The organism is Billgrantia zhangzhouensis, from assembly GCF_021404465.1.
Classification (GTDB): domain Bacteria; phylum Pseudomonadota; class Gammaproteobacteria; order Pseudomonadales; family Halomonadaceae; genus Halomonas; species Halomonas zhangzhouensis.
Genome location: NZ_JABFTT010000006.1, coordinates 54,299 through 111,006, shown reverse-complemented (window position 1 = coordinate 111,006; position 56,708 = coordinate 54,299). Strand labels below are relative to the sequence as shown.

Sequence of the window (56,708 nt, the reverse complement as noted above, 5' to 3'; positions counted from 1 at the left end):
TTCTGGGCCGAACAGGCCAAGCGCATCGAATGGTTCAAGGTGCCGACGAAGATCAAGCATACCTCCTACGATCCGCACAACGTCGACATTCGCTGGTTCGAGGATGGCACCCTGAACGCCAGCGTGAGCTGCCTCGACAGGCACCTGGCGGCACGTGGCGACCAGACAGCGATCATCTGGGAAGGCGACGATCCCAAGGACTCCAAGCACGTCAGCTACCGCGAGCTGCATGCCAAGACCTGCCAGTTGGCCAACGCGCTCAAGGAACTTGGCATTCGCAAGGGCGACGTGGTCACTCTCTACATGCCGATGATTCCCGAAGCGGCCGTGGCCATGCTGGCCTGCGCCCGCATCGGTGCCGTGCACTCGGTGGTCTTCGGCGGCTTCTCTCCCGATGCCCTGGCCCAGCGCATCATCGGCGCCGACTCGAAGCTGGTGATCACCGCCGACGAGTCGGTACGCGGCGGCAAGCAAGTGCCGCTCAAGGACAACGTCGACGCCGCCCTGACCCGCAAGGGTACCGAGGTTTGCGAGAACGTGCTGGTGGTCAAGCGCACCGGTGGCGAGATCGAATGGAAGGAAGGCCGCGACCTCTGGTACCACGATCTGGTCGATAAGCAGGCGACCGACTGCCCGGCCGAGGAGATGAACGCCGAGGATCCGCTGTTCATCCTCTACACCTCCGGCTCCACCGGTGCTCCCAAGGGGCTCAAGCATACCACCGGCGGCTACCTGGTCTATGCCAGCCTGACCCACCAGTACATCTTCGACTACCAGGATGGGGAGGTCTATTGGTGTACCGCCGATGTGGGCTGGGTCACCGGCCATAGCTACATCGTCTACGGTCCGCTGGCCAACGGCGCCATTACCCTGATGTTCGAGGGCGTGCCGAGTTATCCAACCCACGGCCGCATGGGCGAGATCGTCGACAAGCACAAGGTCAACATCCTCTACACCGCACCGACCGCCATTCGTGCGCTGATGGCGCATGGCGACGGCGTGATGGACTCGAGCAAGCGCGACACGCTGCGCGTGATGGGCTCGGTCGGGGAGCCGATCAACCCCGAGGCGTGGGAGTGGTACTACCGGGTAATCGGCAACTCCAAGTGTCCGATCGTCGATACCTGGTGGCAGACCGAAACCGGCGGCATCATGATCGCGCCGCTGCCGGGTGCCGTCGACCTCAAGCCAGGCTCGGCCACGCTGCCGTTCTTTGGTGTACGGCCGGCGCTGCTCGACAGCGAGGGCAACGAGCTCGAGGGTGCCGTGGACGGCAATCTGGTGATCGCCGACTCCTGGCCCGGTCAGGCGCGTTCGATCTGGGGCGATCACGACCGCTTCGTGCAGACCTACTTCTCCACCTACAAGGGCTACTACTTCACCGGCGACGGCTGTCGCCGCGACGAGGACGGCTACTACTGGATCACCGGCCGCGTCGACGACGTGCTCAACGTCTCCGGCCATCGCATGGGCACCGCCGAGATCGAGTCCTCGCTGGTGGCCCACGAGGCCGTCGCCGAGGCCGCCGTGGTGGGCTTCCCGCATGACATCAAGGGCCAGGGCATCTACATCTACGTGACCCTGACCGATGGCGTCGAGCCCAGCGACGAACTAAAGAAGGAACTGACCCAATGGGTGCGCAAGGACATCGGTCCGATCGCTTCGCCGGATGTCATCCAGTGGGCGCCGGGCCTGCCCAAGACCCGCTCGGGCAAGATCATGCGTCGCATCCTGCGCAAGATCGCCGCCAACGAGACCGATGGCTTGGGTGATACCAGCACCCTGGCCGATCCGAGCGTGGTGGATGATCTCATCGAGAATCGCGCCAACCGCTGATTTGTCCAGCACCCTACTTGGCAGGAACAGCCAACTGAAAGATCGAACCTGCCGGCCTTCGGGCCGGCTTTTTCGTATCAGTGTGCGCTGATGGCCCTGGCCAGCTCGGCCTTGCTCATACGGCTTCGTCCGGGTAGGTCGAGCTGCTGGGCGCGTTCGTAGAGTTCCTCGCGGGAGAGATTTTCCAGTTCGGCCAGCTTGACGCTGCGCTTGCCACGTGGTGCGGCCTTGCCATCGCCCTGACCGGCTGCCTTCTTGCCCGTGCCGTGCTTGCCTGCTGGGCGCTTCCTCGCTTTGCTGCGTTTGGCCGCCGGCTTGCCGCGCTTATCCGGTTGGCTCTCGCCGGCGTCGTCGCGTGCTTCCTGGCCGGGCGGGCGACCTTCGGCCAGGCTCTGCTTGAGTATCTGCATCAGGTCGATCACTTCGCCGTCCTGTTCCGGCTCGACCTCGGGCTCGTCTTCCTCGCCCAGAGCGATCACATCCTCGCCGTGGGCCAGTTTCTCCTGGGCGCGGGCGATGATGCGCTGACTCTGCTGGTCCTGCAGCGCCTCGCGTTCGAGGTCCTTCTCGACCAGTGCATCGATGGCCTGCTGCATCGCCTTCACCCTGTTCTTGTCGGCCTTGGGAGACTCGGGTAGGGCGATGTCATCGGGAGTACGCAGCTCTTCGGCGAAGCGCAGTGTCTCGGCACGCAGGATGCCTTTCTCGGCGATGATTGCCACCAGATACTCCTTGCCGCGCATGACGAAGGTAGCGATACCGGCTCGTCCGGTGGCCTCCATGCTCTCGGCCAGCAGGCGGTAGGCCTTGGTCACGCCCTTGTCGGGAGTCATGAAGTAGGCGCGCTCGAAATACATCGGGTCGATCTCGTCGAGGCCGACGAAGCGCTTGAGGTCGATCTCCTGGGACTTCTCCGGTGCCAGCGACTCGAGTTCATGGTCCTCCACCACTACGAACTCGTTCTTCTCGACCTCGTAGCCGCGGATCAGCTCGTCGTGGTCGAGCACGCGTTCTTCCTTCTCGCAGAAGTAGCGCCGCGCCAGCGGCGTGCCGTCGTTGTCGACCATGCGCAGCGATACCGGCTTGGGGCGGTTGGCCGGGTAGAGGTTGACCGGCAGGCTGACCAGGCCGAAGGTGATGGTGCCCGACCACAGCGGGCGCGGGCCGCTGGCGTGGAAGCGCTTCTTCTCCTCGCCCTGGGTCGATTCATCCTTCTCCTTCGTCTTGCGCCTGTCCTTCGGCTTCGGTTTGGGCTTGGCTTTCGATCTTTGGCTAGGCACGCTTGCGCTCCTTCTTCAGGCTGGCCTCGAGCGCCTTGGAGAGGTCATCGGAAGCCTCGCGGCGACGAATAGGCGTGACCTTGACGCGCTTGCCGCGCCGCTTGGCTTCGATCAGCTCCAGCACCCGCTGGCGATATTCGTCGTGATATTCTGCGGGGTCGAAATCCGCCTCGAGCATGCCGATCAACTGGCGCGCCATGTCGAGCTCCTTGGCGTCAAGTGCCTTGCCCTTGGGCGGCTCCAGGGCATCTACCGGTACCACCTGCTCCTCGTGGCGCAACGACATCAGCATGGGCACGCCACGATGCAGGCGCAGTGCGCCGACGTAGCTCTTCTTGCGCATGACCCAGCGTGCCAGGCCCTCCTTACCACTATTTCCCAGGGCTTCGGCCAGGGCGAAGTAGAGCGACTCGCTGCCATCCGGGCCCAGGTAGTAGGGCCGGTCGTACCAGCGATGATCGATCACCTGTGGCGGCATGAAGCGGATCACTTCGATGTCGCGACCCGAGTCTGGCTCCAGGGCTTCGAGTTCCTGCTTGTCGAACATCACCAGGCTGCCTTCGTCGGTGCGATAGGCGCGACGGGTCTCGGCGTGAGGCACGATCTCGTCAGTGTCGGGGTTGACCATGGCCTGCTTGACCGGCGAGCGATCCTTTTCGTGCAGCAGGCGGAAGTGCACGCTGCGATCCTGCACCGCGGAGTAGAGCTTTACCGGTACCTCTACCTCGCCGAAGCGGATCACGCCTTTCCACATCGCTCGTGCTGGCATCAGCGTTCCTCCCCGTGGCTGGCGTCTTCTTCATGACATTCGGGGCATAGCGTCTCGCGGTTCTCGAAGCGCGTTTCGACGCAGATCGGACAGGTCGGCCGGTCGCAGTAGATGCAGTGGTAGCCCGCCTCGTAGTGAAAGGTGCGCAGGCAGAACTGACAGGTCTCGGGACCGGACTCCACCCACCAGGGCGCTTCGCTCATGCCATTCCCTCCGGGATCATGATCCAGGCCTCCGTCATTTCACGCCCATGACCTTGAGCAGCTGGGCATCCAGCGGGCGTGCCGCCTCGTCGAAACCCACCCAGGGATCCTCGCGCAGGGAGGAGAGCCGGCGACGCAGGTTCTGCACGTTGTAGCGGTCGGCGCGCAGTGCGGCGTTGAGCTCGTCCCAGCGAATCGGTACCGCCACCGGGGCATTCGCGCGCGCGCGTACCGTGTAGGAGGCCACGGCCGTGGCGCCACGTCCGTTACGCAGGTAGTCGAGAAAGATTCGCCCTTCGCGCTTGGCCTTGGACATGTTGGTGGTCAGGCGCTTCGGGTCGTCCTGGGCATGTGCTTCGGCCACTCCTTTGGCGAAGGCCTTGGCCTGCTCCCACTCGGCGCTGGGCTCGAGCGGTACGACCAGGTGCAACCCCTTGCCGCCGGTGGTGCGCAGGAAGGGGGTGAGCCCCAGCGACTCGAGGCGTTCGCGCAGGGTGCCGGCGACGCGCAGGATCTCCTTCCAGGCGATGCCTTGGTCCGGGTCGAGGTCGAACACCAGGCTGTCAGGCTGCTCGAGGTGGTCGATGCGGCTGCCCCAGGGGTGGATTTCCAGCGCACCTGCCTGCACCAGGCCGATCAGATCGGCGGCCGTTTCGACATATACATATTCGGCGCTGCCTTTTTTCTCCGGCACGTCGATACGCGGCACGCTGTCGGGAATGGCGGCGCGCGGGTGCTTCTGGAAGAAGCATTCGTCATTGCGACCCTGGGGGCAGCGCACCAGTGACAGTGGCCGGCGGGCCAGTCGGGGCAGCACCCACTCATGGATCTGCTCGTAGAAGCGCGCCAGGTCGAGCTTGGTCAGGCCCTGCTCGGGAAACAGCACGCGCTCGGGGTGGGTAAGGCGCACGCCGAGCAGCAAGGTCTCGTCCTTGCGTTTGTGCGCGGCCGGTTTGGCGCTCTTTGTCGCAACGTCTTCGGCGGCCATCTCTTTGGTCGGGGTCATGCGAATCTCCTCCGGATTACGGTCCTCGCGCAGGCCGCGAAAGGCCGGGTGGCGCAGGCGGTCGTCGCGGGTGCGTTCGGTGAACTCCACTTCGATCACCAGTTCGGGACGCACCCAGTGCACCGAGCGGCTGTCCGGCACACTGCCATGGAAAGGGGAACGGGGAATCTCGAGTTCCTGCAGGGTGGCGCTCAGCCGCTTCAGCAGACAGTTGCTGAAGCCGGTGCCCACTCGCCCGGCATATACCAGCCCCTGCTTGCCGTAGGCGCCCATCAGCAGCGAACCGAAACCGCTGCGTGAGCCGCTGGGGTCGGTATAGCCGCCGATCACGAACTCCTCGTGGCTGACGCACTTGACCTTGAGCCAGTTGCGGCTTCGCTTCTGCTGGTAGCGGCTGTCGGCACGCTTGCTGATGATGCCCTCCAGCCCCATCTGGCAGGCGCGTTGATGGAAGGAATCGCCGTGAGTCTCGATATGGTCGGAGTAGCGAATCGTGCCGGTTCGCATGCCGGCGGCGTCGAGCAGTGCCTCAAGGGTGCGCTTGCGCTCGAGTAGCGACACGCCGGCCAGGTCATACCCGGCCAGGTAGGGCAGGTCGAAGATCTGGTAGACGAGGGCGGCTGTGCGTCCATTGGAGAGTGCCTCCTGCAGCTGTCCGAAGCGAGTGATGCCGTCGCTGCCCATGGCCACCACCTCGCCGTCGAGCAGCGCCGAGTCCACCGGCAGCGGCTCGAGCGCCCGGACGATCTCGGGAAAGCGGTGGGTCCAGTCCTTGCCGTTGCGGGTGATCAGGCGCACGTTGCCCTTTTCGATGCGGGCGAGCAGGCGATAGCCATCGAGCTTGATCTCGTGGACCCATTTGCCCTGGGCCGGTACCTCGCGGGCCAGGGTGGCAAGCTGCGGCGTCGCTTCGCGCGGCAGCTTCGCACGTCGGGCGCCTTTTAGAGCGCTGGGGTCGGGTGGGGGGGAGGGGGGCTCGTCACAGGCACCGGAGCTCCAGATGGCATCGCTATCCTCGGCGATCTCCAGCATGCTGCGGCCGCTGGCAATGCTTGCGTCGAGCTCGACCGTGAGCGAATCCTCCATGCGCGACTTGTCGTCGTGGCGCTTGATCAGCAGCCAGTTGCGCCCGTGCTTGTCCTGGCGCTTGCCGCTCATGCGGGTCAGGGTCCAGTTGCCCTTGAGCCGTTCGCCGTCGAGTTCGATATCGATTCGATCCGGCTTGGGTTTACCCTTGAGTTTCCAGGTGCCGCGATCCCATAGCATGACGGTGCCGCCGCCATAGGCTTCCTCGGGAATCACGCCCTCGAACTCGCCATACTCCAGCGGATGGTCTTCCACCTCGACGGCCAGACGCTTCTCGCCGGGTTCTAGGCTCGGTCCCTTGGGTAGCGCCCAGCTCCTGAGCACGCCATCCTGCTCCAGGCGCAGGTCGAAATGGTCATGGCTCGCCGCATGCTTGTGCATCACGTAGAGATAACCCGGTGTGCTCTTACCCTGCTTGTCCCCGGCGGGCTCGCGCGTTCGCGTGAAGTCGCGCTTGCGGCGGTACTCCTCGAGTCGTTCCATCGGCTCCATCCTTGGCCGCTGGCTCCCAGGCAAATGGCCTTCGCTTCTCAGCCTAGCCCTGCTTGGCGCAAGGGCCAAATCCATGGCGCACCACAATGGGTCGGAACGGTTTCGTCAGCCTATATCGGTGTAAGTCATTGGCCTTTGCGTTCCGTACTGTTTCCCGCAGTGTGAAAGGGTAAAGAATCGTCTTCCCCATGGAACCTTGAGCGAAGCCTACTTATCTTGATGAGTGTATGGATGGCAGGAACGCCACCCAAGCTTGGTTTTCCACGAACTTGATTTTCCACGAAACTGTCATGGAGATAGACGGATGAAGCGGAACATTTTTGTCGTGGCGCTCGAGGATCAGCAGCGTCAGGAACTGGAAACTCTACGCCACTCCGATAAGTTCATCGTGCACAGCCTGCTGTCCGTCAAGACAGCCGTCGAGTCACCCAACTTTTCCTTCGATGCCCTGCTCAACGAGGCACGCCGAAAACTCGAAGCATTTGACGGTTCCATTGATGCCATCGTGGCGCAGTGGGACTTTCCGACCAGTGTGATGGTCCCCATTCTGTGCCGGGAATACGACATTCCCTCGCCTTCGGTGGAGAGCGTGCTCAAGTGCGAGCACAAGTACTGGAGCCGGCTCGAGCAGCAGAAAGCCGTGCCTGAGGTGGTGCCGGAATTCTGTGGCGTCGATCCTTTCGCGGAGGACCCGCTCTCGCAGGTGACGCTGAAATACCCATTCTGGATCAAACCGGTCAAGGCGTTTTCCTCGCACCTGGGCTTCAAGATCGAGAACGACGAGCAGTTTCACACTGCGATCGAGGAGATCCGCCAGGGTATTCGCCAGCTTGGCGATCCGTTCAATGAGGCGCTGAACTATGTGGAGCTGCCGCCGGAAATCCAGCACATGGATGGCAACTCTTGCATTGCCGAGCAGATCGTCAGCGGCGTTCAAGGAGCGCCCGAGGGCACGGTCTATCGCGGTGAGTTCAACGTTCATGGCATCATCGCCCAGCCCAACTCGGTCAACAAGGAGATTCCCTACGACCGTTTGGAGTATCCCAGTAACCTGCCCGAGCGTATCCATCGGGAAATGATCGATGTTTCACGCCGCTTCCTCGAACATATCGGTTACGACAACGGCTGTTTCAACGCCGAGTTCATGTGGGACGAGGAGAGCGACAAGCTGTGGCTGATCGAGGTCAACACCCGTATTTCCCAATCTCATAGTGAGATCTTCATCATGGTCGATGGCATGTCGAACCATGAGGTGGCCGTCGATATCGCCTTCGGTGAGCGACCATCGCTGGCCAACCGCCAGGGTGAGGCGGCCGTGGCGGCCAAGTGCTACATCCCTTACGAGCATCGCGACGGTATTGTCAGGCGTGTACCGAGTGAAGAGGAGATCGCGGCGCTTGCCGAGCGCTTCCCCGGCACCAAGGTGCGCCTCGATGTCCAGCCAGGTGATCGACTGGGCGACCTGATGCACCAGGACAGTTTTAGCTATCGCCTGGGAACCCTCTATATTGCGGGTGAGGATCACGATCAGATCGAGGAGCGCTACAAGGCTTGCCTGGAAGCACTTCAGTTCGAGATCGAACCCACCGAATGAACCCGAAAGGAGGAATCGTGAGTGTCGCAGATTCGTTTCCGTACAAGGTTCGTGAGATAGAGAACGTCTTCATCCCGATGCGCGACGGAGCCCAGTTGGCAGCCAGGGTCTGGCTGCCGGAGGAGGCCGAGCGTACGCCGCTACCGGCGATCATGGAATACATCCCTTATCGCAAGCGCGACATCACCCGTGGACGGGACGCCACCAACCATGCCTACCTGGCCGGACACGGCTATGTCTGCGTTCGGGTCGACATGCGCGGCAGTGGCGATTCGGATGGCGTACTCACCGACGAGTACACCCAGCAGGAGCAGGAAGATGGCGTGGATGCCATCGCCTGGCTTGCCGAACAGCCCTGGTGCGACGGCAATGTCGGCATGATGGGCATCTCCTGGGGCGGCTTCAACAGCCTGCAGGTGGCGGCCAAGCGGCCACCGGCGCTGAAGGCTATCATCAGCATCTGCTCGAGCGACGACCTCTATGCCGACAACATGCACTACATGGGTGGCTGTCTGCTCGGTGACAATCTTTCCGAAGCCACCGTCATGTTCGCCTTCAATACCCTGCCGCCGGACCCGCAGATCGTTGGCAACCGCTGGCGCGATATGTGGTTCGACCGCATGGAGAACAGCGGCCTATGGCTTGAACAGTGGGTCGAGCATCAGCGTCGCAGCGCCTATTGGTCGACCAGCTCGATCAACGAAAATTATTCGGCGATCCAGTGCCCGGTATATGCCATTGGTGGCTGGGCCGACGGTTTCACCAACACCGTGCTGCGCTTGATGGAGCACCTGGAGGTGCCGCGCAAGGGGCTGATCGGTCCTTGGGGACACAAGTACCCGCACCAGGGGATGCCGGGGCCGGCCATCGGCTTCCTCCAGGAAGCGCTACGCTGGTGGGACCACTGGCTCAAGGGCAAGGACACCGGCATCATGAACGAGCCCATGCTGCGTGCCTGGGAGCAGGACAGCGTGCCGCCCGACACGTCCTACAGCGAGCGTCCGGGGCGCTGGATCGGTGAGTCCGGCTGGCCATCGAAGAACGTCAAGGAGCGGCGCTACGAGCTGGGTCCCTATACCATCCACATGGGCGAAGGACACGGCGGGGCGCACCAGCGCGAAGGGCAGGAGAGCGCCTTGGCACTGCAGTCCCCGCTCAGCGTTGGGCTGGAGGCCGGCAAGTGGTGCTCCTATGCCGCCACGCCGGACCTGCCGGGCGACCAGCGCGAGGAGGATGGCGGCTCGCTGATCTTCAGCAGCCGTCAGCTGGCCGCGCCGCTCGATATCTTCGGCATGCCCGTGGTGGAGTTCGAACTCTCCTGCAACAAGCCCCAGGCCATGCTCGCGGTGCGACTCTCGGACGTGGCCCCCGACGGCAAGTCGACCCGTGTCACCTATGGCCTGCTCAACCTGTCGCATCGTGACAGCGACGCCGACCCCGAACCGCTGGTGCCGCACCGGCGCTACCGGGTGCGTATCCCGATGAATGGGATCGCCCAGCGCTTCCCGGTGGGCCATCAGTTGCGCCTGTCCGTCTCGACCTCCTACTGGCCGCTGGCCTGGCTGCCGCCGGAGCCGGCCCAGGTCGACATCTATCCCGAGAGCAGCACGCTGGTGCTGCCGGAGCGAACGCCGAGAGAGGAGGATGCGCGCCAGCCCGAGTTCGACGAGCCTGAGGAGGCCCCGCCGCTGGAACTGCATACCTTCGAGGCCAGCGAGCACAACTGGCTGCTGCATCGCGATCTGGCGACCAAGGAGTCGACTCTGGAAGTCATCAACGACCAGGGTCACTTCCGTATCGAGGATATCGGTACCGAGGTGCGCCGCAGTACACGGGAGTGGTACAGCACCGTCAATGACGATTTCATCTCGGCGCGCGGCGAAACCTATACCGAGCGCTCCTTCAAGCGCGACGACTGGAACGTGGAGGTCTACACACGCAGTATCCTGAGCTGCGACGAGAGCAATTTCTTCATTCACGCTCAGCTCGACGCCTATGAGAACGACTACCGGGTTTTTTCCAAGAACTGGGAGAAGGTCATACCGCGCGACCACATGTAGCCAGGTACATGTAGCCAGGTAGTTGCTCTCTAGCTGCCATCCGCGACTGCTATCCGCAACGTGGCGCCACCCTGCATTGGGTGGCGCTTTCCATGGCGAGCAGGGAGTAAGGTGGTCTGGCGAAAAAAACCCGGCGGGGGGCCGGGGGAAACGAGGGGCCTATGCAAGGCGTTCGCAACGTGCCATTTTACAACGTACCTTTAGCAACGCCCTATGAAAGGAAATCTTCAGGTCTTGGCGCGCAGGTCGCTGTTCTCCGAGCGCTCCAGGAACTGACGCGTAGTGTCGTCCAGGTGTTCGCTGAGCCACTCGGCCATGGCTTCCTCTTCGCGCAGGATCTCTTCGCAGATGCGAGCAATCTCGGGCTTGCCGACTTTCTCCGCAGCCTGGATCAAGGCCTTGTAGCTGGCGATCTCGAAGTGTTCGAAGGCGTAGCTGGCGAGGCCGCCCTTGACCACCTCGTCGCCTGACATCATGCCGCCCATGGCTTGACCGAAGGCTGCCAGTTTGCCGCCCATGTCCTTCATCGCCGAGAGGTCGGTACCGAGCAGCGAGATGCACTGTTCGATCTTTTCCGTCTGGCCGCGGGTCTCGGTCAGGTGCTCTTCGATGCGTGCCTTGAGCTGCGGATAATGCTCCAGGCGGCTGGCCTGGGCTTCCAGCATCTTCTCCGCTTGTTTCTCCATGGCGTGGGCATCGCGTAGCCAGTCTTCCAGATGCTTGGGGGTTTGCGGTTCAGTGCCCATGTGCTGTCTCCTTGCGGTTGCGATCGATGGGAATCCGCTCACTTCGGCGGATTGATCTGCTCTTCCTGAGCGCCGGAATGGGGCTTGGCCGGTCCCAGCTTGGGTTCCTGGCCTTCGGGAGCCGGCTGGTTCCTGACCGAGTATTCGCTGCGGCCGTCGAGAGAGGGGCCTTCGGCCCAGCGTCCCTTGGGCGCCTCTTTGTCCAGCAGGGTGTTGAGATAGTAGTAGGAGTGTTGCATGGCTTCGTGGGCTTCCGGTGTGGCGTTGGGCACCGGCAACTGGGCTTCGATACCGCCCATCTCCTCGATCACGGCCAACCACTGCTGCTGGTGGTAGGTGTCGCGAGCAATCAGGAAGGACAGGAAGTCCTTCATGCCATGATCGTCGGTCCAGTTGTAGAGACGCGACGCCAATACACGGCCACCTGCCTCGGCGGTGACGTTGGCCAGCATATCGGCCGCCACGTTGCCGGTCGCGTAAACGTGGCTCATGTCGAACGGCACGCCGTTGGCGTTGACCGGCATGGCGGAGAGGCCGGACGAGAGCAGGTGCCGGGGATTGGCACCGCCGAGAATGGCGCGGACTACCGGGTCCTTGGCCGATTGCTCCTGATAGGAGACTGGAGCACCCTCCAGGTTGAGCGCCACGGCATGGCCCAGCATCTCGATGTGCGAGAGTTCTTCGGTTGCCGTCGACATCAGCATGTCGCGGATGCGATCGTCGCCACGGGCGCCCATGGCCTGGAAGAAGTACTGCATGGCGACGCGAATCTCGCCTTCTACGCCGCCAATGGCTTGTTGCAGTAGCATGGCGAACTCGGGGTCCGGTTTGTCTACCTTGACTGGATATTGAAGCTTGGACGAATGATGAAACATGACGTCTCCTTCGTCTCTGAGGCCCGCATCGGCTTCAGACAGCGAGCATCCGACTGCACAGGATTCGAAGCGGATGATCTGTCAGTAGCCGCCCGGCGTATGGGAAGAAGCTACCGGAGGAAGGGGCTCCGGCAGCTTGGGTTGGTCAAAGCTGATGAGGCGAGCGCGGCGCTCAGCTGTTCTTGCCGCCCTTGCGACCCGCCTCGGAAGCCTTCTGGCGGTCGTTGGCAAAGTTGCCGCCGCTATGCTGACCGCCTTTCTGGCCGGCCTGGGAGGCCTTCTGCGGGTCGTTGGCGAAGTTGCCGCTGCTGCGCTGACCGCCTTTCTGACCGGCCTCGGAAGCCTTCTGCGGGTCGTTGGCGAAGTTGCCGCTGCTGCGCTGACCGCCTTTCTGGCCGGCTTCTGAAGCCTTCTTGGGGTCGTTGGCAAAATTGCCGGGGTTCTGGTTGCGCTGTGCCATGATAGTCTCCTTGGCTTTCCTTTCAGCACGCCTTCTAGCGTGCACCGTGTACTTCCATTTACCGGGGATCCGGCACTGCTGGCGTTTGCCATCGTCTTTGAAGATAGAAGCCGCTTTTCCCTCTCATCAAGACGGTTGCTGTTTCCATGTGAAAAGAAAGGTTGTAGCAAGTTCTGGGGCGGTTTCCCTTCAAACGATCCAATGGCAACGATATTGTCGACAATAGGCCCCATGTGCTTGGGAAGCGCTCAAGCATGGGGTAACATGCGATGAACAATCAAAGAGCCCGAAGTGGCGGCCTTAGGCCGTGCTCGAGGAACCGGAGGAGAATCCATGGCCTTTGCCCAGAAATTCATCGTTGCCGATGACCATCCGCTGTTCCGTGCAGCGCTGACGCAGGCGCTGCGCCAGCTGGCGCCCCAGGCCGAGATCGTCGAATCCGACACCATGGAGGCCACCTGTGAGGTGGTGACTCGCCACCCCGATGCCGACCTGATTCTGCTCGACCTGCACATGCCGGGAGCCCATGGCTTTTCCGGCCTGATTCAGCTTCGCGGCCAGACCCCGGACATTCCAGTGGCAGTGGTATCCGGCAGCGATGAGCCGCATGTGGTACGGCGCGCTATCGACTACGGTGCTTCGGGCTTCATTCCCAAATCCTCATCCTTGCAGCTGATTGCCGAGGCGGTCAGCGAGATCCTCGATGGCGAGGTGTGGCTGCCTCAGGAGCTGGCCGATGCCCTAGGCGACGCCAACGAGGAGGAGACCCGCTTCGCCGAGGCCATCGCCTCGCTGACGCCGCAGCAGTTCCGAGTGCTCAACATGCTTACAGAAGGCCTGCTCAACAAGCAGATCGCTTACGAGTTGAACGTCTCCGAGGCCACCATCAAGGCTCATGTGACCGCCATCCTGCGCAAGCTGGGCGTGCACTCTCGCACCCAGGCGGTCATCGCCGCGCAGAAGCTAGAAGTGGAGCCGCCCAAGGTCGAATCCTAGCTTCGAGCTTCGAGCTTCGAGCTTCGAGCTTCGAGCTTCGAGCTTCGAGCGAGGGGCCCACGACCATGTCGTGGGCTCCTCGTGTTGGGCTCGTTGCTCGCTGCGTTAGGCGCTAGGCGCCCGGCTGGCCTGCAGCGTGCGGGTCAACAGGGCGCGCAGGGCGGCGGGGCGCACCGGCTTCTGCAGCAGATGATAGCCGCTGCGGCGGATCTCCTCTGCTACTTCCTCGGTGCGATCAGCGGTAATCACTATGCCTGGTACCGCGCCCTGTAGCCGCTCGCTCAGGGCTTCCAGGGCCATCAGTCCGGTCACTTCGTTGTCAAGGTGGTAGTCGGCGAGTATGGCATCCGGCTCGCCGTCCAGGTTGCGCAGGATTGACTTGGCGCCACCGATACTGGTGGCGGTATAGACCTCGCAGCCCCAGCCCGAGAGCATCGCTTTCATGCCTTCGAGAATGAGCGTCTCGTTGTCGATGCACAGCATGCGGGTGCCGACCAGCTTATTGCCTATCCGTCGCGGGGAGGCCGCTTCCTCGGCACGTTCGGCGGCACTGCGCGGCGCGACTACCGGTACGCTCACCGAGAACATGGTGCCGATGCTTTCTCGAGAGAAGACCTTGATCGGATGGTTCAGCACCCGGCTCATGCGGTCGGCAATGGAAAGACCCAGCCCCAATCCCTTTTCGCTCTCCTTGTGCCGCGAGACCTGGTCCAAACGGCGGAACTCCTGGAAGATCTCCGCCTGCTTGGATTCGGGAATGCCCGGCCCCGAGTCCCACACTTCGATGGTCAGTCGTGCGCCGCGGCGGCGACAGCCCAGCAACACCCGGCCCTCCTGGGTGTAGCGCAGTGCGTTGGAGAGGAAGTTCTGGATGATCCGGCGCAGCATCTGCGGGTCGCTGTCGACCCAGGCCCGGGTCGGTACCACTACCAGGTCCAGTCCGCGCTCCTCGGCCATGACCTCGAACTCGGCTCGTAGCGGGCGGAAGATGTCGGCCAGGGCGAAGTGGCTGCGGCGCGGGGTGAGGGCGCCAGCATCCAGCTTGGAGATATCGAGCAGGGTGCCGAGCAGCTCCTCGGCGGCCTGCAGCGAGTTGTCGATATGGCCGATGGTACGCTTCATGTCGTCGGCGTCCATTTCCTGGGACAGCGCCGAAGTGAACAGACGCGCGGCGTTCAACGGTTGTAGCAGGTCGTGGCTGGCGGCGGCGAGGAAGCGGGTCTTGGAGGCGTTGGCATCCTCGGCGACCTGTTTGGCCTGGCGCAGGGCCTGTTCGGCCTCGGCACGCACCCGGTTTTCCTGGCGCAGCGCAGTATTGGCCTCGGACAACGCCAGGGTACGTTCACGAACCCGCTCCTCCAGATTCTCGTTAGTCTCCTTGAGGGCGATCTCGGCCAGGCGCCGCTCGGTGATGTCCTGGTAGAGCGAGAAGAAGCCCAGGATCGCGCCGCTGTCACCGAAATGGGGGGTATAGGTCACCAGCATATAGCGCAGGGCGTCGCCGATCCACATCGACACCTCGAAGCTGACCCGCTCGCCGGTCAGCGCACGGTGAATCCACGGCTTGCGTTCGCGTGCCATCTCCTCGCTGATGGCGCTGTCGAGGTGCCTGCCGATGACCTCGTTGCGATCGATGCCGAAGGCCTGCTCGTAGGCGCGGTTGGTGAAGAGGTAGCGGCACTCCTTGTCGAAATAGGCGATCAGCGCCGGCACGTTGTCGGTATAGATGCGGATGTTGTTCTCCGAGCGTATCAGCGCCTCCTCGATGCGCTTCTGCTGGGTAATGTCCTGGTAGGTGTAGACGAAACCGCCGCCCGGCATGGGGTTGCCCTGCACTTCGAGTACGCTGCCGTCCTGGCGGTAGCGCACGTAGCGATGAGGCTGGCCGTCGCGGATGTTGTCGATCAACAGCTGCACGTGCTCTTCCGGGTCGCCGGGGCCGTACTCGCCGTTGTGGGCGTTGTAGCGGAAGATCTTGTCGATCGGCGCGCCGACCCGGATCAAATGATCGGGGAAGCGGAACAGTTCCAGGTAGCGCTGGTTCCACACCACCAGGCGCATGTTCTGGTCGACCACGCTGATGCCCTGGTTGATGTTCTCGATGGTGGCCTGCAGCAGGGCACGGTTGAACTCGAGCACCTGGGAGGCCTCATCGACGATGGAGATGACGTCGGAGATGCCGATGCCGCGCCCCTGTAGCGCCGAGTTGACCACGATGCGCGCCGAGGAAGCCCCGAGCACCGAAGCGAGGAAGCGTTCGGTGAACTGGATCACGTCGATGGAGGCGCGGTTGCCGTCTTCCAGCGGCTTGCCGGTGCGCCGCGCGTAGTCGTCGAAGGCGCGTGCCACTTGGCCTGCGCCGAGGAAGCGTTCGCACAGGACCTTCAGGTCGCCCACCGTGGTGGCGCCGGTCCAGGGGCGGTTGACGGAAGTCTGGCGGGTCTCGACGCTGTCGACGAACAGTGAGGCCTGGATGCGTTCCACCACCCGCTGCGAGGTGACCTGGGAAACGAAGATGTAGCAGAACAGGTTGACGCCGAGCGAGAGCATTACGCCATGGGTGAAGGAGTCGCCGAAATTGAGCCCGAACAGTGCGGTGGGCGTCAGCCAGGGGTGGCCGAAAGGGCCACCGGCGAGCCATTCGGCCGGCAGCACGCCCGCCTGGATCATTCCCGGCATCAGCAGGCTGTAGGCCCAGATGGCAAAGCCGGCATTCATGCCGACAACCACCCCGAGGCGATTACCGCGTTTCCAGTAGAGCCCACCGAGCAGGGCGGGGGCGAACTGGGCTGCTGCGGCGAAGGAGAGCATGCCGATCGAGGCCAGCGAGGTGAGCTCGCCGATCAACTGGTAGAAGCCGTAGGCCAGCGCCAGGATCACCCCGATGGTGATGCGCCGGGCCTGCAGCACCAGCCGACCGTAATCGCGCGGCCGAGTGTCCAGCCAGCGCAGCCGGAACAGCAGGGGAATCACGATCTCGTTGGAGATCATGATCGAGACTGCCACCGTGGCGACGATGACCATGCCGGTCGCCGCCGAGAAGCCGCCGATATAGGTGAGCAGGGTCAGCCACTGCTGGCCGGCGGCCATGGGCAGCGCCAGCACGAAAGTGTCGGGTTCCACCGTGCCGTCGGGGAACAGGGTCAAGCCGGCGGCGGCGATCGGCAGGATGAAGAAGGCGAAGGCCACCAGGTAGAGCGGAAACAGCCAGCGTGCCTTCGAGGCATCATTGGGATGGGTATTTTCCACCACGGCGACATGGAACTGACGCGGCAGGCAGAAGATTGCCAACATCGCCAGCAGTGTCTGAGCCCAGAAGCCGCGGCCGAAGTCCTGGTCGGCGAGCTGGCGCTGCAGTTCCAGTTGGGTGTCGGCGAGCGCCATTAGCTCGCCGAGACCATCGAACATGCCCCAGGTCACGTAGGCTCCGAGCAGCAGGAAGGCCAGCAGCTTGACCATCGATTCGAAGGCGACGGCGTGAATCAGCCCCTCGTGGTGTTCGGTGGCATCGGTGTGGCGCGTACCGAACAGGATGGCAAAGGCGGCCATGACCACCGCGACGAAGAAGGCGGTATCGGCGAAAAGCGGGGTATGGGTGATATCGGCGGCATCCGTCAGCACCGCGAACGAGGTCGACACGGCCTTCAGTTGCAGGGCGATGTAGGGCAGCGTGCCGATCAGCGCGACCAGGCTGGCGAAGGCCGCCAGGGACTGCGCCTTGCCGTAGCGCGAAGCGATGAAGTCGGCGATCGAAGTGATGTTCTGCCGCTTGGCCACGCGGATCATCTTGGCGAGTATCGGCCAGAACAACAGGAAAGTGAGAATCGGGCCGACATAAATGCTGGCGAAGGACCAGCCGGCGGTGGCGGCCTGACCGACCGCACCGTAGAAACTCCAGGAGGTACAGTAGATGGCCAGCGCCAGGATATAGATGACGGGGCGTTTGCGACTGGCGCCACGGCGGCGCGCATTACGATCGCCCAGCCAGGCGATACCGAAGAGTATGGCGATGTAGAGTAGTGATACGGCGATCAGTAGCCAACCGGCAAACATGCTTTCTCCCCCCGGCAAGTACCGATCATTCTAAAGGGATATCGGCCCGAGGACACTCGGACCGGGAGAGGCATCGATTACGACCGGGACTTACCAGGGGGAGCAGACTGCCTGGAAGAGACGCGAATCCTCTTCCACCGGGCGCAGGCCGTCGAGGCGTGGCTGGTGGTTGTCACTGGTGAGCGGCACCATTTCGGCGGAGTCGCAGTTCATCAGGTAGGGTTGGTGATGAAGCTGATCCACGTACTCTTTCTCGAAGCGGTAGAGGATGAACTCGACCAACTGAGCGTCGTCTCCCTGAGCTGGCACCATACTGCTCTTATCGACGACGCTGAAGGACACCGTCATCGGAAAGAAGTAAGTCCAGGGGCGCCACACCATGCTGTCCTGGCGCGTGTCCACCACCTGGGCGGTGGCAGGTAGTTGGCTACGCTTGTGGTCGAACCACGAATATTCGTAGTGGATCTGGTAGCCCAGCATGCCCAGGCCGGCAAATACCGGGATGATCCATTTCGGCAAGCGCTTGCCGCTGGCCAGGCGCAGCATCAGGCCGATGCCGGCTGCCCCCAGGCCGGCGAAAATCGCCGCAATCAAGTGCCAAATCATAATACCACCTTCTCAAAGCAATCGGGCTTCCCGGAGGGAAGCCCGATCTGGTTCGATACCCGGCCCGCAGTGGGCCGGGCAACCATTATGGCTTAGTGGTCGATCGCAGCGCCAGCGCCTTTCGGATAACGCACGCTCTGCACCAGGTCCTGGATCTCCTGCGGGGGCTCTTCAGTGGCGGTGGAGACCGCGTAGGCCACGGCGAAGTTGATCATCGCACCCACGGCACCGAAGGAAAGCGGTGAGATACCCAGGATCCAGTTCGCTTCCGTATTCGGCAGCATGTTGGTTCCGGGGATGAAGAACCAGCCCAGGTAGGTGAAGATGTACAACAGGGTGCTAATCAGGCCGGCGAGCATGCCGCAGATGGCGCCCTTGCTGTTCATCCGGGTGGAGAAGATGCCCATCATCAGGGCCGGGAACAGCGAGGCAGCGGCGATACCGAAGGCCAGTGCCACGGTCTGGGCGGCGAATCCGGGCGGATTGAGCCCCAGATAGGTCGCCAGCAGGATAGCGCCGGCCATGGAGATACGCGCCGCCAACATTTCACCTTTCTCGGTGATGTTGGGGTTGATGGTGTTTTTGATCAGGTCATGACTGATGGCGGAGGAGATGGCCAGCAGCAGGCCTGCCGCGGTGGAGAGTGCCGCCGCGATACCACCGGCTGCGATCAGACCGATGACCCAGCCCGGCAGGTTGGCGATTTCCGGGTTGGCCAATACCAGGATGTCGTTGTTGACGGTCAGCTCGTTGCCTTCCCAGCCGCGCTGCTCGGCAATCGGCTGGAAGGCCGGGTTGGCGTCGTTGTACATCTGGATGCGGCCGTCGTTGTTGTGATCGGTGAAGGTGATCAGCCCGGTTTCCTCCCAGGTGCGCACCCACTGCGGCCGATCTTCGTAGGCCAACGCTTCTTCTGCTGCCGCTTCGTAATCCTCCACCTGGCCGGCCATTTCCGGGAAGATGGTGGTGGCGAGGTTGAGGCGGGCCATGGAGCCTACGGCCGGAGCGGTCAGGTAGAGCAGGGCGATGAACACCAGCGCCCAGCCGGCGGACCAGCGAGCATCGGCCACTTTCGGCACAGTGAAGAAGCGAATGATGACGTGGGGCAGGCCAGCGGTACCGATCATCAGCGACAAGGTGAACAGCACCATGTTGAGCTTGTTGTCGACGTCGGCGGTGTAGTCGCGGAAGCCCAGCGCATTGACCACTTCATCGAGCTTGGCCAGCAGCGGTACGCCGGATTCGGTGTGAGTGCTGAACATGCCGAACATCGGGATCGGGTTGCCGGTCAGATGCATGGCGATGAACACGGCGGGGATCGTATAGGCGATGATCAGCACGATGTACTGCGCTACCTGGGTGTAGGTGATGCCCTTCATGCCGCCGAATACCGCATACAGGAAGACGATGGCCGCAGCGATCCAGATACCCACACTGCTTGGCACCTCGAGGAAGCGCGAGAAGGCCACACCGGCGCCGGTCATCTGACCGATGACGTAGGTCACCGAGGCCACGATGAGACACACGACAGCAACGATGCGGGCCGTCTTGCTGTAGAAGCGGTCACCGATGAAGTCGGGCACGGTGAACTTGCCGAACTTACGCAGGTAGGGGGCCAGCAGCATGGCCAGGATCACGTAGCCGCCGGTCCAGCCCATTAGGTAGGTCGAGTTGGCATAGCCGCCGGAAGCCAGCAGGCCTGCCATGGAAATGAAAGATGCTGCGGACATCCAGTCGGCCGCCGTGGCCATGCCGTTGGTGACCGGATGGACGCCGCCGCCGGCGACATAGAAGTCCTTGGTCGAGCCGGCACGCGCCCAGATGGCGATGCCGATGTAGAGGGCAAACGAGCCGCCCACGAAGAGAAGGTTGATGGCAAACTGGCTCATGCTGGCTTACTCCCCGAGGCCGAACTTCTGGTCGAGCTTGTTCATCTTCCAGGCATAGAAGAAGATCAAGCCGATGAAGGTCAGGATGGAACCCTGCTGAGCAAACCAGAATCCGAGATCGGTTCCGCCGATCGGGATGCCGGAAAGGAGGGGGCGAAACAGGATGGCGCAGCCGTAGGAGACGAATGCCCAGACGATCAGGCATCCGGTGATCAGGCGTACGTTCGCCTTCCAGTACGCAGCAGCATTGGTTTTGTCATCTGCCATGTGATGCTCTCCACTTATTGTTGAGGTTGGGAAGTTGCACAGTAGAGTTGCCAGGTTTCGTCAGGAGGTTCGCACAATGCGAGTCGAGTCGGTGGTGTGGCCAAAGGCGTAGGCAAACGCCTGTGTTCCCCATTGCTCCCCGCGGACGAGCCGCACTATCCACCATGTCGATTAACCAATCGTCGAGCCGCATTATCAAGATACGATTGCCCTGCATGATTCATGTGTAATAGTGGTCAATAAAAGCGAAAAATAAAATCCCAGACTTTGGTATCATGAGTAAACTGCGATATTTCTTTGTCTCATTTTTTGTTTATGTATCAATGGATTATGATTTTCGCACGAGTGATGTCGTGATATTGCCGCCGTTGCGATAGGACGATTGTCTAGCATTGGACCTTTGTCTATATCGCTTTCTTGTAAGACCATTGTCTAGTGAAGTGCTCGCATTTTATGCAGCCGCCTCCTTGGACGTTGGTCTAGGTTATGTCTTAAAAGTCGACTGTTATCCTGCCAGGAGAAGTCTTGCTCGATGCGAGTGGCATCGGAAGTTAAGGAACTTTTCTCTTCGGACTCGTCCGGGATGACGGCGATGAGGGCCGCGCAACGAGGGCAACAGCATGGTCAATGTCGATCTCTCCCAGCCGCCGTTCTCCTTTCTGAATGACGAAGGGCGCGAGCGCATCCGCAACGGCATCGACCTAGCCTACTTCGATCGTAACGAGATCATTCTCGAAACCGGCCAGCCGGGTGAGTACGTCTTTCTCATTCACAAGGGAGAGGTGGCCGAGCTGGACACCAGGCAGCCGGGGGCTCGTGAGCGGATCGGCCACTATACGGCTGGCGATCTGTTCGGTGCCATCAGCATTCTCAACGGCAAGAGCCGTTACCGCTTCCGGGCGGAACAGGAGAGCCTTTGCTACCTGTTGCCCAAGGCACTGTTCCTGCAGTTATGTGATGACTATCCCCCCTTTGCCGAGTTCTTTCGCCAGACCCTGGCCCACAAGACACGCCTGCTGACCGAGCAGCGCGCCGAGGGCGGCGTGACCATGGCCGGCTTCATGCTGGCGCGAGTCAGCGAATGCATGCGGCCGCCGCTGTGCATGGGGCCGGAGACAACCATTGCCGAGGCGGTGGCGAGGCTGCACGAGAGTCACGCCGATAGTCTGCTGGTAGAGGGGGAGAGTGGAGCGGGCATGGTCACCAAGACCGACCTGCTCGAAGCGCTGGTGTTGCAGGACTGCGAGAAGCTGAGCCCATTACGGGAGATCGCGCATTTCGAACTGGTCACGGTACGCCCCGATCAGTACCTGTTCGAAGTACTGGTGATGATGACCCGCCACAAGGTGGAGCGTGTCGTGGTCATGGAGCAGGCGAATCCCATCGGTGTGGTGGAACTCACCGACGTGCTCAGCTATTTCTCCAGCCGCAGCTATGTCGTCAGCCTGCAGGTGGAGCAGGCGGAAAGCCTCGATGCTCTGTTTCTCGCCAGTCGTCGCACGCCTGAGCTGGTCAAGACGCTCATGGCACAGGGGGTCAAGCTGCGCTTCGCCATGGGTCTGCTGGCGGCGCTCAACGGGCGAATCATGTCCAAGGCGTGGGGGTTTCTGATCGACGAGCGCTATCACCGCGACAGTTGCCTGATGGTGATGGGCAGCGAAGGACGTGGCGAGCAGATCCTCAAGACCGATCAGGATAACGGTTTGATCCTTGCCGATGGGCTGGAATGGCCCGGTGTGGGCGAGCAGATGCAGCGCCTGACCGAGACGTTGATCGAACTTGGTTATCCTCCTTGTCCCGGCAACATCATGGTCAGCAATGCCGAGTGGATGGGCTCCGTCAGCCAATGGCGCGAGCGCATTGCGCGTTGGGCGCAGAAACGGGATGGCGACAGCCTGATGAAGCTTGCCATCATGCTCGACTCCCATGCGGTGGCGGGTAATCCCGTGCTGCTCGAGCGGGTTCGCGAAGCGTTATTCGAACAATGCTCCCGCGACGAAATCCTGCTCTCCTATTTCGCTCGCACGGCGCTGCGCTTTTCCACGCCGCTGACCCTGTTCGGGTCGCTGAAGAAACCCCAGCACGGCATCGACATAAAGAAAGGCGGCATTTTTCCCATCGTTCATGGGGTGCGTACCATGGCGCTGGAGCGCCGCATCAAGCCCACTTCCACGCTGGAGCGGCTCGAGGCCCTGGCGGCGGATGGTCGGCTGGAGGAACGAATCGCCGAGGATCTCGCCGAGGCGCTATCACTATTCACCGAGTTGAGACTGAAACAGCAACTGGAACGCCTGGATGGAGATAACGCCAGCAAGCATCCGGATCGCGTCGTGGTCCAGCAGCTGTCGTCGCTGGAGCGCGACCTGCTGCGTGAGGCATTGCATATCGTCAAGGATTTCAAGCAGAGCCTGTCGCAGCGCTACCACCTCGAATATTCATGAGGCCGTGCCTGGGCGGGTCAATGCGGAATTGTTGTAGGAGGAAACCACGGCATGTTTCGTGCGCTACGCCGGGCCAAGGATCGCCGCCGCCACGCTGACGGTGAGTATGGCTGGCTCTTTCACCCCTACACCGGGGATGAACTCGTTGCCATCGACTGTGAAACCACCGGTATCGATACGCGTACCGCCGAGCCCGTATCGATCGGTGCGGTCAAGGTGCGTGGTGACAGGGTACTGACCAGTGAATCGCTCGACTTGCGCCTCAAGCGTCCCGCCTCGCTGACGGGCGACTCCATCCGTGTGCACGGCTTGCGTGGCGTTGACCTGGATGACGGGGTGAGCCTCGACGAGGCATTGACGACACTACTCGACTTCATCGGCAATCGTCCGTTGCTGGGCTGGCGGCTCGATTTCGACCTGGCCATTCTCAACCGTCAGCTGCAGCCGCGCTTTGGCTTCGACCTGCCCAATAGCGGGATCGACGTGGCCCAGCTCTATCATCGCCAACTGCGCCGCAGCATGATGGAGCCGGAGCTTCGTCCGCAGCGCTTCGAGACGGTGGCCGAGACGCTCGGCGTACCGGTCATGGGGCGCAATACCGCGCTCGGTGATGCCGTGACCACGGCACTCATGTATCTGCGCCTGGAGCGCGCCGGAGTGCCGGACCGGCGCGAGGCGTAACTCCATCGGCATTCTGCCGGGCGCTGGGATAGGTCGTCGCGGCGTCGCCACTGGAGCGAGGCGATGGTAGGATGGCCCCCGTCATCCACCATGCTCTGGCAGCCAGTGACCATGCAAGACGCCCTGATCTTCGACCCGCTCGCCGCCGCCCCTGCCACCGAGGCACACGCCGGGGCGCAAGCGGGCGCCTCGCCGCTGGAGGCGCTTGACGCCAAGGGCCGGCGCGAATTCAACAAGTTGCAGAAACGCCTGCGCCGCCAGGTGGGTAATGCCATCGTCGACTATGGCATGATCCACGAGGGCGACCGGATCATGGTCTGCCTGTCGGGTGGCAAGGACAGCTATACCCTGCTCGAGATCCTGCGTAATCTGCAGCGCAATGCGCCGGTGAGCTTTTCGCTGGTGGCGGTCAACCTGGACCAGAAGCAGCCGGGCTTTCCCGAGCACGTATTGCCCGAGTATCTCGAATCGATCGGCGTCGAGTACTACATTCTCGAGCGTGACACTTATTCCGTGGTCAAGGAGAAGACCCCGGAAGGCAAGACCACCTGTGCACTCTGTTCACGCTTGCGTCGCGGCTCGCTGTACGGTTTTGCCGAAGAGATCGGTGCCACCAAGGTAGCACTGGGTCACCATCGCGAGGACATCCTCGAGACGCTGTTCCTCAACATGTTCTATGGCGGCAGCCTGAAGGCCATGCCGCCCAAGCTGCTCTCCGACGATGGCAAGAACATCGTCATCCGGCCGCTGGCCTATTGTCGTGAGGCCGACATCGCTGAGTTCGCACGGCTGATGGATTTTCCCATCATTCCCTGCAACCTGTGCGGCTCCCAGCCCAACCTGCAGCGCCAGGTGGTCAAGGAGATGCTGGCCGAGTGGGAGCGCAAGCATCCCGGTCGCATTGAGTCGATGTTCAAGGCGGTATCCAACGTGGCGCCATCGCAACTGGCTGACCGCGAGCTTTTCGACTTCGAAGGGCTCGAGGCCAAGCAGGCACGAAGGCGTGAGCGGCGCATCGATGCATTGGATGTTTCACACGACAGCTGAGCCGATAGTCCACCCGAACGGAAACCGCCCGGCACTTGGCCGGGCGGTTTCTTTCTGCTTGGGTGATGTCGCCAGGGCTCAGTGATCGTCCTGGGCCTGTGCCACCAGAGCCTCGAGATTGAGGATGTTGACCTCGCGACCGGATACCTCGACCAGCCCCTGCTGCTGGAAGCGCCCGAGAATGCGGCTGACCGTTTCCACGGCCAGGCCCAGGTAATTGCCGATATCGGCCCGCGACATGGAGAGGCGGAAGCTGTAGGGCGAATAGCCGCGGCGACGGAAACGGTCGGAGAGGCTGGAGAAGAAGCTGGCCAGGCGCTGGTCGGCGGTCTTGCGCGAGAGCAGGCGCATCATCTTGCGGTCGTCGCGCAGTTCCTTGCTCATGCTGCGATAGAGCTGGCCGCGTAGTTCCGGCAACTGCTCCGAGAGCGAATCGAGCCGATCGAAGGGAATCTCGCAAACGGTAGTGGTTTCCAGCGCGATCACGCTGCCGGGATAGACCTGCTCGTCGATACCGTCGAGGCCGACCAACTCGCTGGGCAGGTAGAAGTTGGTGACCTGATCGTCCCCCGAGCCCTCGGTGGTGACTTGCTTGAGACTACCGGAGCGCACTGCGAAGACGCTGCTGAAGGCACTGCCTTGGCGGAACAGCGATTCACCCTTTTTCAGCGGCGAACGACGCCGGATGATCGCATCGAACTGCTCCATGTCTTCGAGTTCCAGCGCAAGAGGCAGACACAGTGAACTCAGGCTGCAGTTCTGGCAGCGGGTTTCATGCAGTAACGAACGCCGCTTGCCAAGCGCATTGGCCGCGTTGACCGGCATGCTCCACCTCCTCAATCTCAGTCATGAGGGCATTATGGGGCATTATTGGAGTAGGTGAAATGCCCCTTGCGACCTTTGGCCGCAACAAAGTTGGCACTGCAGGGACTCCCGTGCTCAGACGATGCGCGAGAAGCGGTCGTCGGGCGTGAGCGATAGGCGAGCATCGAAGGCCATGGCCAGGTGGCGGATCAGTAGCCGGCCGAGCGGTGTGGCCACTATCCGATGGCCATCAATCAGAACCAGCCCGTCCCGCCGGAGTGTTTCCAGTCGTTCCAGGGCGCCTGCCAGGTAGCGGGGGGCATCGATGCCGAACGTCTCGCTAATTTCATTCAGGTCGAGTTCCATGTCGCACATCAGTTGTTCGATGGCATGCCGCCTGATGCGATCGTCGAAGGTTAGCCGGATACCCCGTGCGGTGGGCAGATGGCTGGCATCGAGGGCTGCTTCGTAGTCGGCGAGGCGGGTGTGGTTCTGGGCATAGACATCGTCGATGCAGGAGATGGCCGAGACGCCCAGGCCCACCAGGTCGCACTGGGCGTGACTGGAATAACCCTGGAAGTTACGCTGCAGAGTGCCTTTGCGCTGGGCGATGGCCAGGCTGTCGTTGCTGCGGGCAAAGTGATCCATGCCGATGTGGACGTAGCCCGCCCCGGTGAGCATGGCGACGGTGGTGCGCAGGATCGCCAGCTTCTCCTCGGGGCCGGGCAGGTCCTCGGCGCGAATGTGACGCTGAGCCGTGAAGCGCTCGGGCATGTGGGCATAATTGAACACCGAGATGCGTGCCGGTGCCATGGCGATCACCTGTTCCAGGGTGGCGGCGAAGCTGTCCCGGGTCTGCAACGGGAGTCCGTAGATCAGGTCCAGATTGAGCGAGCGAAAGCCAAGCCGGTCGGCTTCGTCGAGCAGTGCCTCGGTGAGGATGCGTGGCTGGATCCGGTTGATGGCTCGCTGCACGTGTGGGTCGAGATCCTGGACGCCGAGGCTCAAGCGATTGAAACCCAGTGCCTGGAGGTGGCGCAGGGTGAAGACATCGGCCTCGCGCGGATCGATCTCGATGGCATAGTCGCGGTGGCGGGAGTTGGAAAGGCCGAAGCGGGCGTCGAGCCGGTCGATTAGGTCGCTCATCTGGTCGAGGCTGAGAAAGCTCGGCGTTCCCCCGCCCCAGTGTAGTTGGGCCACTTCGCGGCGTGTATCCAGATGTGGCCTGAGCAGCACCATTTCGCGGTCCAGCCGCGAGATATAGGGCTCCGCCACCTTGGCGTTCCTGGTGACGATTTTATTGCAGGCGCAATAATGGCAGGTCCTGCGACAGAAGGGGATGTGCACGTAGAGCGATAGCGGCCTGCCATCCGCATTGCTGCGGGCCAGGGCCGCCAGGTAAGCCTGCTCGCCGAAATCGTCACTGAATGAATAGATGGTGGGATATGAGCTGTAGCGCGGGCCATGGGTGTCGTAGCGCCGCAGGAGCGCTGCGTCCCAGGTGAAAGGGTCGGCCATCGCTTGATGCACGCAGCGTGCGGGGACGGACATGATGGCACTCCGAAAGGCTAACAGTTGACTCATGCTAGCGGCACGCTGTCCAAGGCGGATTGAGCTGCGTCAAACGAAGTGTTGATGTTGTGGCAGCAGGGCAACGAGCTGCCACAGGGCAAAAGCGATGATCACGAGGGCGGCCAAGGTACGGGTCGCCGGGTGGCGAATCAGGTTGCCCAACTGGCGGGCGGCGAAACCGGTGACCAGTAGCGCGGGCAGGGTGCCGAGCCCGAATGCGCCCATCAGCGCAGCGCCACGCAGTGGATCCGCCGTGGCCAGGCTCCAGGCCAGCATCGAGTAGACCAGCCCACAGGGCAGCCAGCCCCACACCGCGCCGAGGCCGATGGCCTGGGGAATCTTCACCACCGGCATCAGGCGTTTGCCGATGGGCTCAAGGTAGCGCCACAGGTGCCGGCCGAGAGCCTCTACCTTGAGCAGCCCCTTCCACCAGTTGGCAATATAGAGTGCCATCAGGATCAGCATTACGGCGGCGAACACCTGCAGACCGACTCGCGCTGCCGGTGATAGCGCGACTACGGTGCCGAGCGAGGCCACCACCGCGCCGGCCAGCGTGTAGCTGGCGATACGCCCCAGGTTGTAGCCGAGCAGTAGTCCCGACAGGCGTGCCGGGCTGCGCATGCTGGGTGGCACGGCGAAGGTCAGTGCGCTCATGATGCCGCCGCACATGCCGATGCAGTGAGCGCCGCCGAGCAAGCCGAAGACGAAGGCGGCCAGCAGCGGCGGCAGGCCGAGTCCGGTGGGATCCATCAGCGCTCCGCCGGGTCGTCGTTATCCTTGGCGGCCGATTCGCGTCGGCGGGCCCGGTGCCGCCGCTCGCGCTCTTCCGGTGTCAGGTCGTTCTCGTCCTCGTCGAAGAGGATGCGGTGGGCCGGGCCTTCGAGATCCTCGAACTGATCGTTCTTCACGGCCCAGAAGAAGGCCCATACGGCCAGGCCGAGCAGGATCAGCGAGAGCGGGATAAGCAGATAAAGAATGGTCATGCATTCACCATTTGGGCGTCGCGGCCTGGTGGCTTTCTGGGGCGTAGCCGGAAACGGTTGAGCCGCAGCGCATTGCCCACCACCACCAGCGAGCTGCCCGACATGCCCAGCGCCGCGACCCAGGGCGGCACGATGCCGATGGCGGCCAGCGGCAGCGCCGAGAAGTTGTAGCATACCGACCAGATCATGTTCTGGCGCATGATGCGCCGGGTGGCGCGGGCGACCTCGATCGCCTCGACGATACGCATCAGGCGCGGGCTGAGCAATACGGCGTCGGCGCTGGTACGGGCCAGATCGGTAGCGCCGTTCATGGCGATCGACACGTCGGCGCCGGCGAGCACCGGCACGTCGTTGATGCCGTCGCCGATCATGGCCACTTTCTCACCGGTCGCCTGGCATTGGCGGATACGTTCGAGCTTGCCCTCGGGGCTGACACCGGCGTGCCAGGTGTCGAGTCCCAACTGTTCGGCCATGCCACGTACGGCGTCGCTGGTATCGCCGGACAGCAGTTCGACACGAATGCCTCGCGCCATCAGCTCGGCAATGGTCTGTGCGGCGTCATCGCGCAGTCTGTCGCGCAGGGCGAACCAGGCGCGCGGTTCGCCATTCTCGCTGAGCAGCAGCCATTGCCCGTCATCTGGTGCGGCGAGGTCGTGGTCGGCAGTGGCGAAATCGGCGCGCCCGAGGCGCCAGCGCTGGCCGTCGATCGTGCCTTCCACGCCCTGGCCGGTACGGCTGCTCCTGTCGCTCGCGTCCACCGTTGCCTCGCGCCAGGGGCGGAAGGCGCGGGCGATGGGGTGCTCGGAATGAGCCTCCAGTGCCGCTCCGATCACTCTGGCACGCTCCGCCGAAAGTTCACCGAGGGGGCGGGTGTCGATCAGTTGCATCTCGCCGCAGGTCAGGGTGCCGGTCTTATCGAAGATCACCCGGTCGACTTGGGAGAGTGACTCGATGGCATCGGCTCGGGTGATCAGTATCCCGCGCCGGCGCAATTGGCCGTGGCCCGCGGTGAGCGCAGTGGGGGTGGCCAGCGCCAGGGCGCAGGGGCAGGTCACCACCAGTACCGAGAGCATTACCCACAGCATGCGGCTGGGATCGATGAACCACCAGGCGGTAGTCACGCAGGCGGTCACCACCAGCAGGCGCAGTACGAACAGGTGCGACATGCGTGCGGCCATCTGGGCCAGGCGCGGACGACTGGCGAAAGCCCGGTCGGTAAGATCGACGATGCTGGCCACCCGAGCCTCCTTGCCGGCGTGGGTGACGCGTACCACCAGCGGACTCTCGATGTTCTGACTGCCGCCGGTGACGCTGTCGCCGATGCGTCGGGCCACAGGCAGGTACTCACCGGTGAGCATCGACTCATCGAGGCTCGACTCGCCCTCTTCGATCACGCCGTCGGCGGGCACGCCGTGGCCGGGACGGATCAGCACCCGGTCGCCGGCGGCAAGTTCGCTGGCCGGCAGGATGCGCTCCTCGCCATTCGCCTCGAGGCGAACGGCAGAGAGGGGCAGGGCACCGGCCAGGGCGTTGCCGGTATGTCCGCTGCGCCGCCGCGCGCGAGCTTCCACGTAGCGGCCGAAGAGCAGGAAGAAGGTGAACATGGCCACCGAGTCGAAGTAGACCTCGCCGGTGCCCGAGAGTACGGCATAACCGCTGGCCAGATAGGCCCCGCCGATGGCAATGGAAACCGGCACGTCCATGCCCAGCACCCGCGCACGCAGGTCGCGCACGGCATTGCGGAAGAAAGGCATCGCAGAAAAGAACACCACCGGTGTGGCAAGGGCGAACGACAGCCAGTGGAACAGGGCGTAGAAGTCCTCGCTGATCTCGCCGGGGCCAGCTACGTAGATGGGGATCGAGAACATCATCACTTGGGCCATGCCCACGGCGGCGACGATCAGCCGGCGGATGTTCATGCGTTCCTCGAACTGTAGCCGCTGCTGGGCCGCGTCCGGCTCGTAGGGCTGGGCGCTGTAGCCGATACCGGCCATTTCGGCGAGGATGCGCGACAGCTTGAGTCTTGCCGGATCCCATGCCACTCGCACGCGATGATGGCTCAGGTTGACGGCACTCGAGGTCACGCCTTCGAGGTCGTTGAGGCGATGCTCGATCAGCCAGGCGCAAGCGGCGCAGGTGATGCCATCCACGGCCAGGGTGGCGTGCACCGTTGTGCCATCGGCGTCATCGTGAACGAACTGGCGTTGCAGGCCCGGATCGTCGAATACCGCCCAGGTCTCGGCCTTGACTGCCTGGCGTTCGTCGGGGCGCTCGGGCAGCTCGGTGCGAAAACGGTAATAGCTGGCCAGGCCACCGTCGACGATGGCATGAGCCACCGCCTCGCAGCCGGGGCAGCACAGCGGGTGCATGCGCTCGTCCAGCGAGATCGACCAGGGTGCTCCGGCGGGAACCGTGTTGCCGCAGTGAAAGCAGGTCGCGGCGGGATCGATCTCGCTGGCGGTCAGGGACATGTCATGGTGTGTCAAGGGTCGTGACGGCACTCGTTAGCTGCGTTGCTGGACGTCCGGGGTCAGGTAGAAGCTCTCCTCGCTGGGCAGGCTGGCCTCGCCCACCAGCCGCCACTCGGGCTGTTCTTCGCTGGGGTGGAGCTGCAGGTACCAGCGGTAGCGCAGGTTGTCGGGGGCCTGGCCGAGATAGCGGCCATCGCGCACGTGTTCCAGTACCAGGTCCTGATCGCGGTCGTCCTGGGTCGGGAAGATCAGCCTCAGGTAGAGTCGCTCAGGGCGGTCGTCGCCGTCGAGCTGGACGATGATGTCGCTGGTCAGCGGGTCGATGCGCAGGTCGGCGGCCAGGTTCAGTTCGTGGGCGCGCTGCTGCTTGGCCAGCACCATGTTGATGGCGCGGCCATGCTCATAGTAATCCTCCTGCACCATGCCGTCGGCGGAGCGAATGGCCAGCACGGCAAAGGTCGAGCTGACGACGATCGACATGCACAGCAGGCCGAGCAGGAACCAAGGCCAGAATTGTTTGTACCAAGGGGTGGGGGCGGTCATTGTCATCTCCGGGTCTCACCGATGAAACGGGTTTCGCGCTCGAGCCGGATATCCTCGTCCTGGCGCGATTGCAGATACAGCTGGATCGGGTGACTGGGCAGTTCCAGTACGTCGGGTGCGGCGGTGACCTGCACGACGAAACGTCGTGAACTGGCGGCTGGTACGCTCAGCGAGTCGGTATCCAGCACGAGACCGGGCAGGCCGCTCACCTCGAGCCGGTAGTCATGAGCGCGATCGTCGAGGTTGCGCACGGTCAGGGTGTAGACGTTGCTGATGCGTCCTTCGCGAGTCATCTGGTAGAGCTGGCCGCGCTCGCGCTCCACTTCGAAACCGAGCGGCATGCGCTCACCCAGAGCCCAAATGAACAGGCTGACCATCACCGTCAGCGCCGCGAAGTAGCCGATCAGGCGCGGACGCAGCACATGAGACCGCTTCCCTTCCAGGGCGTTCTCGGTAGTGTAGCGAATCAGACCACGCGGGTAGTTCATGCGGTCCATCACGCTGTCGCAGGCATCGATACAGGCCGCGCAGGTGATGCATTCGTACTGCAGCCCCTTGCGGATGTCGATACCGGTGGGGCAGACCTGCACGCACAGCTCGCAGTCGATGCAATCGCCCAGCCCTGCGGTACGCACCTGTGCATGTTCGAGCGCTTTCTTGCGTGCGCCGCGCGGCTCGCCGCGGGCCGTGTCGTAGGAGACGATCAGCGTATCGGCATCGAACATCACCGACTGGAAACGGGCATAGGGACACATGTAGATGCATACCTGCTCACGCAGCCAACCGGCATTGAGGTAGGTGAAGACGAGGAAAAAACCGACCCAGAAGTAGGACCAGCCGTGGGCCTCGAGGGCGGGCAGGTCGACGACCAACTCGCGGATCGGCGTGAAATAGCCGACGAAGGTCACGCCGGTGGCCAGGGCGATAGCGAGCCAGACGGCATGTTTGGCGGTCTTGCGCCAAGCCTTGTCGAGGCTCATCGGCTCGCGGTCGAGCCTGATGCGACGATTGCGTGAGCCTTCCAGGCGGTGTTCCACCCAGATGTAGAGGAAAGTCCATACACTCTGCGGGCAGGTGTAGCCGCACCATACGCGGCCGGCGAATACGGTAATGAAGAACAGGCCGAAGGCACAGATGATCAGCAGCCAGGAGAGCAGTATGAATTCCTGGGGATAGAAAGTCGCGGCGAAGATATGGAATTCGCGCCCGGGCAGGTCGAACCAGATTAGCGGCCGGTCGCCCCAGTTGAGCCAGGGCAGGCCGAAGAAGGCGAGCATCAGTAGCCAGTTGGCACCCCTTCGTAGACGCTGGAACAGCCCCTTGATCTCGCGCACATAGATGTGGCGGCGCTTGGCGTACATCTCCTGCTGAACCGTGGCAGATGGCATGTGGTGTCCCACCGCCTGCGGTGTCACGTCTCGAGTGGGAATCTTATCGCTCATGTCGGACTCGCGGCGGGAAATGACGACCCGCGAAAGGGAGGCAAGGATATGGCGTCATTGTACCGAGTGCCCGCTGTCGGGCGACGGAGTGCGACGGTGCGTCGCACTCCGTGCGAGTGGGACTAGTTCTGCAGGCGCAGGCTGTAGATGTAGGCCGCGACCAGGTGGACGCGCTCGGCGCCGATATAGGCCTCCTGGGCCGGCATGTGGCCGTTGCGGCCGTTGCGCAGGGTCTGGCGCACCGAGTCGGCCACGCTCTGGCCGGGGGCCTGATAGAGCCAGATGTCGTTGGTCAGGTCCGGCGCGCCCAAGGCCTGGTTGCCGGTGCCTTCGCCGCCGTGGCAGGCGGCGCACACCGAGGCGTAGACGGCGGCGCCCTGCTCGGCGCGTTCGGCGTCGTGCTCGTTGCCGGAGAGCGCCAGCACGTGCTGGGTGACGTTCTCGATGTTGTTGGTGCCGAGCTGCTGCCACGAGGGCATCAGGCCGTTGCGTCCACGTACCAGGGTGGTCACGATCTGCTCGGGTTCGCCACCGTAGAGCCAGTCGTCATTGGTCAGGTCGGGGAAGCCGTACCCGCCGCGGGCGTTGGCGCCATGGCACACCGCGCAGTTGTTCAGATAGATCCGCTCGCCGACCTGCATGGCTTCGGCGTCCTGGGCCAGTTCGGGAATGGGAACCTCCTGATACTGGGCGAAGATCGGCGTGAAGCGCTCTTCGGCGCGAGCCACCTCCTGCTCCCACTGCCCCTCCTGGGTCCAGCCGAGCAGGCCGGTGAAGTTGCCAAGCCCGGGATAGAGCAGCAGATAGCCGAGCGAGAACACCACGGTGCCGACGTAGAGTTGGAACCACCAGCGCGGCAGTGGGTTGTCGTACTCTTCGATCTCGTCGGCGGCATGACCGGTGGTTTCCACGTTGCCGTCGGCATCCGGTACCTTGTCGGTCTTGCGGTTGGCGTAGAGGATCCAGAAGGCGAAGGCGATGGAGCCCAGCGTCAATACGATGATCCAGGCACTCCAGAACCCGGAAAGGGAGTCATCCCATAGGTTGCTCATGCGTTTTTGTCTCCCCTGTCTTGGCGGGAATCGGCTTCGCTTTCTTGCTCGCTGGACGAGCGCTGCTGCGAGGCGCTGCTGTCACGATTGGGTTGCTCATCGTCCTCGGCGAAGGGCAGGTTGGCCGCTTCGTCGAAGTCTGGCTTGCGACGCCGGGAGTAGGCCCACCAGGTGATCCCCACGAAGGCCACGATCAGCAAAAAGGTAATGATGCCGCGAAAGGTCCCGGTATCCATGATCAACGCGTGCCCTCGAGCACGGTGCCCAGTTGTTGCAGATAGGCCACTAGGGCCGTGATTTCCTGCTGGCCGCGCACTTCGCGAGTGGCATTGGCGATGTCCTCGTCGGTGTAGGGCACACCGAGGTTGCGCAGCACCTCCATCTTGCGCGGCGTATCGCGGCCATCCAGGGTGCGCTCGAACAGCCAGGGGTAGGCCGGCATGATCGATTCCGGCACCACATCGCGCGGGTTGTACATGTGCGCGCGGTGCCACTCGTCGCTATAGCGGCCACCGACCCGGGCCAGGTCCGGTCCGGTGCGCTTGGAGCCCCACAGGAAGTTGTGCTCGTAGATGAACTCGCCGGCCACGCTGTAGTGGCCGTAACGCTCGGTCTCGGCACGGAAGGGGCGGATCATCTGCGAGTGGCAGCCCACGCAGCCCTCACGGCGATAGATGTCGCGTCCTTCCAACTCCAGGGCGGAGAGTGGGCGCAGGCCGTCCACCGGCTCCGTGGTCTGCTTCTGGAAGAACAGCGGCACGATCTCGGCCAGGCCGCCGAAGCTGATCACCACCAGGATCAGCACAGCGAGCAGGCCAACGTTCTTTTCGACGATCTCATGTTTCATTGGTGTCGGTTTCCCCGGTTGCTCAGGCGGTCTGCGGCATCGGCTGCTGGCTGACGGCTTCGCTGCGCTTGATGGTCATGAAGACGTTGTAGGCCATGATCAGCATGCCAACGATCCAGAACAGGCCGCCGATCAGGCGCACGATGTATCCGGGACCGCTCGCTTCGACCGATTCGATGAAGGTGTACATCAGGGTGCCGTCGGGGTTGATGGCGCGCCACATCAGGCCCTGCAGGATGCCGTTGACCCACATGGCGGCGATGTAGAGCACGGTGCCGATGGTGGCCAGCCAGAAGTGCACGGCGATCAGGCCAACCGAATACATCTCGGTGCGGCCGAACAGGCGCGGAATCAGGTGATACATGGAGCCGATGGTGATCATCGCCACCCAGCCCAGGGCGCCGGCGTGGACGTGGCCGATGGTCCAATCGGTATAGTGTGACAGTGCGTTGACTGTCTTCACCGCCATCATCGGGCCTTCGAACGTCGACATGCCGTAGAACGACAGGGCCACGACCAGGAAGCGCAGGGTCGGATCGGTGCGCAGCTTATGCCAGGCGCCGGAGAGGGTCATCATGCCGTTGATCATGCCGCCCCAGGAGGGAGCCAGCAGGATGATCGACATCACCATGCCCAGCGACTGAGCCCAGTTGGGCAGGGCGGTATAGTGCAGGTGGTGCGGGCCGGCCCACATGTAGATCATGATCAGGGCCCAGAAGTGCACGATCGACAGGCGGTAGGAGTAGATCGGACGCTCGGCCTGCTTGGGTACGAAGTAGTACATCATGCCGAGGAAGCCGGCGGTCAGGAAGAAGCCCACGGCATTGTGCCCGTACCACCACTGCACCATGGCATCGATGGTGCCGGCGTAGATCGAGGTGGAATACATCAGGCTGACCGGGATTGCCGCGTTATTGACGATATGCAGCACCGCCACGGTGAGGATGAAGGCGGCGAAGAACCAGTTGGCCACATAGATGTGCGAGGTCTTGCGCTGCTTGATGGTCATCAGGAAGACGATGGCATAGCTGACCCACACCACGGCGATCAGGATGTTGATCGGCCACTCGAGCTCGGCATACTCCTTGGTGGTGGTGTAGCCCAAAGGGAGCGTCACGACCGCCGACAGGATCACCGCTTGCCAGCCCCAGAAGGTGAAGGCCGCCAGCTTGTCGCAGAACAGCCGCGTCTGGCAGGTACGCTGTACCACGTAATACGAGGTCGCCATCAGCGCGGAGCCGCCGAAGGCGAAGATGACGGCGTTGGTATGCAACGGGCGCAGGCGACCGAAGCTGGTCCAAGGCAGATCGAGGTTGAGTTGCGGCCATACCAGTTGTGCGGCAAGGATGACACCGAGGAGCATGCCCACGATGCCCCACACCACTGTCATGATCGCGAACTGCCGAACTACCTTGTAGTTGTAGGTCGGGTGCTCTAGTGCTGTGCTCATGTCAGATTCCCATCGAACGCGTATCGAGAACTCGCGGTGGCGAAGGCCACGACGGCGCTCCCGGTTGGGTGATGCAGGTCGGAAAGCAGGGCGGATTCTAGCGCAGCCGCCTGACAGACTGAAACAAGGATACCGGTGAAACTCGTATAGGAATTTGACGTGTGTCGAACTTTTCACGATTAGTGCCGATCGCCGTGGCGCCTTGCCAACTTCGCGAACGAGGGCTCGACCGGCAGCCTGGCCGCTGGTTCGTAGAGGGGCTCGGTCCGCTCGAAATCCGAGGCGAAGGAAGCGTCGGACGCCTGCTGATTGCCCATGGCGCGGGGGCCGGGCAGCAGTCGCCCTATATGAGCGACTTGCGAGACGCGCTCGCCCGCCAGGGTGTCCAGACCCTGGCCATCGAGTTCTCCTACATGCAGCGCATGCAGCAGGAGGAGAAGCGGATTCCACCACCCAGGATCGACCGTCTCGTAGAAGAATTGTCCCATTGGTGCGACATTCTGACACAGCCGCAAGGAGGTACTCCGTGGCTGGGTGGAAAGTCGATGGGCGGACGTGTGGCCAGTTTGTTGGCGGCGCGCAATGGAGCCGCCGGACTGATACTGTGCGGCTACCCTTTTCACCCTCCGGCCAAGCCGGAGAAGCTGCGTCTTGCCCATTGGCCAGGGATCGATTGCCCCACCCTGGTGGTGCAGGGCAGTCGCGATCCGTTTGGCACCCGTGAGGAGGTCGAGAACTATTCGTTGGGCAAACGAGCATGCATCCATTGGCTGGAAGATGGCGATCACGACTGGAAGCCGCGGCGAAAATCGGGGCGTACCCAGATCGACCTGATCGAGGAGGGGGCGGCAGCGATCGCGACCTACATGCGAGAGCAGGCCAGGGTGGATTGAGAGGCGTCACGAATGACGGGGGCTACAGCGCTTTCGACCTGGTCGAGGTTGCTGATACGGTGCTTTTTCCTGGCTGTGAAATGCGCAAAGACCATTGACAAGGCAGCGGATCTCTGTAGAATTCAGCGCCACGTGACCAGGGGTGGTTAGCTCAGCTGGGAGAGCACCAGCCTTACAAGCTGGGGGTCACAGGTTCGAACCCTGTACCACCCACCATCGCGCTCAAATATTGGGCGCTGGCGAGATCCTGAACACGTAGGAAATGTGCAGCGGACCGGTAGTTCAGTCGGTTAGAATGCCGGCCTGTCACGCCGGAGGTCGCGGGTTCGAGTCCCGTCCGGTCCGCCATCGTTTCCATCGCTAGTGTCATCTGTCGTGGACCGGTAGTTCAGTCGGTTAGAATGCCGGCCTGTCACGCCGGAGGTCGCGGGTTCGAGTCCCGTCCGGTCCGCCACGATGCTCTGGCAAATTCTTCGCATGCGCTACTGCTGCTGCAAGTGCGATATCCGTGGGTGATTAGCTCAGTTGGTTAGAGCACCAGCCTCACATGCTGGGGGTCACTGGTTCGAGTCCGGTATCACCCACCATGCGGACCGGTAGTTCAGTCGGTTAGAATGCCGGCCTGTCACGCCGGAGGTCGCGGGTTCGAGTCCCGTCCGGTCCGCCATTCGATTTCAGGCCTCGAGCTGATAGCTCGGGGCCTTTTCGTATCGTCTATACTCCCTCCGTCCCGCTTTCGCCAGATGGACAAGAACTGCGGCGCCTTCTGTTGCGAGAGTCCAGCGCACTTCGTCGTTGGGCGTAAGCGTCGCTTTTCCTTTGCGCCTGTCGTCTGGCTATCATACAGTTGTTTGAAATCACCGTGACTCGACCCAAGGAGGAGTTCGGCGTGCGCTATCCTCATCTTTTCCGCCCGCTCGAGGTAGGCCATCTGACGCTGCCCAACCGAGTGCTGATGGGCTCCATGCATACCAATCTTGAAGAGGCGCCGAACGGCTTTGCGCGTCTGGCGGCCTTTTATGCCGAGCGTGCCCGTGAAGGCGTTGCCCTGATCGTGACCGGCGGCATCGCTCCCAATAGAGAGGGGGCCGTCTTCCAGGGCGCCGCCACATTGGAGCGGGCCGAGCAGGTAGCCGACCATCGCGGCGTAGTCGAGGCAGTACATGCCGAGGACGGTCATATCTGCATGCAGATCCTGCATGCGGGGCGCTATGCCTATTCACCCGAGCTGGTGGCGCCGTCGCCGATCCAGGCGCCGATCAACCCGTTCGCGCCACATGAACTCAGCGACGCGGAAGTGGAGCGCCAGATCGACGATTACGTCCGCTGCGCCTCGCTGGCGCGCGAGGCCGGTTACGACGGTGTCGAGGTGATGGGCTCCGAGGGCTACCTGATCAACCAGTTCCTGTGCCTGCGCACCAACCACCGCGACGATCGCTGGGGCGGCTCGCTCGACAATCGCATGCGCTTCGCCGTCGAAACCGTCTCACGGATCCGCGAGGCGGTGGGCGACGACTTCCTGATCATCTTCCGCCTGTCGATGATCGACCTGGTCGAGGAGGGCAGCACCTGGGAGGAGGTCGTGGCCCTGGGGCGGGCCATCGAGGCGGCTGGCGCCAGCCTGATCAATACCGGCATCGGCTGGCACGAGGCGCGCGTGCCCACCATCGTCACCAGCGTGCCGCGAGCGGCCTTCACCGAAGTGACCCGGCGCATGAAGGCCGAGCTTTCCATCCCGCTGATCACCACCAACCGCATCAACATGCCCGAGGTGGCGGAGCGGGTGCTCGCCGAGGGCCATGCCGACATGGTTTCCATGGCGCGCCCCTTCCTCGCCGATCCGGCCTGGGTGAGCAAGGCGGCCGAAGGGCGCGACGGCGAGATCAATACTTGCATCGCCTGTAACCAGGCGTGTCTGGACCACACCTTCCAGGGCAAGCTCACCTCCTGCCTGGTCAATCCCCAGGCCTGTCACGAGACCGAACTCGTCATCGAGCCGGCCGAGACATCGCGCGACATCGCCGTGGTCGGTGGCGGGCCGGCGGGGCTGGCGGCGGCACTTACCGCAGCGCGTCGCGGCCATCGCGTGGTGCTGTTCGAACGCACCGGCGAGCTGGGCGGACAATTCAACCTGGCGCGCAAGATCCCCGGCAAGGAAGAGTTCGACGAGACGCTGCGCTACTTCAACGTGATGCTCGACAAGCACGGCGTCACGGTGAAGCTGGGTACTGAAGTCGACGTCCAGACACTGCGCGCTTTCGACGCGGTGATCCTGGCGACCGGGGTGCGCCCGCGGCGCCTGGATCTGCCGGGCATCGATCACCCCAAGGTGTTGAGCTATCCCATGGCCATTCTGCATCCCGAGCGGGTGGGGCGGCGCGTGGCCATCATCGGCGCTGGCGGTATCGGTTTCGATGTGGCCGAGCTGCTCACTCATGTGGGGCATCCCTCGCTCGACCGCGATGCCTGGTGCGCCGAGTGGGGTGTGGATCTCGCCGTCACCGAGCGTGGCGGCATCCGCCCGCCAGAGCGCCCCGAGACGCCGCGTCAGGTTTTCCTGCTGCAGCGCAAGGCCTCCAAGCCCGGCAAGGGCCTGGGCAAGTCGACCGGCTGGGTTCACCGGGCATCGCTGCGTCATCGCGGCGTCGAGGCACTGGCGGGCTGCGAGTACGTTGGTATCGATGACGCTGGCCTGCATATTCGCCATCATGAGGAGCCACGCCTGCTGGAGGTCGACAGCGTGGTGGTGTGTGCCGGCCAGGATCCGGTGCGCGAGCTGCTCGAGCCGCTCCGGGAGGCTGGTGTGGCGGTGCATCTGATCGGCGGTGCCGACGAGGCAGCCGAACTCGATGCCAAGCGCGCCATCGACCAGGGCACCCGCGTGGCGGCGGGGCTGTAGCGCAAGCGTTGACGTCAGGGCGCCCCCGCCCGTCTACGCTAAAGAAATCTCTCTTCGTCAAATACGCGGGGCGTTTGTGCCTGGCTCCAAGCGCCCGTGGCGTGGACCTTGGCGATCTTTCATCGCCGGCGATGCCTGATGCTACGTTCCGTTTGCGTCCTAATAGCGTTTAATTCTCCTTATACAGCCATCGAACCCTTGGTTTGCCCTGCGTTCTCATGATTATCCTTCCCTTGCGTTGATTCTTTGCCACCCACTCCGCTCTGAAGTGTCTAGGCTGATGAGTAACCCAGGGTGGCTATTCCGATCGGGTGGCCAACGGGGTAGGCAAACAGGAGGCTTCGATGAGCATCTTCGATCATGTGCAGAACCGCTTCTCCCGTGTTCAGCAGGAGGAAATGAGCCTGCAGGAGTACTTGGAGCTGTGTCGTGAGGACCCCATGGTCTACGCCAGCGCCGCCGAGCGAATGCTGAAGGCCATCGGCGAACCCGAGGTGATCGACACCGCCAAGGATCCGCGGCTCTCCCGAATCTTTTCCAACAAGGTGATCCGGCGCTATCCCGCCTTTTCCGAGTTCTACGGCATGGAGGAGGCGATCGAGCAGATCGTGGCTTACTTCCGCCATGCCGCTCAGGGACTCGAGGAACGCAAGCAGATCCTCTACCTGCTCGGTCCGGTGGGGGGTGGCAAGTCGTCGCTGGCCGAGCGGCTCAAGCTGCTGATGGAGCGGATCCCGTTCTACGCCATCAAGGGCTCGCCGGTGTACGAATCGCCGCTGGGGCTGTTCTCGCCGGAGGAAGACGGTGAGCTGCTCGAGAAGGAGTACGGCATTCCACGCCGCTACGTGAAGAGCGTGATGTCGCCATGGGCGGCCAAGCGGCTCAAGGAGTACGGTGGCGACATCTCCCAGTTCAAGGTGGTGCGCCTGTACCCCTCGCGGCTCAACCAGATCGCCATCTCCAAGACCGAGCCGGGCGACGAGAACAACCAGGACATCTCCTCGCTGGTGGGTAAGGTCGACATCCGCCAGCTCGAACTCTACTCCCAGGACGACCCGGACGCTTACAGCTTCTCCGGTGGCCTGTGCAAGTCCAACCAGGGGCTGATGGAGTTCATCGAGATGTTCAAGGCGCCGATCAAGGTGCTGCATCCATTGCTGACGGCGACCCAGGAGGGCAACTACAACCCCACCGAAGGCATGGGCGCGATTCCCTTCGAAGGCATCGTGCTGGCCCACTCCAACGAGAGCGAATGGCAGGCATTCCGCAACAACCGCAACAACGAGGCGTTCCTCGACCGCGTCTACATCGTCAAGGTGCCCTACTGCCTGCGCGTGACCGAGGAGATCAACATCTACAAGAAGCTGCTGGAGCACTCTTCGCTGGCCGAAGCTTCTTGCGCTCCGGATACCCTGCGTATGCTGGCGCAGTTCTCGGTGCTCTCGCGGCTCAAGGAGCCGGAGAACTCCAGCATCTACTCCAAGATGCGGGTCTATGACGGCGAGAACCTCAAGGACACCGACCCCAAGGCCAAGTCGATCCAGGAGTACCGCGACGCCGCCGGGGTCGACGAAGGCATGGACGGACTTTCCACCCGCTTCGCCTTCAAGATCCTGTCGAAGGTGTTCAACTTCGACAACCACGAGATTGCCGCCAACCCGGTGCATCTGCTCTATGTTCTCGAACAGCGCCTCGAGCAGGAGCACTTGCCCAAGGAGACTTTCGAGCGCTATCTGCGCTACATCAAGGAGTTCCTGGCGCCGCGCTACGTCGACTTCATCGGCAAGGAGATCCAGACCGCTTATCTCGAATCGTACTCCGAGTACGGTCAGAACATCTTCGATCGCTATGTCACCTACGCTGACTTCTGGATCCAGGACCAGGAGTATCGCGACCCCGAAACCGGCGAGCTGTTCAATCGCCAGGCCCTCAACGAGGAGCTGGAGAAGATCGAGAAGCCGGCCGGTATCTCCAATCCCAAGGATTTCCGTCACGAGGTGGTCAACTTCGTGCTGCGGGCGCGTGCCCAGAACAACGGCATGAACCCCAGCTGGCAGTCCTACGAGAAACTGCGCGGCGTGATCGAGCACAAGATGTTCGCCAACACCGAGGAGCTGCTGCCGGTGATCTCGTTCAATGCCAAGGCCTCGGCGGCGGACCAGAAGAAGCACGAGGACTTCGTGGCGCGCATGAAGGAGCGTGGCTATACCGAGAAGCAGGTACGGCTGCTCTCGGAGTGGTATCTGCGGGTGCGTAAATCGCAATAAAGTGGCGCGAGCCAGGAGGTCGGCATGACCTATTTCATCGATCGACGCGCCAACGCCAAGAACAAGAGCGCCGTGAACCGCCAGCGCTTCCTCGACCGCTATCGGGCGCATATCAAGCGCTCGGTCGAGGAGGCGGTCAATCGACGTTCGATCACTGACATGGAACGCGGCGAGAAGGTTTCGATACCGACTCGCGACATCTCGGAGCCGGTGTTCCAGCATGGCCCGGGTGGCAAGCGCACCATCGTCAACCCCGGCAACAAGGAGTTCCTCGAGGGGGACCGCCTGCGCCGTCCCGGTGGGGGCGGCGGTGGAGGCGGCTCCGGTGAGGGCAATGCCTCCAACCAGGGCGAGGGCATGGACGAATTCGCCTTCACCCTGACCCGCGAGGAGTTCCTCGACTTCGTTTTCGACGGGCTGGAGCTGCCGCATCTGGAGCGTAAGGCCCTCAAGGACCTGGACGAAATCAGGCCGGTGCGCGCCGGGGTGACCCGCGATGGCGTGCCGGCACGGATCAATATCGTGCGCTCCATGCGCGAGGCCTATGCCCGGCGCATCGCCATGCGTGCGCCGATCCGTCGGGCGCTGCGCGAGGCGATGGAGGCGCTGGAGGAGGAGGAGGGCAAGGATCCCGTATTGCGCAACCCGTCACGGATCGCTGAGCTGAAGGCCGAGATCGAGCGTCTCGAGAAACGTCTCGAGGCGGTGCCCTTCATCGACACCTACGACCTGCGCTACAACAACCTGATCAACCAGCCGCAGCCCTCGAGCAAGGCGGTGATGTTCTGCGTAATGGACGTCTCGGGCTCCATGACCCAGGCGCACAAGGACATTGCCAAGCGTTTCTTCCTGCTGCTGTACCTCTTTCTCGAGCGCAACTACGAGAAGGTCGAGCTGGTCTTCGTGCGTCACCACACCGCGGCCAAGGAAGTCGACGAAGAGGAGTTCTTCTACTCGCGTGAGACCGGCGGCACCATCGTCTCCAGCGCCCTGACGCTGGTCGACGAGATCATCACCCGGCGCTATCCACCGACCCAGTGGAATCTCTACGTGGCCCAGGCCTCGGATGGCGACAACTGGGATGACGATTCGGTGAACTGTCGCGAGCGTTTGATGAAGTCGCTGATGCCCCGGCTGCAGTACTACACCTACGTGGAGATCACACCCCATGCGCACCAGGCGCTATGGGAGGAGTACGAGACAGTGGCCGCGGAGTACCCCGACCGCTTCGCCATGCGCCAGATCGTCGAGGCGGGCGATATCTATCCGGTGTTCCGTGAGTTGTTCAAGCGCCGTGCCGCCAATTGACGTGACGAGGAGGCATCATGACCCGACGCAAGCCGATCGCCACCGGTTCCGACTGGAACTTCGAGATCCTAGAAGCGTACGAGCATGAGCTGGCCAGGCTGGCCGACGAGTATCGACTCGACACCTATCCCAACCAGATCGAGATCATCACCACCGAGCAGATGATGGATGCCTATGCCAGTGTGGGGATGCCGGTGGGCTACCATCATTGGTCGTTCGGCAAGCAGTTCCTGGCCGTGGAACAGGCCTATCGGCGCGGTCAGATGGGGCTCGCCTACGAACTGGTGATCAACTCCGATCCTTGCATCGCTTACCTGATGGAGGAGAACACGCTAATGATGCAGGTGCTGGTCATGGCCCACGCCTGCTACGGCCATAACTCCTTCTTCAAGGGCAACTATCTGTTCCGCACCTGGACGGATGCCAGCTCGATCGTCGACTACCTGGTCTTTGCCCGCCGGTACGTCGCCGAGTGCGAGGAGCGTCACGGTGTCGCTGCCGTCGAGCAACTGCTCGATGCCTGCCATGCCCTGCAGAACTATGGCGTGGACCGCTACAAGCGGCCTTCGCCGATCTCCGCCGATGAGGAGATGCGCCGCCAGGCGGAGCGCGAAGAGTATCTCCAAGCCCAGGTCAACACGCTGTGGCGCACCATTCCGGGGCGCCCGCAATCGGATACCCTGGCCGGTAGCGCCGACACCGAGGACGATCCGCTGGGCCTGCGTGCCGGAGGCCGCTATCCTCCCGAGCCGCAGGAGAACCTGCTCTATTTCCTCGAGAAGAATGCACCGCTGCTGGCGCCATGGCAGCGCGAGATCGTGCGCATCGTGCGCAAGCTGGCGCAGTACTTCTACCCCCAGCGCCAGACCCAGGTGATGAACGAGGGGTGGGCCTCGTTCTGGCACTACACCCTGATGAACCGACTCTACGACGAGAGGCTAGTCGACGAGGGACTGATGCTGGAGTTCCTGCAGTCGCATACTGCCGTGGTCAGTCAGCCCGGCTTCGACAGCCCCTTCTACAATGGCATCAACCCTTACGCGCTGGGTTTCGCCATGTTCAGCGACATCAAGCGCATGTGCGAGAACCCCACCGACGAGGATCGCGAGTGGTTTCCCGACACGGCGGGCAGCGACTGGCTCGAAGCAGTGCATTTCGCCATGCGCAACTTCAAGGATGAATCCTTCATCCAGCAGTTTCTCTCGCCCAAGGTAATTCGCGATCTCAAACTGTTCAGCATCGTCGACGACGACCAGGAGGAGATGCTGGAGGTCACGGCCATTCACGACGAGCGTGGCTATCGCCGGATCCGCGAGTCGCTGGCACAGCAGTACGCGTTGTCGTTACGCGAGCCCAACATCCAGGTCTACGAGGCCAATATCCGGGGCAATCGCTCTCTCTCCCTGCATCATGTGCAGGATAGCCGACGCCCCATGGGCCGCAGCGTCTATCCGGTGATTCGGCATCTGCACCAGCTATGGGGGTTCCCGGTGCGGTTGGAGTCGCTCTCCGAGGAGGGCACGGTGGTAAGACGCTACCAGTGGCCGCTCCCCGATGAGGAAGCCAAGGAGTGACAGGTGCAAGCGGTGACGCGGGCCGAATGGATGGCCCGTTTCAGTTTGCGGTGACCCAGGACTGGCACCAACCGCCGGGTTCGACGCTATTCTGGGGAAAGAGCTGGCAGCCTTCGCTGCGCCGTTCGAAGAACATGCAGTTACTGCAGGTTTCGCCCTCCTCATAGGCGGGGTGATCGCTGGCCTGCTCGGCCGCTTCGACATAGTTCAGGGCCTGGGCTTGCTCATCGCTGGGGTCTAGCCTCGGCAGGCTCTGGGCAAAGGCCTGGCGTGACAGGACGCCGATTCCCAGGGGCAGGGCGGCGACCCCCAGCAGTCCGTTGCGAAGGAAGGTGCGTCGGCTCTGCTTGGACTTGGAAGGTTCTGTGGCCATGAAAGCTTTTTTGGCCATGGGAAGGTCTCCTGCTTAGACACGGTCCAATGAGAATACCCGTTTCAGACCCAACTGGCGCCATCATTTCACTTTGGTTAGGGTAGAGGAACACTGCTGCTGCAAGGATGCTGTTATGCCGTGGATCAAGATTCTGCACATCGCCACGCTGTTGTGCTGGTGTGCAGCGCTACTCTACTTGCCGGCGCTATTGCTGGCGAGCGCCAGAACGCGTGAAGGAACGGACTTCGAGGTTCCCGCACCCACCCTGCTACGTTTTCTCTTCACCCATGTCGCCACGCCTTTCGCGCTACTGGCGATCATGAGCGGCACCCTGCTGTTCATCGTTGGTCAACTGACCGGCGGCTGGCTGGTGCTGAAGCTGGCGGCGGTGAGCGGCATGGTGCTGTGTCATGTCCTGTGCGGTGCCCTGATCGTGCGCCTGGAGCGTGGCCGGCGCCGCTTCCTGGCACCGATAAGCGGCGTGGTCGTCGCCTTGTCGGCATCGCTAATGCTCGCCGTGCTGGTGCTGGTGCTGAGCAAGCCATTCGATTGAGGCATCACAAGGAGGTCACGATGCACAGCTCGACATGCCAGGCACGGTCTGCGTCACTTGTCGTCGATTTCGACGCCGACCGCCTCGTCGTAGACGAGCATGCCGCCGATGATCCCGGCGAGCACGATCAATCCCGCCGTCATCAGCGTCAATCCCACGGCCCAGGGCAGCAGGTCGGTGGGATGCAGGTAACGCCACAACCAGTTGAGCGAGGCCAGCGACAGCATCATCACCGCCAGGATGGCGTGGCTCCAGCCGAGGATCAGCTCGCGTATACGCCTGACCGTGATCAGGTCGACGAGCCCGGCGATGCTGGCTACCCAACCGCCCAGTGCGCCTATGCCGGCCAGCCACAGGCTGCAGCGTGCCCAGAACGTGTCTCCGGTATAAAGGAAGAGGGCATCGCTGCCTACCACCAGCATCAGGCAGGCAATGGGGAAATGCACCAGGGTGGGGTGGAGAGGGTGGCCGGCAATAGCGGCGCGGCTTTTGATCGAGCGTCTCGGTTGGTCAGCCATGTTCGCGTCCTTTGCGATCGGTTCATTTCTCTCATTGGCATTCAACGCCCTGGTCGGCATTGGGTCAACCGCTCGCGCCGACCTGTCTGGAGTGTCCTGCCGCTGTGCGGTCTGCTGGCGGGCTGTGCCGGCGAGATGTCGATACTGGATCATTCCGGCCCGGCGGCCCGAGCCCAGTTCTGGGTGTGGTGGGCCATGCTCATCGTCACCGTCGTCGTCTCGCTCAGTGTCTATGCGTTATGGCTCTATACCTTTCGTCGTCGCGAACAGCCGCAGCGGACGCCTCGCGAGGAGCGGCGCATCATGCTGCGTTGGGTGCTCGGCGGTGGCATAGCGTTGCCGGTGGTCAGCATCGTCGCACTGCTGGTGTTCGCCGCGCCCACCGGTCGCAGCATGCTGCCCCTGCCACTCCCTGAGGGCGAAGCCGAGCGTATCGAAGTGATTGGCCACCAGTGGTGGTGGGAGATTCGCTATCCCGGCGAGGAGGGCGAGCGCGATGTGATTACTGCCAACCGGCTGGTGATGCCGGCCGGCGAACCCGTCGACTTCCGCATCACCAGCGAAGATGTCATCCACGCTTTCTGGATACCGCGCCTGGGCGGCAAGCGGGACATGATACCCGGGCGTCATTCCACCATCCGATTGGAAGCGGACGTGCCCGGCGTATTCGGTGCCCAGTGCGCCGAGTATTGCGGTGCGCAGCATACCCACATGCTGCTCCACGTCGAGGCGCTGGAGCGTGACGCCTACGATGCCTGGCTGGCCGAGCGACGTGCTCCTCCCGTGCCGCAGGAAGGGTTCGATCAGGCGCGGGAAGCCTTCGGTGAGCACTGTGCCGCCTGCCACACCGTCGCAGGCTTCCCCGAGGAACTCGTCGTCGATGAGCTGGAACACGACATTCGTGGACCCGACCTCAGCGACATCGGCTCCCGTCCCACACTGGGCGCCGGTGTGTTGCCCATGGAAGAGGGCGCCATCGCCTACTGGCTGCAGCACCATCAGACGCTCAAGCCCGGCAATCGGATGCCGCCCCATCACCATATCGATACCGAGACACTGCAGGATATCGGTGCCTGGCTGGAGATGTTGGAACCATGAGCGATACCAAGGACGCTACCCTGACTCCCGAAGTTCGTCGCCTGCACAAGGGCATGGCCGAGGTCTGGGCCAACCCGCGCGGCTTGGGTGCCCTGACCGTGGTCAATCACACCAGCGTCGGGCTGCGCTTCATGGTGACCGGGGCGATCTTCTTCTTGATCGGCGGGCTGCTGGCGATGCTGATTCGCACCCAGCTCGCCTTCCCCGACAACGACTTCATGTCGCACGAGACCTATAACCAGGTCTTCACCATGCACGGCACGGTGATGATGTTCCTGTTCGCCATCCCCATTCTCGAAGGGCTGGCGATCTACATGATCCCCAAGATGATCGGCGCGCGCGACCTGGTGTGTCCGCGGCTTTCCGCCTTCGGCTACTTCTGCTATCTGTTCGGTGGCATCATCCTGGTCTCGAGCCTGCTGTTCGAGATGGCGCCGGCCAGCGGCTGGTTCATGTACACGCCGCTCAGCAGCGGCGACTATGCGCCCGGGCGCGGCTCGGACTTCTGGTTGCTGGGCATCACCTTCGTGGAGATTTCGGCACTCTCCGCCGGGGTCGAGCTGGTGGTGTCGATCCTGCGCACACGTACCGAAGGCATGCCGCTGCACAAGATGCCGCTGTTCGCCTGGTATATCCTGGCCATGGCGCTGATGATCGTGGTCGGCTTCCCGCCGCTGATTCTCGGCAGCATCCTGCTCGAGCTGGAGCGCGCCACCGGCATGCCGTTCTTCGACGTGGCCGGCGGTGGCGACCCGGTTCTGTGGGCACACCTGTTCTGGCTGTTCGGCCATCCCGAGGTCTATATCATCTTCCTGCCGGGGGCCGGCATCGTCTCCACCCTGATCCCGGTCTTCGCCCGGCGTCCCATCGTCGGCTATGGCTGGGTGGTGGCGGCGATCGTCATCATGGGCTTCGTCAGCTTCGGGCTGTGGGTGCACCATATGTTCACCCTGGGTATCCCGCAGCTGGCGCTGGCCTTCTTCTCGGCAGCCAGCATGTTGGTTGCGATTCCCACCGGTATCCAGATATTCGTCTGGCTTTCCACGCTGTGGCTGGGGCGACCGGTCATGTCGCTGCCGATGCTGTGGATCATCGGTTTTCTGGTGATCTTCGTACTGGGAGGGTTGACCGGGGTGATGCTGGCACTGGTGCCGTTCAACTGGCAGGTCCACGATACGCACTTCGTAGTGGCGCACATGCACTACGTGCTGGTGGGCGGCATGCTGTTTCCGCTGATCGCCGGGCTTTATTACTGGCTACCGCTGGTATCGGGGCGCATGCCTTCCGCACGGCTGGGCAAGTGGAGCTTCTGGCTGATCTTCCTCGGTTTCAACCTCACTTTCCTGATCATGCACTGGACGGGGTTGCTGGGCATGCGTCGGCGTGTATTCACCTATGACACTGCCATGGGATGGGACATCTACAATCTGATCTCTTCCGTTGGCGGGTTCATGATGTCGGCCGGCGTGGCGCTGCTGATCCTCGACGTGGCACTGCATTTCCGCTTCGGCAAAAAAGCGTCGCAGAATCCGTGGAATGCCGACGGCCTGGAGTGGGCCATGTCCAAGCCGCCAACGCCTTATAACTTCGTCAGCCTACCGCGGCTGGATACCCGCCACCCGTTATGGGACGACCCGGAACTGCCGCGCACCATCACCGAGGGGCGCCATGGCCTCAGCACCATCGACCATGGCCGGCGCGAGACCTGGGGCAGCGATGCGCTGACCGGCAAGCTGCGCGAAGTCGTCCATCTACCCACCAACTCCTGGTGGCCGTTTTTCGCCGCCCTGGCCTTGGCGATGGTCTGCGTCTGCCTGCTGATTCGAATCTACCCGCTGGCGGCCGTGGCCACGCTGGTGGCCGTCGTCTTGCTGCTGCGCTGGTCGTGGGAGAACGGCGCTCATCCCAGGGCGGCGCCCGACTCTACGGTGTCGCCCGGCCAGCCGCCGCTGCATTCGCGCACCATGAACGGCCCCGGGGTGTGGACCATGTCGGTCACGCATCTGGCCAACGGTTCGCTGTTCCTCTCGCTGCTGTTCGGCTGGTTTTACCTGTGGACCGTGGCCCCCGAGTGGCAGATGCCGGAAACCTCGCCTCTCTCGCCGTCGATGTTGGTGGGAGCGGGTGTCTCCCTGACGCTGGGCTCCGCATGGCTGGCCAGGCTGGTACGCCGCCTGCGGCGAGACAACGATGCCGGGCTCGGCGGTGGCATGTACCTGGCGGCCGGCTTGGGCGCGCTGCAAACGGTGCTGCTTGCGGCGGTGATCTGGCAGGCGGAGCTGGCGCCCACCGAGACCGCCCACGATGCCACGCTGCTGGTGGCGTTGCTCTACGTACTGATCCACGCGCTGCTGGGTGGCCTGCTGTGCCTGCTGCAAGGACTGCGGGTAGGCTATGGCTTCGTCGGCGTGCACGCGCCCCTGGAGCCGGTGGTAGTGCTGCGCTTCTGGTACTACCACCTGGTGGTCTACTGGGTCCTGTTCGTGGCCATCTGGGCCATGCCGACGATCCTGGGAGGTGGGACATGAAACAGCTATTGAGACTGACCCACCCGATCCACCTGGTCAGTGGTGTTACCATCTGGGGTATCTGGTTCGTGGCGATCTATGCCGGTCTCTCGGTGGCCTGTTCGGTGGCGCCGCCCGATCCCGAACGCGACATGCTGACCGGCATCAATATCGGGGTGGGGCTGGCCACGCTCTTCACCACGCTGCTGCTGTCGGGGTTGACTTGGGCCAGCGTGGCGGCGGGGAGGAGGGCCGAGCCGCGGCGTGAGCGCTTCTTCGCCTACGCCTCGGCGGGGATCTTCCTGTTCTCGGCAGGTGGCACCCTGTTCGTGGGCTATCCGATAATATTCCTGCCTCCCTGTCTCTGAGGGCGCGAGACGATTCAGCCGCCGCGACCTGCCTGTTATACTCGCGCCAGGTCGCGGCCAATGCCTGCCGCGGTGGAACCCGACTGGGGGCAAGACAAAGGGAGAGCCCGATGCAGAATGCCGTGATCCTGATCAATACCGAGAAGGGCCAGGTCAAGGCGGTGGCCGAGCGGCTTGCCGATGTCGAGGGGATCAGCGAGGTCTACTCCACCTGCGGCCGCTACGATCTGGTGGCCATCGCCCGCACTCCGGATTTCGAGAGCCTGGCCGAACTGGTGACTGAACGTCTCAATGCCGTCGAGGGTATTCGTGACACCGAAACCCTGAACGCCATGCAGGTGCACTCCCGACACGACCTCGAAACCATGTTCTCGCTGGGCTGGTAGCCCAACGAGCCCTCTTCATGACGTAACTCGATGCCGGCGTCTCAGGACGCTGGCAGTGGTACCCTCTGGATCGACTCATGGCTCTTGCACGTTCACGCCGCAGGCGGCGTAGCTCGCCGCTGTCACGCTGGCGCTCACGCACTCGCCAGTTTGCCATCACTCTCGTTTTCGTCGCGGTCGGCAGTGGCCTGTGGTACACTCAGGAGCAGGAGTACCGCGACCAGCTCAGTTGGATGGGTGTGCCCACCTGGGAAAACCTGACGCCGCTGACCTTGCATCGCGTACTACGTAACGACGGCTTCCTGGTGGGCTGGTCGGACGTGCGGGTCAATCCGCTGTGGGTGAGTTACCTGCTTCACGAGGTGGAGGAACCAAGGTCCGGCCCCAGGCCCGATTTTCGGCAGGATTGGCGCACCCTGTGGCCAATTGCCGCCGACAGCTATTTCGGCAGCGGTTACGACCGCGGCCATCTGGCGCCCAACTACGCCATCGCCGTAGTGCATGGGCGTCAAGCCCAGGAGCAGTCGTTCCTGATGAGTAACATCTCGCCCCAGCGGCCGGATCTCAACCGGCGGCTGTGGCAGCGCCTCGAAGAGGTGGTGATCGACCACTTCGTGCCACGTTTCGGCGTGGTGCAGGTGATTACCGGGCCGGTTTTCCCGGAGCGGTTCTTCGACAACGTGACCAACCGGGTCGGTCTGGTCGAGATTCCCGAAGCCTTCTACAAGATCATCGTAGTGCCGGCCGAGGAGCCCATGGCGCTGGCCTTCATCATGCCTCAGGAGGTGCGCGGCGACGAGCCGCTGGACGACTACCTGGTGAGCATCGATGAGGTGGAGGCGCGTACCGGACTGAACTTCTTCCCGCGCCTGCCCGAGGAGGTAGCCGAGGCGCTGGAAGGAGAGGTGATTGCAGAGGGATGGGCGCTCGAAGAGGTAGCCCGCCTGCCATCGCGTTTTTGATAGGCACAAAAAAACCGCGATCGGTCGCGGTTTTTTGGATCACTCTGAGGGTCTTTCAACTTGCATGACACGATCCGCTCGAAAGAGCGGTGGTGCCCAGGAGAGGACTTGAACCTCCACATCCGTAAGGATACTAGCACCTGAAGCTAGCGCGTCTACCAATTCCGCCACCTGGGCGCATCATGCCGTTGTCGTCATCGCCATCGTGTTCGCGTGTCTGGGATGGTGCCCAGGAGAGGACTTGAACCTCCACGTCCGTAAGGACACTAGCACCTGAAGCTAGCGCGTCTACCAATTCCGCCACCTGGGCGAACACGAGCGAGTCGAGCTGACAAAGAGCGAGGGTGCCTGACCCGACCAGCGCTTCCGCAGGAAGCGTTGGTGCCCAGAAGAGGACTTGAACCTCCACGTCCGTAAGGACACTAGCACCTGAAGCTAGCGCGTCTACCAATTCCGCCATCTGGGCAGGCGACGCGTATCTTACCCAAACTGTGGCTCAATGCAAGAGCGCCCGGCGAAATTTCCCCCGTTCCTGGGGCTGTCGAGGGGATGCTTTGAAGCATGATTTTGTCTCGTTTGTTTCCTGCATCGCTCCGCCATGGTTGGGCCAAACCGGCACCGGCGCTATACTGCGGGCATGACAAACGACTTCATTAGCAACACCCTACGCACGCGGTCTCTTGCCCGCGCCCTTCCCGGAACGCTGCTCCCGTTGTCAAGGATGCCCCACGCATGACTCATTGGACGCTCAGCGACGACCCTCATGCCAGCCGCGAGGCCCACAAGTACGACAAGCCGGCGCCCAGCCGCGAGTACCTGCTGGCCCGCCTGGAAGAGTACGGTAAGCCGATCACCCATGAAAAGATGAGCCGTATGCTGGGCCTCGATGACGAGGAACTGCAGGAGGCCGTGCGTCGCCGGCTGGCCGCGATGGAGCGTGACGGCCAGGTGCTGCGCAACCGTGCCGGGGCCTATGCCCTGATCGACAAGCTCGACCTGATCAAGGGCAAGGTGTTGGGCCATCGCGACGGCTTCGGCTTCGTGCTGCGCGATGACGGCAAGAAGCCCGACCTGGTGCTGCCGCCGCGGCAGATGCGTCGGGTCTTTCATGGCGACTATGTGCTGGTGCGCATCAGCGGTCGCGACCGCCGCGGCCGCGACGAGGCGACCATCGCCGAGGTGCTGGCGCGCAATACCCAGACCATCGTCGGTGTCTATCGCGAGAATACCTCCGAGTTCGGCGTGCTGATCCCCGAGAATCCGCGCATCACCCAGGAGGTGATCATTCCCCACAGCGCCTGCGGTGGGGCGCGCGACGGCCAGGTGGTGTCGGCCAGAATCGTGCAGCAGCCCGAACCCCGCGTACAGCCGGTGGGAGAGGTGGTCGAAGTGCTGGGCGAGCGTATGGATCCCGGCATGGAGATCGACATCGCCATCCGCAGCTACGAGATCCCGGCCGAATTTCCTCCCGAGGTGCATGACCAGATCGCCGAGATGTCCGCCGAGGTAGCCGAACAGGACAAGCAGCATCGCATCGACCTGCGTCACCTGCCGCTGGTGACTATCGACGGCGATGACGCCAAGGATTTCGACGACGCCGTATGCGCCTGGAAGACCAAGGCCGGTAGTTGGAAGCTGATCGTTGCCATTGCCGACGTGTCGCACTATGTGCGCCCGGGTAGCCCGCTCGACGAGGAAGCGATACGCCGCGGCAACTCGGTCTATTTCCCCGGGCAGGTGGTGCCAATGCTGCCGGAACTGCTCTCCAACGGGCTGTGCTCGCTCAATCCGCACGTCGACCGCCTGGCCATGGTGTGCGAGATGAACATCTCCAAGAGTGGTGCGATCAGCCGCTACCGCTTCTACGAAGCCGTGTTCCAGTCCCATGCCCGGCTCACCTACACAAAGGTAGCGGCGATTCTCGACGAGGACGACCCCGAGGGCGATGCGCTGCGTCGCGAGTATCGCGATCTGGTCAAGCCGCTCAAGGATTTGCACCAGCTCTATAAAGTGCTGCGTCAAGCACGCGAGGAGCGTGGCGCGATCGACTTCGAGACCACCGAAACGGCGATCGTCTTCAACGAAGAGCGCAAGATAGAGAAGATCGTGCCTCGAAGCCGCAACGATGCCCACAAGCTCATCGAGGAGTGCATGCTGGCGGCCAACGTAGCCACCGCCCGCTTCCTCGACAAGCACGACCTGCCGGCACTCTATCGCATCCACGAGCGTCCTTCGCCGGAGCGACTCGACAAGCTGCGCCTGTTCCTCAACGAGCTGGGGCTTTCGGTGGGCGGTGGCGACGAGCCCACGCCGCAGGACTACCAAGTGCTGGCCGCAGCCATTCGCGGGCGCCCGGACGCCGACGTGATCCAGACCGTAATGCTGCGCTCGATGAGCCAGGCGGTCTATTCGCCGCACAACGAAGGTCACTTCGGCCTGGCTTACCCGGCCTATGCTCATTTCACCTCGCCGATTCGGCGCTACCCCGATCTGCTGGTACACCGGGCGATTCGCTCGGTAATCCGTGGGCCGCGCCAGACCAATACCGTGCTGCGCGCCGAAGGCGCCAAGGTGGAGCCGCCGAGCAAGTGGGCGCCCTATACCTTTGAGCAGATGCTCGAGCTCGGTGAACACTGCTCGATGACCGAGCGACGTGCCGACGACGCCACCCGCGACGTGGAAGACTGGCTCAAGTGCGAGTTCATGTCCGACAAGCTCGGCGAGGTCTTCGAGGGCACCATCGCCTCGGTGACCCAGTTCGGTATCTTCGTGCGGCTCGACGAGGTCTATGTCGAGGGGCTGGTGCACGTCACCTCGCTGCCCTCCGACTACTACCACTACGAGCCTGAGAAGCACCGCCTGAAGGGCGAGCGTACCGGCATGAGCTATCGCCTCGGCGATGGTGTCACGGTGCAGGTAGCGCGAGTGGATCTCAATGATCGCAAGATCGACTTCGTGCTCGAGGACGAGAAGCCGCGGCCCAAGCGTCAACCGCGCAAGCGCCGTGGCGAGAGCGAGGCGGTTTTCACAGCCAAGCCTGACGCCGGCAAGGGTAAGGCGGACGACAAGAGCGGTAAGGGCAAGGGCGGCAAGCGCCGTCGCGGCCCGCGCCGCTCGAGGTCGCGCGGCTGATGGTGCAAGGACGCAAAGGGCCGAGGCGCGATAGCGGCCGGAAGAGAGCGGCACGCCACCCATCCATTCAGCCAGGTACGCCAGGCGGACTCGACGCGGTGTTCGGGGTGCATGCGGTGCGTGCCCTGCTGGCGCGCGGTGAGACGCCCAAGGCGCTGTGGGTCCAGGAGGGCGAGGCGCAGCAGCGTCTCGCCGAGTTGGTCGACCAGGCCCGCCGTGGCGGGGCTCGGATCGAAGCGCATCCGCGTGAAGAACTGGATCGCCTGGCTCAGGAAGCTGCTCACCAAGGCGTCATCGCCTTCGCCGCGCCGCTCGCCTTCGAGAGCGAAGCGGCGCTATGGTTCAAGCTCGAGGCCTGGCCTCACGAGGCTCCGCCTCTGCTGCTGGTACTTGATGGCGTTACCGACGTGCACAACTTCGGCGCCTGTCTGCGCAGTGCCGATGCCGCCGGTGTGCACGGCGTGATCGTACCTAAGGACAAGGCCGCGCCGCTCAACGCCACGGTGCGCAAGGTGGCCTGCGGTGCCGCCGAGAGCGTGCCGGTCTATCAAGTGACCAACCTGGCCCGTGCTCTGGCCCGGCTCAAGGAGTTCGGCGTGTGGATCACCGGCACTGCAGGCGAGGCCGAGACGCTGCTCTACGATGCCGAATTCAGCGGCGCCACGGCGCTGGTGATGGGGGCCGAAGGCAAGGGGATGCGACGCCTGACCCGCGAGGCCTGTGATGGCCTGGTCAAGCTGCCCATGGCTGGCAGCGTCTCCAGCCTCAACGTCTCGGTGGCCACCGGCATTTGCCTGTTCGAGGCGGTGCGCCAACGCCGCCTCATTGCCGGTGGCTAATGCCGAGCGACAGTACCGTCTTGCAAGTGGCGGTGTGGATCACTAGAATGCAGGCGCCCGTTCCTACGTGAGCGGGTGTTGCTATTTTACTATCACCTCCTTGCTTCCCTTGAGCGCCGGTCCCGTATGGAACAGGTGTCACGCGGAAGCTGCCAACCCGAAAGGAGATCCCATGCGTCATTACGAGATCGTGTTCATGGTCCATCCGGACCAGAGCGAGCAAGTGCCGTCCATGGTCGAGCGTTACTCCAGCATCGTCACCGAGAGCGGTGGCACCGTACATCGCCTGGAGGACTGGGGCCGCCGTCACTTGGCCTACCCGATCAACAAGATCCACAAGGCTCACTACGTGCTGATGAATGTCGAGTGCAGCGGCGAGACTCTCGAGGAGATCGAGAATATCTTCCGTTTCAACGACGCCATCATTCGCAGCCTGGTGGTGCGCTGCAAGGAAGCCATCACCGAAGCTTCGCCGATGATGAAGCCGGCAGACGACAAGCGTGCGCGCCGCGACGAGAAGCCGCGCGCCGAAGAAACTGCCGAAGCCCACTGATCGCACGTACCAAGGAGTCTTTTCATGGCACGCTTTTTCCGCCGTCGCAAGTTCTGCCGTTTCACCGCTGAAGGCGTGAAGCAGATCGACTACAAGGATCTGGACACGCTCAAGGCCTACATCACCGAAACCGGCAAGATCGTACCCAGCCGCATTACCGGTACCAAGGCCCGTTATCAGCGCCAGCTGGCCACCGCCATCAAGCGCGCGCGCTACCTGGCTCTGTTGCCCTACACCGACAGCCACCAGTAAGCCGCTGATTCGATGTTGCCGATTGCCCGATGGCTAATGCGCGGCATGCCTTACGCCGCAGGCGGGGCGGCGCTGGCGGCGATTGTGCCCTGGCTGTTCTGGTTCAGTGGCGCCATCGTGGCCCTGGTCACGCTGCGTCGCGGCCTGTCACCGGCGCTGCCGGTGCTGGTGGCGGCTGCCGTTCCCGCCGGCTGGTGGTGGACCCAGGGCGATGCCATTCCGCTGGCCAGCGTGTTGCTGGTGACGCTGATGGCCGTGGTGCTGCGTTCGCGCATGCGCTGGAGCGAGGCGCTGATCGTCGGCACGCTGGTCGCGGCAGCCATGGTACAGCTCGGCATCTTCGTGCCGCCGGGCGGCACCGGGCCGCTACTGGAGCAACTGCGCCAAGGGTCGGCCGAGATCGACCGCATGCTCACCGAGCTGGCGCGACAGGGCTTCGACACCGAGGAGCTGGCAAGGGTGCTGATCGGTGGCATCACCGGTCTGGTCGTGCTGATCGCGGCGATCGGTTGCCTGGCGCTGGCGCGAGCCTGGCAGGCAGGGCTCTACAACCCCGGTGGATTCCGCGAGGAGTTCCATGCACTGCGCCTGGCGCCGCGCGAACTGGGGGTGCTGGTCCTGCTCGGCGTGATGGGCATGGTGCTGGGTTTGCCGTCGCTTTCCATGCTGGTCTGG

General features: G+C 62.9%; 47 protein-coding genes and 8 tRNA genes (2 of these 55 running past the window's edge). 28 read left to right on the top strand and 27 right to left on the bottom strand.

The window, feature by feature from the left end; all coding sequences use genetic code 11:
• A protein-coding gene (gene acs, locus HOP51_RS09415) for an acetate--CoA ligase (RefSeq protein WP_234273658.1) crosses the window boundary here: on the top strand, positions 1 to 1,836 show its 3' portion. Its footprint begins 111 nt before the window's first position; the window shows 1,836 of its 1,947 coding nt (coding positions 112–1,947); the start codon falls outside the window, past its left edge; it ends in the stop codon at positions 1,834 to 1,836.
• 77 nt (positions 1,837 to 1,913) lie between these two features.
• Here acs and ku (HOP51_RS09410) read toward each other — a convergent pair whose 3' ends face one another.
• Genes ku (HOP51_RS09410) through ligD form a run of 4 tightly spaced genes read right to left on the bottom strand, consistent with a single transcriptional unit; the run spans position 1,914 to position 6,663 of the window.
• Positions 1,914 to 3,116, bottom strand: a complete 1,203-nt coding sequence (gene ku / locus HOP51_RS09410; RefSeq protein WP_234273657.1) for a non-homologous end joining protein Ku — start codon at positions 3,114 to 3,116, stop codon at positions 1,914 to 1,916.
• The gene (gene ku / locus HOP51_RS09405) at positions 3,109 to 3,885 is read right to left on the bottom strand and encodes a non-homologous end joining protein Ku (protein ID WP_234273656.1); all 777 of its coding nucleotides are present in this window, start codon (positions 3,883 to 3,885) and stop codon (positions 3,109 to 3,111) included. Before ku (HOP51_RS09405) ends, ku (HOP51_RS09410) begins: the two co-directional genes overlap by 8 nt.
• Entirely contained in the window at positions 3,885 to 4,088 is a 204-nt protein-coding gene (locus HOP51_RS09400) for a hypothetical protein (RefSeq protein ID WP_234273655.1), read from the bottom strand. The genes ku (HOP51_RS09405) and HOP51_RS09400 overlap by 1 nt, the downstream gene beginning before the upstream one ends.
• A 34-nt stretch (positions 4,089 to 4,122) precedes the next feature.
• Positions 4,123 to 6,663 (bottom strand): DNA ligase D, encoded by a 2,541-nt coding sequence (ligD, locus tag HOP51_RS09395; protein ID WP_234273654.1) that lies wholly within the window; start codon positions 6,661 to 6,663, stop codon positions 4,123 to 4,125.
• A gap of 313 nt (positions 6,664 to 6,976) precedes the next feature.
• On the opposite strand from ligD, the gene HOP51_RS09390 reads away from it, so the two are divergent.
• Together HOP51_RS09390 and HOP51_RS09385 are read left to right on the top strand one after the other, a co-directional pair.
• Complete coding sequence (locus HOP51_RS09390; RefSeq protein ID WP_234273653.1) at positions 6,977 to 8,266, top strand: ATP-grasp domain-containing protein; 1,290 nt, start codon at positions 6,977 to 6,979, stop codon at positions 8,264 to 8,266.
• Positions 8,267 to 8,283: 17 nt separating this feature from the next.
• On the top strand, positions 8,284 to 10,326 hold the full coding sequence (locus HOP51_RS09385; protein ID WP_234273652.1) for a CocE/NonD family hydrolase: 2,043 nt from the start codon (positions 8,284 to 8,286) through the stop codon (positions 10,324 to 10,326).
• Positions 10,327 to 10,553: 227 nt separating this feature from the next.
• Here the strand turns inward: HOP51_RS09385 and HOP51_RS09380 are convergent, their stop codons facing one another.
• The 3 genes from HOP51_RS09380 to HOP51_RS21160 form a co-directional block, all read right to left on the bottom strand.
• Positions 10,554 to 11,072, bottom strand: a complete 519-nt coding sequence (locus HOP51_RS09380; protein ID WP_234273651.1) for a ferritin-like domain-containing protein — start codon at positions 11,070 to 11,072, stop codon at positions 10,554 to 10,556.
• A gap of 38 nt (positions 11,073 to 11,110) precedes the next feature.
• Positions 11,111 to 11,947 carry a manganese catalase family protein gene (locus HOP51_RS09375; RefSeq protein WP_234273650.1) on the bottom strand — a complete coding sequence of 279 codons (837 nt, stop codon included), beginning with the start codon at positions 11,945 to 11,947 and terminating at the stop codon, positions 11,111 to 11,113.
• A 172-nt stretch (positions 11,948 to 12,119) separates the two neighbouring features.
• A complete protein-coding gene (locus HOP51_RS21160) occupies positions 12,120 to 12,407 on the bottom strand; it encodes a general stress protein (RefSeq protein WP_455423586.1) in 288 nt (95 codons plus the stop codon).
• 333 nt (positions 12,408 to 12,740) lie between these two features.
• On the opposite strand from HOP51_RS21160, the gene HOP51_RS09360 reads away from it, so the two are divergent.
• Entirely contained in the window at positions 12,741 to 13,403 is a 663-nt protein-coding gene (locus tag HOP51_RS09360; protein WP_159549958.1) for a LuxR C-terminal-related transcriptional regulator, read from the top strand.
• Between the two features lie 105 nt (positions 13,404 to 13,508).
• Here HOP51_RS09360 and HOP51_RS09355 read toward each other — a convergent pair whose 3' ends face one another.
• The 4 genes from HOP51_RS09355 to HOP51_RS09340 form a co-directional block, all read right to left on the bottom strand.
• Positions 13,509 to 17,456 (bottom strand): hybrid sensor histidine kinase/response regulator, encoded by a 3,948-nt coding sequence (locus HOP51_RS09355; RefSeq protein ID WP_234273649.1) that lies wholly within the window; start codon positions 17,454 to 17,456, stop codon positions 13,509 to 13,511.
• A gap of 90 nt (positions 17,457 to 17,546) precedes the next feature.
• Complete coding sequence (locus HOP51_RS09350; RefSeq protein WP_234273648.1) at positions 17,547 to 18,062, bottom strand: hypothetical protein; 516 nt, start codon at positions 18,060 to 18,062, stop codon at positions 17,547 to 17,549.
• A gap of 92 nt (positions 18,063 to 18,154) precedes the next feature.
• A complete protein-coding gene (locus HOP51_RS09345) occupies positions 18,155 to 19,951 on the bottom strand; it encodes a sodium:solute symporter family protein (RefSeq protein ID WP_234273647.1) in 1,797 nt (598 codons plus the stop codon).
• Between the two features lie 6 nt (positions 19,952 to 19,957).
• Positions 19,958 to 20,218 (bottom strand): DUF4212 domain-containing protein, encoded by a 261-nt coding sequence (locus HOP51_RS09340; RefSeq protein WP_234273646.1) that lies wholly within the window; start codon positions 20,216 to 20,218, stop codon positions 19,958 to 19,960.
• Positions 20,219 to 20,838: 620 nt separating this feature from the next.
• Here HOP51_RS09340 and HOP51_RS09335 point away from each other — a divergent pair.
• The 3 genes from HOP51_RS09335 (at position 20,839) to ttcA (ending at position 24,387) form a co-directional block, all read left to right on the top strand.
• Positions 20,839 to 22,659, top strand: coding sequence for a putative nucleotidyltransferase substrate binding domain-containing protein (locus HOP51_RS09335; RefSeq protein ID WP_234273645.1), 1,821 nt, complete (start codon positions 20,839 to 20,841; stop codon positions 22,657 to 22,659).
• Positions 22,660 to 22,710: 51 nt separating this feature from the next.
• On the top strand, positions 22,711 to 23,340 hold the full coding sequence (locus HOP51_RS09330) for a 3'-5' exonuclease (protein ID WP_234273644.1): 630 nt from the start codon (positions 22,711 to 22,713) through the stop codon (positions 23,338 to 23,340).
• A gap of 111 nt (positions 23,341 to 23,451) precedes the next feature.
• Positions 23,452 to 24,387, top strand: a complete 936-nt coding sequence (gene ttcA / locus HOP51_RS09325; RefSeq protein ID WP_407061795.1) for a tRNA 2-thiocytidine(32) synthetase TtcA — start codon at positions 23,452 to 23,454, stop codon at positions 24,385 to 24,387.
• 78 nt (positions 24,388 to 24,465) lie between these two features.
• Here the strand turns inward: ttcA and fnr are convergent, their stop codons facing one another.
• The 11 genes from fnr to ccoN form a co-directional block, all read right to left on the bottom strand.
• Entirely contained in the window at positions 24,466 to 25,212 is a 747-nt protein-coding gene (gene fnr / locus HOP51_RS09320) for a fumarate/nitrate reduction transcriptional regulator Fnr (protein WP_234273643.1), read from the bottom strand.
• Positions 25,213 to 25,326: 114 nt separating this feature from the next.
• Positions 25,327 to 26,742 carry an oxygen-independent coproporphyrinogen III oxidase gene (gene hemN, locus HOP51_RS09315; RefSeq protein ID WP_234273642.1) on the bottom strand — a complete coding sequence of 472 codons (1,416 nt, stop codon included), beginning with the start codon at positions 26,740 to 26,742 and terminating at the stop codon, positions 25,327 to 25,329.
• A 69-nt stretch (positions 26,743 to 26,811) separates the two neighbouring features.
• A complete protein-coding gene (locus HOP51_RS09310; protein WP_234273641.1) occupies positions 26,812 to 27,513 on the bottom strand; it encodes a sulfite exporter TauE/SafE family protein in 702 nt (233 codons plus the stop codon).
• The gene (ccoS, locus tag HOP51_RS09305) at positions 27,513 to 27,746 is read right to left on the bottom strand and encodes a cbb3-type cytochrome oxidase assembly protein CcoS (RefSeq protein WP_234273640.1); all 234 of its coding nucleotides are present in this window, start codon (positions 27,744 to 27,746) and stop codon (positions 27,513 to 27,515) included. Before ccoS ends, HOP51_RS09310 begins: the two co-directional genes overlap by 1 nt.
• Positions 27,743 to 30,217, bottom strand: coding sequence for a heavy metal translocating P-type ATPase (locus HOP51_RS09300; RefSeq protein WP_234273639.1), 2,475 nt, complete (start codon positions 30,215 to 30,217; stop codon positions 27,743 to 27,745). The genes ccoS and HOP51_RS09300 overlap by 4 nt, the downstream gene beginning before the upstream one ends.
• A gap of 33 nt (positions 30,218 to 30,250) precedes the next feature.
• Complete coding sequence (locus HOP51_RS09295) at positions 30,251 to 30,766, bottom strand: FixH family protein (protein WP_234273638.1); 516 nt, start codon at positions 30,764 to 30,766, stop codon at positions 30,251 to 30,253.
• Positions 30,763 to 32,202, bottom strand: coding sequence for a cytochrome c oxidase accessory protein CcoG (gene ccoG, locus HOP51_RS09290; protein ID WP_234273637.1), 1,440 nt, complete (start codon positions 32,200 to 32,202; stop codon positions 30,763 to 30,765). The genes HOP51_RS09295 and ccoG overlap by 4 nt, the downstream gene beginning before the upstream one ends.
• Positions 32,203 to 32,324: 122 nt before the next feature.
• Positions 32,325 to 33,254, bottom strand: coding sequence for a cytochrome-c oxidase, cbb3-type subunit III (gene ccoP, locus HOP51_RS09285; RefSeq protein WP_234273636.1), 930 nt, complete (start codon positions 33,252 to 33,254; stop codon positions 32,325 to 32,327).
• Positions 33,251 to 33,490, bottom strand: a complete 240-nt coding sequence (locus HOP51_RS09280) for a cbb3-type cytochrome oxidase subunit 3 (protein WP_234273635.1) — start codon at positions 33,488 to 33,490, stop codon at positions 33,251 to 33,253. Before HOP51_RS09280 ends, ccoP begins: the two co-directional genes overlap by 4 nt.
• A 2-nt stretch (positions 33,491 to 33,492) precedes the next feature.
• Complete coding sequence (ccoO, locus tag HOP51_RS09275; RefSeq protein ID WP_234273634.1) at positions 33,493 to 34,101, bottom strand: cytochrome-c oxidase, cbb3-type subunit II; 609 nt, start codon at positions 34,099 to 34,101, stop codon at positions 33,493 to 33,495.
• A gap of 22 nt (positions 34,102 to 34,123) precedes the next feature.
• Complete coding sequence (gene ccoN, locus HOP51_RS09270; protein WP_234273633.1) at positions 34,124 to 35,551, bottom strand: cytochrome-c oxidase, cbb3-type subunit I; 1,428 nt, start codon at positions 35,549 to 35,551, stop codon at positions 34,124 to 34,126.
• 194 nt (positions 35,552 to 35,745) lie between these two features.
• On the opposite strand from ccoN, the gene HOP51_RS09265 reads away from it, so the two are divergent.
• From HOP51_RS09265 to HOP51_RS09220, 10 genes are all read left to right on the top strand, one after another.
• A complete protein-coding gene (locus HOP51_RS09265; protein WP_234273793.1) occupies positions 35,746 to 36,444 on the top strand; it encodes an alpha/beta family hydrolase in 699 nt (232 codons plus the stop codon).
• A gap of 140 nt (positions 36,445 to 36,584) precedes the next feature.
• Positions 36,585 to 36,660 (top strand) — tRNA-Val (locus HOP51_RS09260).
• Between the two features lie 55 nt (positions 36,661 to 36,715).
• A tRNA-Asp gene (locus HOP51_RS09255) sits at positions 36,716 to 36,792 on the top strand.
• Positions 36,793 to 36,821: 29 nt separating this feature from the next.
• Positions 36,822 to 36,898: transfer RNA gene (locus tag HOP51_RS09250), tRNA-Asp, on the top strand.
• 56 nt (positions 36,899 to 36,954) lie between these two features.
• Positions 36,955 to 37,031 (top strand) — tRNA-Val (locus HOP51_RS09245).
• A gap of 3 nt (positions 37,032 to 37,034) precedes the next feature.
• Positions 37,035 to 37,111, top strand: a tRNA-Asp gene (locus HOP51_RS09240).
• A 195-nt stretch (positions 37,112 to 37,306) separates the two neighbouring features.
• Positions 37,307 to 39,343 carry an NADPH-dependent 2,4-dienoyl-CoA reductase gene (locus HOP51_RS09235; RefSeq protein ID WP_338073040.1) on the top strand — a complete coding sequence of 679 codons (2,037 nt, stop codon included), beginning with the start codon at positions 37,307 to 37,309 and terminating at the stop codon, positions 39,341 to 39,343.
• Positions 39,344 to 39,687: 344 nt separating this feature from the next.
• On the top strand, positions 39,688 to 41,610 hold the full coding sequence (locus HOP51_RS09230) for a PrkA family serine protein kinase (protein WP_234273632.1): 1,923 nt from the start codon (positions 39,688 to 39,690) through the stop codon (positions 41,608 to 41,610).
• Between the two features lie 24 nt (positions 41,611 to 41,634).
• Complete coding sequence (locus HOP51_RS09225; RefSeq protein ID WP_234273631.1) at positions 41,635 to 42,918, top strand: YeaH/YhbH family protein; 1,284 nt, start codon at positions 41,635 to 41,637, stop codon at positions 42,916 to 42,918.
• A 17-nt stretch (positions 42,919 to 42,935) separates the two neighbouring features.
• On the top strand, positions 42,936 to 44,492 hold the full coding sequence (locus HOP51_RS09220) for a SpoVR family protein (protein WP_234273630.1): 1,557 nt from the start codon (positions 42,936 to 42,938) through the stop codon (positions 44,490 to 44,492).
• A 40-nt stretch (positions 44,493 to 44,532) separates the two neighbouring features.
• On the opposite strand, the gene HOP51_RS09215 is transcribed toward HOP51_RS09220, so the two are convergent.
• Positions 44,533 to 44,883, bottom strand: a complete 351-nt coding sequence (locus HOP51_RS09215; protein WP_234273629.1) for a high-potential iron-sulfur protein — start codon at positions 44,881 to 44,883, stop codon at positions 44,533 to 44,535.
• Positions 44,884 to 44,998: 115 nt separating this feature from the next.
• Here HOP51_RS09215 and HOP51_RS09210 point away from each other — a divergent pair, with 115 nt between their 5' ends.
• On the top strand, positions 44,999 to 45,418 hold the full coding sequence (locus tag HOP51_RS09210; RefSeq protein ID WP_234273628.1) for a CopD family protein: 420 nt from the start codon (positions 44,999 to 45,001) through the stop codon (positions 45,416 to 45,418).
• Positions 45,419 to 45,471: 53 nt separating this feature from the next.
• Here the strand turns inward: HOP51_RS09210 and HOP51_RS09205 are convergent, their stop codons facing one another.
• Complete coding sequence (locus tag HOP51_RS09205; protein ID WP_159550028.1) at positions 45,472 to 45,936, bottom strand: DUF2231 domain-containing protein; 465 nt, start codon at positions 45,934 to 45,936, stop codon at positions 45,472 to 45,474.
• Positions 45,937 to 46,071: 135 nt separating this feature from the next.
• Here HOP51_RS09205 and coxB point away from each other — a divergent pair, with 135 nt between their 5' ends.
• The 5 genes from coxB to HOP51_RS09180 all read left to right on the top strand — a co-directional run bounded on the left by coxB (position 46,072) and on the right by HOP51_RS09180 (position 51,257).
• The gene (gene coxB / locus HOP51_RS09200) at positions 46,072 to 47,034 is read left to right on the top strand and encodes a cytochrome c oxidase subunit II (protein ID WP_234273627.1); all 963 of its coding nucleotides are present in this window, start codon (positions 46,072 to 46,074) and stop codon (positions 47,032 to 47,034) included.
• The gene (ctaD, locus tag HOP51_RS09195) at positions 47,031 to 49,562 is read left to right on the top strand and encodes a cytochrome c oxidase subunit I (protein WP_234273626.1); all 2,532 of its coding nucleotides are present in this window, start codon (positions 47,031 to 47,033) and stop codon (positions 49,560 to 49,562) included. The genes coxB and ctaD overlap by 4 nt, the downstream gene beginning before the upstream one ends.
• A complete protein-coding gene (locus tag HOP51_RS09190; protein WP_234273625.1) occupies positions 49,559 to 49,909 on the top strand; it encodes a hypothetical protein in 351 nt (116 codons plus the stop codon). Before ctaD ends, HOP51_RS09190 begins: the two co-directional genes overlap by 4 nt.
• A 110-nt stretch (positions 49,910 to 50,019) precedes the next feature.
• Positions 50,020 to 50,295 (top strand): Lrp/AsnC family transcriptional regulator, encoded by a 276-nt coding sequence (locus HOP51_RS09185; protein WP_159550034.1) that lies wholly within the window; start codon positions 50,020 to 50,022, stop codon positions 50,293 to 50,295.
• A 77-nt stretch (positions 50,296 to 50,372) separates the two neighbouring features.
• Positions 50,373 to 51,257, top strand: a complete 885-nt coding sequence (locus HOP51_RS09180; RefSeq protein WP_234273624.1) for a DNA/RNA non-specific endonuclease — start codon at positions 50,373 to 50,375, stop codon at positions 51,255 to 51,257.
• 90 nt (positions 51,258 to 51,347) lie between these two features.
• On the opposite strand, the gene HOP51_RS09175 is transcribed toward HOP51_RS09180, so the two are convergent.
• The 3 genes from HOP51_RS09175 to HOP51_RS09165 form a co-directional block, all read right to left on the bottom strand.
• A tRNA-Leu gene (locus HOP51_RS09175) sits at positions 51,348 to 51,434 on the bottom strand.
• Between the two features lie 46 nt (positions 51,435 to 51,480).
• Positions 51,481 to 51,567: transfer RNA gene (locus HOP51_RS09170), tRNA-Leu, on the bottom strand.
• Positions 51,568 to 51,636: 69 nt separating this feature from the next.
• Positions 51,637 to 51,723 (bottom strand) — tRNA-Leu (locus HOP51_RS09165).
• Positions 51,724 to 51,989: 266 nt separating this feature from the next.
• On the opposite strand from HOP51_RS09165, the gene rnr reads away from it, so the two are divergent.
• The 5 genes from rnr to HOP51_RS09140 form a co-directional block, all read left to right on the top strand.
• Positions 51,990 to 54,389 carry a ribonuclease R gene (gene rnr, locus HOP51_RS09160; protein ID WP_234273623.1) on the top strand — a complete coding sequence of 800 codons (2,400 nt, stop codon included), beginning with the start codon at positions 51,990 to 51,992 and terminating at the stop codon, positions 54,387 to 54,389.
• Positions 54,390 to 54,487: 98 nt separating this feature from the next.
• Complete coding sequence (rlmB, locus tag HOP51_RS09155; protein ID WP_338073039.1) at positions 54,488 to 55,228, top strand: 23S rRNA (guanosine(2251)-2'-O)-methyltransferase RlmB; 741 nt, start codon at positions 54,488 to 54,490, stop codon at positions 55,226 to 55,228.
• A 172-nt stretch (positions 55,229 to 55,400) separates the two neighbouring features.
• Positions 55,401 to 55,781 (top strand): 30S ribosomal protein S6, encoded by a 381-nt coding sequence (gene rpsF, locus HOP51_RS09150; RefSeq protein WP_159550038.1) that lies wholly within the window; start codon positions 55,401 to 55,403, stop codon positions 55,779 to 55,781.
• A gap of 24 nt (positions 55,782 to 55,805) precedes the next feature.
• The gene (rpsR, locus tag HOP51_RS09145) at positions 55,806 to 56,033 is read left to right on the top strand and encodes a 30S ribosomal protein S18 (protein ID WP_010629658.1); all 228 of its coding nucleotides are present in this window, start codon (positions 55,806 to 55,808) and stop codon (positions 56,031 to 56,033) included.
• A 12-nt stretch (positions 56,034 to 56,045) separates the two neighbouring features.
• Positions 56,046 to 56,708 carry the 5' portion of a YybS family protein gene (locus HOP51_RS09140; protein ID WP_234273622.1) on the top strand. 192 nt of this gene lie beyond the right edge of the window, so 663 of the gene's 855 nt are visible here — the first part of the coding sequence; it begins with the start codon at positions 56,046 to 56,048; its stop codon lies beyond the right edge, outside the window.

What these genes read in the sequence shown, in the direction of transcription:
- ku (WP_234273656.1), bottom strand. Translation starts at nt 3,885, where the DNA reads ATGCCAGCACGAGCGATGTGGAAAGGCGTGATCCGCTTCGGCGAGGTA.
- HOP51_RS09280 (WP_234273635.1), bottom strand. Translation starts at nt 33,490, where the DNA reads ATGGATACCGGGACCTTTCGCGGCATCATTACCTTTTTGCTGATCGTG.
- HOP51_RS09330 (WP_234273644.1), top strand. Translation starts at nt 22,711, where the DNA reads ATGTTTCGTGCGCTACGCCGGGCCAAGGATCGCCGCCGCCACGCTGAC.
- ctaD (WP_234273626.1), top strand. Translation starts at nt 47,031, where the DNA reads ATGAGCGATACCAAGGACGCTACCCTGACTCCCGAAGTTCGTCGCCTG.
- HOP51_RS09230 (WP_234273632.1), top strand. Translation starts at nt 39,688, where the DNA reads ATGAGCATCTTCGATCATGTGCAGAACCGCTTCTCCCGTGTTCAGCAG.
- fnr (WP_234273643.1), bottom strand. Translation starts at nt 25,212, where the DNA reads ATGCCGGTCAACGCGGCCAATGCGCTTGGCAAGCGGCGTTCGTTACTG.
- ttcA (WP_407061795.1), top strand. Translation starts at nt 23,452, where the DNA reads ATGCAAGACGCCCTGATCTTCGACCCGCTCGCCGCCGCCCCTGCCACC.
- HOP51_RS09390 (WP_234273653.1), top strand. Translation starts at nt 6,977, where the DNA reads ATGAAGCGGAACATTTTTGTCGTGGCGCTCGAGGATCAGCAGCGTCAG.
- ccoG (WP_234273637.1), bottom strand. Translation starts at nt 32,202, where the DNA reads ATGAGCGATAAGATTCCCACTCGAGACGTGACACCGCAGGCGGTGGGA.
- HOP51_RS09350 (WP_234273648.1), bottom strand. Translation starts at nt 18,062, where the DNA reads ATGATTTGGCACTTGATTGCGGCGATTTTCGCCGGCCTGGGGGCAGCC.
- HOP51_RS09360 (WP_159549958.1), top strand. Translation starts at nt 12,741, where the DNA reads ATGGCCTTTGCCCAGAAATTCATCGTTGCCGATGACCATCCGCTGTTC.
- HOP51_RS09210 (WP_234273628.1), top strand. Translation starts at nt 44,999, where the DNA reads ATGCCGTGGATCAAGATTCTGCACATCGCCACGCTGTTGTGCTGGTGT.
- ccoN (WP_234273633.1), bottom strand. Translation starts at nt 35,551, where the DNA reads ATGAGCACAGCACTAGAGCACCCGACCTACAACTACAAGGTAGTTCGG.
- HOP51_RS09355 (WP_234273649.1), bottom strand. Translation starts at nt 17,456, where the DNA reads ATGTTTGCCGGTTGGCTACTGATCGCCGTATCACTACTCTACATCGCC.
- HOP51_RS09225 (WP_234273631.1), top strand. Translation starts at nt 41,635, where the DNA reads ATGACCTATTTCATCGATCGACGCGCCAACGCCAAGAACAAGAGCGCC.
- hemN (WP_234273642.1), bottom strand. Translation starts at nt 26,742, where the DNA reads ATGTCCGTCCCCGCACGCTGCGTGCATCAAGCGATGGCCGACCCTTTC.
- HOP51_RS09220 (WP_234273630.1), top strand. Translation starts at nt 42,936, where the DNA reads ATGACCCGACGCAAGCCGATCGCCACCGGTTCCGACTGGAACTTCGAG.
- coxB (WP_234273627.1), top strand. Translation starts at nt 46,072, where the DNA reads ATGTCGATACTGGATCATTCCGGCCCGGCGGCCCGAGCCCAGTTCTGG.
- ligD (WP_234273654.1), bottom strand. Translation starts at nt 6,663, where the DNA reads ATGGAACGACTCGAGGAGTACCGCCGCAAGCGCGACTTCACGCGAACG.
- HOP51_RS09205 (WP_159550028.1), bottom strand. Translation starts at nt 45,936, where the DNA reads ATGGCTGACCAACCGAGACGCTCGATCAAAAGCCGCGCCGCTATTGCC.
- rpsF (WP_159550038.1), top strand. Translation starts at nt 55,401, where the DNA reads ATGCGTCATTACGAGATCGTGTTCATGGTCCATCCGGACCAGAGCGAG.
- HOP51_RS09215 (WP_234273629.1), bottom strand. Translation starts at nt 44,883, where the DNA reads ATGGCCAAAAAAGCTTTCATGGCCACAGAACCTTCCAAGTCCAAGCAG.
- HOP51_RS09400 (WP_234273655.1), bottom strand. Translation starts at nt 4,088, where the DNA reads ATGAGCGAAGCGCCCTGGTGGGTGGAGTCCGGTCCCGAGACCTGTCAG.
- HOP51_RS09345 (WP_234273647.1), bottom strand. Translation starts at nt 19,951, where the DNA reads ATGAGCCAGTTTGCCATCAACCTTCTCTTCGTGGGCGGCTCGTTTGCC.
- HOP51_RS09295 (WP_234273638.1), bottom strand. Translation starts at nt 30,766, where the DNA reads ATGACAATGACCGCCCCCACCCCTTGGTACAAACAATTCTGGCCTTGG.
- HOP51_RS09190 (WP_234273625.1), top strand. Translation starts at nt 49,559, where the DNA reads ATGAAACAGCTATTGAGACTGACCCACCCGATCCACCTGGTCAGTGGT.
- HOP51_RS09335 (WP_234273645.1), top strand. Translation starts at nt 20,839, where the DNA reads ATGGTCAATGTCGATCTCTCCCAGCCGCCGTTCTCCTTTCTGAATGAC.
- HOP51_RS09310 (WP_234273641.1), bottom strand. Translation starts at nt 27,513, where the DNA reads ATGGATCCCACCGGACTCGGCCTGCCGCCGCTGCTGGCCGCCTTCGTC.
- HOP51_RS09180 (WP_234273624.1), top strand. Translation starts at nt 50,373, where the DNA reads ATGGCTCTTGCACGTTCACGCCGCAGGCGGCGTAGCTCGCCGCTGTCA.
- rpsR (WP_010629658.1), top strand. Translation starts at nt 55,806, where the DNA reads ATGGCACGCTTTTTCCGCCGTCGCAAGTTCTGCCGTTTCACCGCTGAA.
- rnr (WP_234273623.1), top strand. Translation starts at nt 51,990, where the DNA reads ATGACTCATTGGACGCTCAGCGACGACCCTCATGCCAGCCGCGAGGCC.
- HOP51_RS21160 (WP_455423586.1), bottom strand. Translation starts at nt 12,407, where the DNA reads ATGGCACAGCGCAACCAGAACCCCGGCAATTTTGCCAACGACCCCAAG.
- ccoS (WP_234273640.1), bottom strand. Translation starts at nt 27,746, where the DNA reads ATGACCATTCTTTATCTGCTTATCCCGCTCTCGCTGATCCTGCTCGGC.
- HOP51_RS09300 (WP_234273639.1), bottom strand. Translation starts at nt 30,217, where the DNA reads ATGTCCCTGACCGCCAGCGAGATCGATCCCGCCGCGACCTGCTTTCAC.
- ccoP (WP_234273636.1), bottom strand. Translation starts at nt 33,254, where the DNA reads ATGAGCAACCTATGGGATGACTCCCTTTCCGGGTTCTGGAGTGCCTGG.
- HOP51_RS09185 (WP_159550034.1), top strand. Translation starts at nt 50,020, where the DNA reads ATGCAGAATGCCGTGATCCTGATCAATACCGAGAAGGGCCAGGTCAAG.
- HOP51_RS09375 (WP_234273650.1), bottom strand. Translation starts at nt 11,947, where the DNA reads ATGTTTCATCATTCGTCCAAGCTTCAATATCCAGTCAAGGTAGACAAA.
- ccoO (WP_234273634.1), bottom strand. Translation starts at nt 34,101, where the DNA reads ATGAAACATGAGATCGTCGAAAAGAACGTTGGCCTGCTCGCTGTGCTG.
- HOP51_RS09380 (WP_234273651.1), bottom strand. Translation starts at nt 11,072, where the DNA reads ATGGGCACTGAACCGCAAACCCCCAAGCATCTGGAAGACTGGCTACGC.
- HOP51_RS09340 (WP_234273646.1), bottom strand. Translation starts at nt 20,218, where the DNA reads ATGGCAGATGACAAAACCAATGCTGCTGCGTACTGGAAGGCGAACGTA.